This is a genomic window from Hydrogenophaga sp., assembly GCF_035481345.1.
In the GTDB taxonomy this organism is placed as follows: domain Bacteria; phylum Pseudomonadota; class Gammaproteobacteria; order Burkholderiales; family Burkholderiaceae_C; genus Hydrogenophaga.
In genome coordinates this window covers 1-56,592 of the sequence record NZ_DATIGV010000090.1, presented here as the reverse complement: position 1 = coordinate 56,592, position 56,592 = coordinate 1, and the positions used below count along the sequence as shown (strand labels likewise).

52 protein-coding genes, 1 pseudogene and 1 riboswitch (1 of these 54 only partly in view) are annotated in these 56,592 nt (G+C 70.4%); of the genes and pseudogenes, 32 read left to right on the top strand and 21 right to left on the bottom strand.

Translation table 11 applies throughout. From position 1 onward, the window contains the following. Both VLG41_RS09880 and VLG41_RS09875 read right to left on the bottom strand, forming a co-directional pair. Positions 1-1,384, bottom strand: the 5' portion of a protein-coding gene (locus tag VLG41_RS09880) for a hypothetical protein (protein WP_325349220.1). Its footprint begins 320 nt before the window's first position; only the first 1,384 of its 1,704 coding nucleotides appear in the window; it begins with the start codon at positions 1,382-1,384; its stop codon lies off the left edge, out of view. Between the two features lie 555 nt (positions 1,385-1,939). Beyond that, complete coding sequence (locus VLG41_RS09875; protein WP_325349219.1) at positions 1,940-2,674, bottom strand: hypothetical protein; 735 nt, start codon at positions 2,672-2,674, stop codon at positions 1,940-1,942. Positions 2,675-2,707: 33 nt separating this feature from the next. Here VLG41_RS09875 and VLG41_RS09870 point away from each other — a divergent pair, with 33 nt between their 5' ends. Further along, entirely contained in the window at positions 2,708-4,972 is a 2,265-nt protein-coding gene (locus tag VLG41_RS09870; RefSeq protein WP_325349218.1) for an ATP-dependent DNA helicase, read from the top strand. Between the two features lie 25 nt (positions 4,973-4,997). Here the strand turns inward: VLG41_RS09870 and VLG41_RS09865 are convergent, their stop codons facing one another. Next, positions 4,998-6,317, bottom strand: coding sequence for a hemolysin family protein (locus tag VLG41_RS09865; protein ID WP_325349217.1), 1,320 nt, complete (start codon positions 6,315-6,317; stop codon positions 4,998-5,000). Between the two features lie 9 nt (positions 6,318-6,326). Between VLG41_RS09865 and VLG41_RS09860 the strand changes: the two genes are divergently transcribed. Beyond that, positions 6,327-7,160, top strand: coding sequence for a symmetrical bis(5'-nucleosyl)-tetraphosphatase (locus VLG41_RS09860; protein ID WP_325349216.1), 834 nt, complete (start codon positions 6,327-6,329; stop codon positions 7,158-7,160). A 15-nt stretch (positions 7,161-7,175) separates the two neighbouring features. Here VLG41_RS09860 and VLG41_RS09855 read toward each other — a convergent pair whose 3' ends face one another. The 3 genes from VLG41_RS09855 to dcd form a co-directional block, all read right to left on the bottom strand. Then, positions 7,176-8,624: a DEAD/DEAH box helicase gene (locus VLG41_RS09855; protein ID WP_325349215.1), complete on the bottom strand. Its 1,449-nt coding sequence runs from the start codon at positions 8,622-8,624 to the stop codon at positions 7,176-7,178. Positions 8,625-8,703: 79 nt separating this feature from the next. Continuing rightward, positions 8,704-9,591: a KPN_02809 family neutral zinc metallopeptidase gene (gene ypfJ, locus VLG41_RS09850; RefSeq protein WP_325349214.1), complete on the bottom strand. Its 888-nt coding sequence runs from the start codon at positions 9,589-9,591 to the stop codon at positions 8,704-8,706. 46 nt (positions 9,592-9,637) lie between these two features. After that, positions 9,638-10,204: a dCTP deaminase gene (dcd, locus tag VLG41_RS09845; protein WP_325349213.1), complete on the bottom strand. Its 567-nt coding sequence runs from the start codon at positions 10,202-10,204 to the stop codon at positions 9,638-9,640. Between the two features lie 96 nt (positions 10,205-10,300). Here dcd and hemP point away from each other — a divergent pair, with 96 nt between their 5' ends. The 10 genes from hemP (at position 10,301) to VLG41_RS09795 (ending at position 21,893) form a co-directional block, all read left to right on the top strand. Beyond that, positions 10,301-10,489, top strand: coding sequence for a hemin uptake protein HemP (gene hemP, locus VLG41_RS09840; RefSeq protein WP_325349212.1), 189 nt, complete (start codon positions 10,301-10,303; stop codon positions 10,487-10,489). Positions 10,490-10,599: 110 nt separating this feature from the next. After that, positions 10,600-12,825 carry a TonB-dependent hemoglobin/transferrin/lactoferrin family receptor gene (locus VLG41_RS09835; protein ID WP_325349211.1) on the top strand — a complete coding sequence of 742 codons (2,226 nt, stop codon included), beginning with the start codon at positions 10,600-10,602 and terminating at the stop codon, positions 12,823-12,825. 19 nt (positions 12,826-12,844) lie between these two features. Next, on the top strand, positions 12,845-13,918 hold the full coding sequence (locus VLG41_RS09830) for a hemin-degrading factor (protein ID WP_325349210.1): 1,074 nt from the start codon (positions 12,845-12,847) through the stop codon (positions 13,916-13,918). A gap of 10 nt (positions 13,919-13,928) precedes the next feature. Further along, a complete protein-coding gene (locus tag VLG41_RS09825) occupies positions 13,929-14,813 on the top strand; it encodes a heme/hemin ABC transporter substrate-binding protein (RefSeq protein ID WP_325349209.1) in 885 nt (294 codons plus the stop codon). Positions 14,814-14,851: 38 nt separating this feature from the next. Beyond that, on the top strand, positions 14,852-15,892 hold the full coding sequence (locus tag VLG41_RS09820; RefSeq protein WP_325349224.1) for an iron ABC transporter permease: 1,041 nt from the start codon (positions 14,852-14,854) through the stop codon (positions 15,890-15,892). Further along, positions 15,889-16,692, top strand: a complete 804-nt coding sequence (locus VLG41_RS09815; protein WP_325349208.1) for a heme ABC transporter ATP-binding protein — start codon at positions 15,889-15,891, stop codon at positions 16,690-16,692. The genes VLG41_RS09820 and VLG41_RS09815 overlap by 4 nt, the downstream gene beginning before the upstream one ends. A gap of 92 nt (positions 16,693-16,784) precedes the next feature. Beyond that, positions 16,785-17,375, top strand: coding sequence for a GbsR/MarR family transcriptional regulator (locus VLG41_RS09810; RefSeq protein WP_325349207.1), 591 nt, complete (start codon positions 16,785-16,787; stop codon positions 17,373-17,375). 21 nt (positions 17,376-17,396) lie between these two features. Beyond that, on the top strand, positions 17,397-18,758 hold the full coding sequence (locus tag VLG41_RS09805) for a cytochrome ubiquinol oxidase subunit I (RefSeq protein ID WP_325349206.1): 1,362 nt from the start codon (positions 17,397-17,399) through the stop codon (positions 18,756-18,758). Positions 18,759-18,784: 26 nt separating this feature from the next. Next, positions 18,785-19,783, top strand: coding sequence for a cytochrome d ubiquinol oxidase subunit II (locus tag VLG41_RS09800; RefSeq protein WP_325349205.1), 999 nt, complete (start codon positions 18,785-18,787; stop codon positions 19,781-19,783). A 154-nt stretch (positions 19,784-19,937) separates the two neighbouring features. Then, on the top strand, positions 19,938-21,893 hold the full coding sequence (locus VLG41_RS09795; RefSeq protein WP_325349204.1) for a metallophosphoesterase: 1,956 nt from the start codon (positions 19,938-19,940) through the stop codon (positions 21,891-21,893). A 43-nt stretch (positions 21,894-21,936) separates the two neighbouring features. Here the strand turns inward: VLG41_RS09795 and guaD are convergent, their stop codons facing one another. The 10 genes from guaD to VLG41_RS09745 all read right to left on the bottom strand — a co-directional run bounded on the left by guaD (position 21,937) and on the right by VLG41_RS09745 (position 33,568). After that, positions 21,937-23,220, bottom strand: a complete 1,284-nt coding sequence (guaD, locus tag VLG41_RS09790; RefSeq protein WP_325349203.1) for a guanine deaminase — start codon at positions 23,218-23,220, stop codon at positions 21,937-21,939. A gap of 73 nt (positions 23,221-23,293) precedes the next feature. Next, positions 23,294-24,394, bottom strand: coding sequence for a BMP family ABC transporter substrate-binding protein (locus VLG41_RS09785; RefSeq protein WP_325349202.1), 1,101 nt, complete (start codon positions 24,392-24,394; stop codon positions 23,294-23,296). A 75-nt stretch (positions 24,395-24,469) separates the two neighbouring features. Then, the gene (locus VLG41_RS09780) at positions 24,470-25,609 is read right to left on the bottom strand and encodes a Fic family protein (protein WP_325349201.1); all 1,140 of its coding nucleotides are present in this window, start codon (positions 25,607-25,609) and stop codon (positions 24,470-24,472) included. Between the two features lie 92 nt (positions 25,610-25,701). Further along, complete coding sequence (locus VLG41_RS09775) at positions 25,702-26,721, bottom strand: adenosine deaminase (protein WP_325349200.1); 1,020 nt, start codon at positions 26,719-26,721, stop codon at positions 25,702-25,704. A 7-nt stretch (positions 26,722-26,728) separates the two neighbouring features. After that, a complete protein-coding gene (locus VLG41_RS09770) occupies positions 26,729-27,724 on the bottom strand; it encodes an aromatic ring-hydroxylating dioxygenase subunit alpha (RefSeq protein WP_325349199.1) in 996 nt (331 codons plus the stop codon). Positions 27,725-27,857: 133 nt separating this feature from the next. After that, positions 27,858-29,015, bottom strand: a complete 1,158-nt coding sequence (locus VLG41_RS09765) for a BMP family ABC transporter substrate-binding protein (RefSeq protein ID WP_325349198.1) — start codon at positions 29,013-29,015, stop codon at positions 27,858-27,860. Between the two features lie 90 nt (positions 29,016-29,105). Then, complete coding sequence (locus tag VLG41_RS09760; RefSeq protein WP_325349197.1) at positions 29,106-30,026, bottom strand: ABC transporter permease; 921 nt, start codon at positions 30,024-30,026, stop codon at positions 29,106-29,108. Next, complete coding sequence (locus tag VLG41_RS09755) at positions 30,026-31,081, bottom strand: ABC transporter permease (protein WP_325349196.1); 1,056 nt, start codon at positions 31,079-31,081, stop codon at positions 30,026-30,028. Before VLG41_RS09755 ends, VLG41_RS09760 begins: the two co-directional genes overlap by 1 nt. Beyond that, entirely contained in the window at positions 31,068-32,615 is a 1,548-nt protein-coding gene (locus tag VLG41_RS09750; protein WP_325349195.1) for an ABC transporter ATP-binding protein, read from the bottom strand. The genes VLG41_RS09755 and VLG41_RS09750 overlap by 14 nt, the downstream gene beginning before the upstream one ends. Next, positions 32,612-33,568 carry a LysR family transcriptional regulator gene (locus VLG41_RS09745; protein WP_325349194.1) on the bottom strand — a complete coding sequence of 319 codons (957 nt, stop codon included), beginning with the start codon at positions 33,566-33,568 and terminating at the stop codon, positions 32,612-32,614. The genes VLG41_RS09750 and VLG41_RS09745 overlap by 4 nt, the downstream gene beginning before the upstream one ends. 94 nt (positions 33,569-33,662) lie before the next feature. Between VLG41_RS09745 and xdhA the strand changes: the two genes are divergently transcribed. From xdhA to VLG41_RS09730, 3 genes are all read left to right on the top strand, one after another. After that, the gene (xdhA, locus tag VLG41_RS09740; RefSeq protein WP_325349193.1) at positions 33,663-35,141 is read left to right on the top strand and encodes a xanthine dehydrogenase small subunit; all 1,479 of its coding nucleotides are present in this window, start codon (positions 33,663-33,665) and stop codon (positions 35,139-35,141) included. Beyond that, positions 35,138-37,405 carry a xanthine dehydrogenase molybdopterin binding subunit gene (gene xdhB / locus VLG41_RS09735; RefSeq protein WP_325349192.1) on the top strand — a complete coding sequence of 756 codons (2,268 nt, stop codon included), beginning with the start codon at positions 35,138-35,140 and terminating at the stop codon, positions 37,403-37,405. The genes xdhA and xdhB overlap by 4 nt, the downstream gene beginning before the upstream one ends. A gap of 67 nt (positions 37,406-37,472) precedes the next feature. Next, positions 37,473-38,117 carry a Fic/DOC family protein gene (locus VLG41_RS09730; RefSeq protein ID WP_325349191.1) on the top strand — a complete coding sequence of 215 codons (645 nt, stop codon included), beginning with the start codon at positions 37,473-37,475 and terminating at the stop codon, positions 38,115-38,117. A gap of 215 nt (positions 38,118-38,332) precedes the next feature. On the opposite strand, the gene VLG41_RS09725 is transcribed toward VLG41_RS09730, so the two are convergent. Continuing rightward, positions 38,333-38,728 carry a transcriptional regulator gene (locus tag VLG41_RS09725; RefSeq protein WP_349255681.1) on the bottom strand — a complete coding sequence of 132 codons (396 nt, stop codon included), beginning with the start codon at positions 38,726-38,728 and terminating at the stop codon, positions 38,333-38,335. 11 nt (positions 38,729-38,739) lie between these two features. Beyond that, positions 38,740-39,051 carry a type II toxin-antitoxin system HigB family toxin gene (locus VLG41_RS09720; RefSeq protein ID WP_325349189.1) on the bottom strand — a complete coding sequence of 104 codons (312 nt, stop codon included), beginning with the start codon at positions 39,049-39,051 and terminating at the stop codon, positions 38,740-38,742. Positions 39,052-39,151: 100 nt separating this feature from the next. Between VLG41_RS09720 and VLG41_RS09715 the strand changes: the two genes are divergently transcribed. From VLG41_RS09715 to VLG41_RS09670, 10 genes and pseudogenes are all read left to right on the top strand, one after another. Beyond that, entirely contained in the window at positions 39,152-39,730 is a 579-nt protein-coding gene (locus VLG41_RS09715; protein WP_325349188.1) for a mechanosensitive ion channel family protein, read from the top strand. Positions 39,731-39,860: 130 nt separating this feature from the next. Further along, positions 39,861-40,406 carry a glycine zipper 2TM domain-containing protein gene (locus tag VLG41_RS09710; protein ID WP_325349187.1) on the top strand — a complete coding sequence of 182 codons (546 nt, stop codon included), beginning with the start codon at positions 39,861-39,863 and terminating at the stop codon, positions 40,404-40,406. Positions 40,407-40,520: 114 nt separating this feature from the next. After that, on the top strand, positions 40,521-41,291 hold the full coding sequence (locus VLG41_RS09705) for a hypothetical protein (protein ID WP_325349186.1): 771 nt from the start codon (positions 40,521-40,523) through the stop codon (positions 41,289-41,291). Between the two features lie 81 nt (positions 41,292-41,372). Further along, a riboswitch (TPP riboswitch) is annotated at positions 41,373-41,486 on the top strand. Between the two features lie 117 nt (positions 41,487-41,603). Further along, a complete protein-coding gene (thiC, locus tag VLG41_RS09700; RefSeq protein ID WP_325349185.1) occupies positions 41,604-43,493 on the top strand; it encodes a phosphomethylpyrimidine synthase ThiC in 1,890 nt (629 codons plus the stop codon). A 2-nt stretch (positions 43,494-43,495) separates the two neighbouring features. Beyond that, positions 43,496-44,584, top strand: a complete 1,089-nt coding sequence (locus VLG41_RS09695; RefSeq protein ID WP_325349184.1) for an FAD-dependent oxidoreductase — start codon at positions 43,496-43,498, stop codon at positions 44,582-44,584. Continuing rightward, positions 44,581-44,796: a sulfur carrier protein ThiS gene (thiS, locus tag VLG41_RS09690; protein WP_325349183.1), complete on the top strand. Its 216-nt coding sequence runs from the start codon at positions 44,581-44,583 to the stop codon at positions 44,794-44,796. The genes VLG41_RS09695 and thiS overlap by 4 nt, the downstream gene beginning before the upstream one ends. 2 nt (positions 44,797-44,798) lie before the next feature. Next, on the top strand, positions 44,799-45,623 hold the full coding sequence (locus tag VLG41_RS09685) for a thiazole synthase (protein WP_325349182.1): 825 nt from the start codon (positions 44,799-44,801) through the stop codon (positions 45,621-45,623). Between the two features lie 75 nt (positions 45,624-45,698). Continuing rightward, the gene (locus tag VLG41_RS09680; protein ID WP_325349181.1) at positions 45,699-46,784 is read left to right on the top strand and encodes a thiamine phosphate synthase; all 1,086 of its coding nucleotides are present in this window, start codon (positions 45,699-45,701) and stop codon (positions 46,782-46,784) included. A gap of 55 nt (positions 46,785-46,839) precedes the next feature. After that, a pseudogene (locus VLG41_RS09675) lies at positions 46,840-47,067 on the top strand (DUF1653 domain-containing protein); the annotation flags it as partial. Between the two features lie 18 nt (positions 47,068-47,085). Further along, a complete protein-coding gene (locus VLG41_RS09670; protein ID WP_325349223.1) occupies positions 47,086-47,295 on the top strand; it encodes an oxidoreductase-like domain-containing protein in 210 nt (69 codons plus the stop codon). Between the two features lie 22 nt (positions 47,296-47,317). On the opposite strand, the gene VLG41_RS09665 is transcribed toward VLG41_RS09670, so the two are convergent. Further along, positions 47,318-48,226, bottom strand: a complete 909-nt coding sequence (locus VLG41_RS09665) for a LysR family transcriptional regulator (protein ID WP_325349180.1) — start codon at positions 48,224-48,226, stop codon at positions 47,318-47,320. 123 nt (positions 48,227-48,349) lie between these two features. Between VLG41_RS09665 and VLG41_RS09660 the strand changes: the two genes are divergently transcribed. Beyond that, the gene (locus tag VLG41_RS09660) at positions 48,350-49,009 is read left to right on the top strand and encodes a glutathione S-transferase (RefSeq protein ID WP_325349179.1); all 660 of its coding nucleotides are present in this window, start codon (positions 48,350-48,352) and stop codon (positions 49,007-49,009) included. A gap of 13 nt (positions 49,010-49,022) precedes the next feature. Then, entirely contained in the window at positions 49,023-49,994 is a 972-nt protein-coding gene (locus VLG41_RS09655) for a pyridoxamine 5'-phosphate oxidase family protein (RefSeq protein WP_325349178.1), read from the top strand. On the opposite strand, the gene VLG41_RS09650 is transcribed toward VLG41_RS09655, so the two are convergent. Together VLG41_RS09650 and VLG41_RS09645 are read right to left on the bottom strand one after the other, a co-directional pair. Further along, positions 49,995-50,315: a type II toxin-antitoxin system prevent-host-death family antitoxin gene (locus tag VLG41_RS09650; RefSeq protein WP_325349177.1), complete on the bottom strand. Its 321-nt coding sequence runs from the start codon at positions 50,313-50,315 to the stop codon at positions 49,995-49,997. Next, positions 50,315-51,403, bottom strand: coding sequence for a PA0069 family radical SAM protein (locus VLG41_RS09645; protein WP_325349176.1), 1,089 nt, complete (start codon positions 51,401-51,403; stop codon positions 50,315-50,317). Before VLG41_RS09645 ends, VLG41_RS09650 begins: the two co-directional genes overlap by 1 nt. A 253-nt stretch (positions 51,404-51,656) precedes the next feature. On the opposite strand from VLG41_RS09645, the gene VLG41_RS09640 reads away from it, so the two are divergent. The 5 genes from VLG41_RS09640 to VLG41_RS09620 all read left to right on the top strand — a co-directional run. Beyond that, positions 51,657-52,691, top strand: a complete 1,035-nt coding sequence (locus VLG41_RS09640) for a ketoacyl-ACP synthase III (protein ID WP_325349175.1) — start codon at positions 51,657-51,659, stop codon at positions 52,689-52,691. Positions 52,692-52,711: 20 nt separating this feature from the next. Beyond that, complete coding sequence (locus tag VLG41_RS09635) at positions 52,712-52,981, top strand: acyl carrier protein (RefSeq protein ID WP_325349174.1); 270 nt, start codon at positions 52,712-52,714, stop codon at positions 52,979-52,981. After that, on the top strand, positions 52,974-54,125 hold the full coding sequence (locus VLG41_RS09630) for a hypothetical protein (protein ID WP_325349173.1): 1,152 nt from the start codon (positions 52,974-52,976) through the stop codon (positions 54,123-54,125). The genes VLG41_RS09635 and VLG41_RS09630 overlap by 8 nt, the downstream gene beginning before the upstream one ends. 27 nt (positions 54,126-54,152) lie before the next feature. Then, a complete protein-coding gene (gene asnB, locus VLG41_RS09625; protein ID WP_325349172.1) occupies positions 54,153-56,096 on the top strand; it encodes an asparagine synthase (glutamine-hydrolyzing) in 1,944 nt (647 codons plus the stop codon). A 2-nt stretch (positions 56,097-56,098) separates the two neighbouring features. Continuing rightward, on the top strand, positions 56,099-56,592 hold a 494-nt coding region (locus VLG41_RS09620), incomplete at its 3' end, for an AMP-binding protein (RefSeq protein WP_325349222.1).

Sequence of the window (56,592 nt, the reverse complement as noted above, 5' to 3'; positions counted from 1 at the left end):
CATTGACCAGGGACACGCTGACGCCGAAGCGGTCGCCATCGATGGGCACGGTGGACGCGGGTCTTGAATGCTCGTTCCAGGTGCCGCCCAGGTTGCGGTACAGGAAGGCCTTGGACCCGTAGGCATAGCCAGCGGCCAGCCAGTTGCCGTCTTGGCTCATGGACAGGGAGCCGCCGAGGCCACGGAAGGCGTCCGAAGAGAAGGGGGGGTTTTCGTTGGTCGAGGAGAGGGGCCGGCCGCTGCCCGGTCCGAAATCCCGCTTCAGCGTCCAGAAGGAAACGATCGGGGATGGGTAGCTCGGCGGTCCCGGGGTCCAGGCAATGTCGTAGAGCACCACGCCACCGGCGGCCTCGCCGTTGTACGAGGCACGGGGTGCGCCCACGGCAACCCGTCGCGCGAGGGAATCGATCGCGATGGCCGCGCCGAAGTGCAAGGTGGTCTCGTTCCCGATGATGGGCGGTTTGATGTACCCCCCGAAGGAATAGCCCGAGGGGCCATTCGCGTAGGTGTACACGGCGCCCCGGTCCACGGCGGTGGCCGGGTCATCGCGCAACTCCGGCGCATCGCCGGACGCCGGCAGATACGTGCCGGAAGCCGCGGGGCTGTCCTCGTTGGGCGCGCCCACGATCAGGTGGCCTTCGTCGCTGATCGCTACGGCGGTGCCGAAGGCGTCGCCCGGTCCCGCATTGATCGCCTTGAACCAGGAGTGCTTCTCCCATTCGGTGCCGGCGTAGTGGTACACCTCCACCGCACCCGAATCTTCAACCTCGCTCATACCGGCATTCAGCGTGGGGTTGACGCCCAGTCTCTCGGTCGGCGGCCGCGGCCGCCGGTCGCCCGGTATGCCCACCGCCAGGTACAGCCCGTTGGGCGAGAGCGACACGCTGGCGCCGAAATGGTCTTTGAGCGCCGGCAGCGACGACTGCTTCGCCAGGGTCTGAACCAGAACCCAGGCGCCGCCATTGGTGAAACGTTCGTAGACCCTGACGATGCCCCTGCCCTGGTTCGCCCCGGGCTGCCCCACGGCCAGTACGTGCACGTTGTCATAGCGCACGGCAGTGGCCATGGCGCGCGGAACGTTGTCGAGCGAATCGTCCAGCAGCGTGTTGTCGATCATGGTGGTGATCGAACTGGCGAGGTCGCCGCTCACCGGCGGGGTCGTGGCCGTTGCCAGGGCAGGGCCTATGGACGACAGGGCCACGACCCGGTACTTGTGGTGTATGGCTTCAGCCAGGGGAAGGTCGGTCAAGGTGCGGGAGGTGCCGGGGGCTGCCACAAAGCTGCCGCCAACGATCACGAAGTTGTCGACACCGTCGTTGGCATCGACATCGCGCTCGATCCGGTAACCGTTGGCGCCTTCCACCGCGGGCCATTCGAGCTTCAAGCCCCGCTGCGGCGCGGACGTGATGGTGACGGAGAACGGCACAGCCGGCGGGGCGCCGGGATCGGGAATCGGCGCGGAGCCCGATCCCGGTGGTGGCGCCGCAGGGGGCGTGCCCGCTGGCGGCGGAGGCGGCGGACTGCCGCCCGGGGCCGGGCTCGGGCTGGGACCAGGGCTTGAACCGGGCGCCGCGCTGGGGCTGGGGGTGGCGCTGTGTCCCGAGCCGTCGGCGTCGCTGGGCGCATCCCCACCACCACCGCCGCAGGCGCTCAAGTACACCGCGGCCATCGCGGCCGCGAACCACCGCAATGAACGACGTTCCATCTGCATGTCTTCTTCCTTCAGGGATCTCGGGCGAGCGTGCGACCAGGCGACATCCGCCAGCGTGCGATCCGGGCCTGCCCACCACCCGGTGAGGCGACAAGGTATCGGTGCGGTGTGCGTTCGGGTATCCGCAGCCCGCCCGAGGCCGGCCCGGCAAGACGGCCGATGACCCGATGGCTTGACCAGAGAAAACGGTGAGGAAACGCGCAGCGAGCGCGCTGGCGCGCCCGCCGCTCAGAGCCCCTGCTGGTCGGGCTCGTCCAGGCGCACCGGCGTGGCCTGCGCCAGCGCCAGCCACACGCCCAGTGGCAGTTGCGGCACCGCGCGGCGCGGCGCCTCGCGGCGGATCTCCCAGCCCATGGCGCCGCTGTCGACCAGCACGCCGCAGTCCTCGGGCACGTCGCCTTCATCGCCCACCGGCCGGCCCTTGGCGTCGCGGCCCAGCACGTACCAGACTGCGCCCGCCATGCCCAGGTAGGCCGCGCGCTTGTCCGCCTTGCGCAGGTCGGACAGCAGGTCCGCGCGGCTCACCTTGATCTCGTGCACCACCGGCTCCAGCCAGTCGGCGCGCGAGCTGCGGCGGATGGAGTACACGTCGGGACAGGCCATCACCCAGTCGTTGGCCAGTGGCTCGTCCGCGCGCGGCAGGGGTGCGCGCAGGGCCAGGCCGCACCAGGCCAGGCGACCCGCGCGCGCCTGCTCCAGCGCCACGCGCTGCACCAGGGCCTCGTGCGCCGACAGCGCGGCGCGGTTGCGCGCGTAGATGCGCGCCAGCAGCGCGATGCCTTCGTCGCTCACGCGCAGGTGCTCGCGGCCCGCGTCGTCGAAGCAGCGCAGCAGGCAGCCGGCCGCGATCAGCTCGACCTCGATCGCATCGTGGCAGGGCCAGCCCGCCGAGCGGTGCATCTCGCGCAGGCGCTGGTGGTGGCGCCGGGTCAGGGGAAGAGGCAGGGAAGAAGGCTCGCTCACGGGGGGATTCTCGTTCCGTATGATCCCCGCTCCGTGTCCGCCGAACCCGTCTCCGAGCCCCTGCGCGTCGCCGTGCGACGCCTGTGTGACTTCGCGGCCCGCGCGGGCGATCTGGACCACCGCTTCACGCCGGCGCCCAGCGCCTTCGAGGGCATTGCGGGCCATGCCAGCGTGGCCGCGCGTCGGCCCGCGCACTACCAGCGCGAGCGCACGCTCAGCGGCCTGTGCGAAGGCCTGCTGCTGCAGGGCCGCGCCGATGGCTACGACCCGCAGGCCCGCCGCCTCGACGAAACCAAGACCCACCGCGGCGACCCGACCCTCATCACCCCCAACCGCCAGGCCCTGCACTGGGCGCAGGCGCAGGTGTACGGCTGGCTGCTGTGCGAGGCCGAGAACCTCGACGCGATCGAACTCGCGCTGGTCTACTACGACATCGACAGCGGCCACGAGACCGTGCTCACGCGCCAGGGCACGCGCGAATCGCTGCGGGCCTTCACGCAAGACCTCTGCGCGCGCTACCGCGACTGGGCGCGGCAGGAAGCCGAACACCGCCGCGCGCGCGACGCGGCGCTCGCGGCCACGCCCTTCCCTTTCGACGGCTACCGCGCCGGCCAGCGCGAACTCACCGAGGCCGTGTTCCGTTCGCAGCGCGCGGGGCGCCACCTGCTCGCGCAGGCGCCCACCGGCATCGGCAAGACGGTGGCCACGCTGTTCGGTGCCCTGCGCGCCATGCCGGTGCTGGGCAGCGAGCAGTTGCTGGTGCTCACACCCAAGACCACGGGCCGCGCCATCGCGCTCGACGGCCTGCGGCGGCTGAACGCGCGGCCCCTGCGCGTGCTGGAACGCCTGGCGCGCGAGAAGGCCTGCGAGCACCCCGACAAGGCCTGCCACGGCGAGTCCTGTCCGCTGGCGCAAGGCTTCTACGACCGCCTGGGCGCCGCGCGCGAGCAGGCCGCGCGTGTGGCCTGGCTGGACCGCGAGGCCCTGCGCGACGTCGCGCTCGCGCACCGCATTTGCCCCTACTACCTGGCGCAGGAGATGCAGCGCTGGGCCGACGTGGTGGTGGGCGACGTGAACCACTGGTTCGACCTGAACGCGCAGGCCTGGTCGCTCGCGCAGGCCGAGGGCTGGCGCGTGCAACTCTTGCTGGATGAGGCCCACAACCTGGCCGAGCGCGCGCGCCGCATGTACAGCGCCGAGCTGGACCCGCAGCGATTCGGCGCCTGGCGCGCGCAGGCGCCGCGGGCCCTGAAGGCCACCATGGACGCGGTTCACCGCGCCTGGGGCGCACTGGCGCTCGACGAGCCCGACACCCCGGCGCTCGACGACGCCCTCCCGGCCGCCTTCATCGCCACGCTGGGCCGCCACGTCGCCACGCTCACCGACTTCATGGCGCGCCACCCGCAGGCCGCCGTGGGTTTGCAGCCGTGGTTGTTCGAGGCGGTGCACTTCCTGCGCGTGGCCGAGCGCTTCGGCACGCACTCGGTGGTGGAGCGATCGCCCGGACCACCCACGCGGCGCGGCAAGCCGCGCCCGCAGCTCGCGCTGCGCTGCCTGTTGCCGGCCGAACTGCTCGCGCCGCGCTGGGCCGGCGCGCACGCGGCCACGCTGTTCTCGGCCACGCTGGCGCCCATGGCGCACGCGCAGCGCCTGCTGGGCCTGCCCGAGCCGGTGGCGCGCATCGAGGTGGCCTCGCCCTTCGACCCGGCCCAGTGGTCGGTGCGCGTGGCGCGCGGCCTGTCCACCCGCTGGGCCGACCGCGTGCGCACCCTGCCGCGCCTGGTGGACGAGCTCGGCGCGCACTACCGCGCGCAGCCGGGCAACCACCTCGCCTTCTTCAGCAGCTTCGACTACCTCACGCAGGCGATGGAAGCGTTCCGCGCCGCGCACCCGGACGTGGCCGTGTGGTCGCAGTCGCGCAGCATGGACGAGGCCGCGCGCGAGGCCTTCATCGCCCGCTTCGTGGAAGGCGGCCAGGGCATGGGCTTCGCGGTGCTGGGTGGCGTGTTCGGCGAAGGCATCGACCTGCCCGGCTCACGCCTGGTGGGCGTGAGCATCGCCACCCTGGGCCTGCCGCCGCCCGATGCCTTGAGCGAGGCCCTGCGCGAGCGCCTGCAGGCCACCGGATCGCAGGGCTGGGCCGACACCTACCTCTACCCCGGCCTGCACAAGGTGGTGCAGGCCGCCGGCCGCCTGATCCGCACACCGCAGGACCGGGGCACGCTGCTCTTGCTCGACGAGCGCTTCGCCAGCCCCGAGGTGCGCGCGCTGCTGCCGCCCTGGTGGGGCGTGCGTTGAGCGAATCGACGGCTCGGCCGCCGCGTCAACCGTCTTCGCGGGGCTCGATGGGCTCGAGCTCCTCCGGCGGCAGCGGCGTGACGAGCACGCGCGCGATGCGCCGGCCGTCGACCTCCAGCACCTCGAAGCGCCAGCCCGCGCCGTCAACGAACTGCCCCTGGTGCAGCAACTCGCCCGCCATGGAGTGCATCAGCCCCGCCACGGTGGCGTAGCGGCCCTTGTCCTCGTCGGGCAGCGCCTCGATCTCCAGGCGCGACTTCAGCTCGGCCACCGGCATCGCGCCGTCGACCTCCCAGGCACCGTCCCCGAGTTCACGGGCCCAGGCATCCACCGGAAGTTCGGGCGAGAGCTCGCCGGTGATGGCCTCCAGCATGTCCAGCGGCGTGAGCAGGCCCTGCACCACGCCGTATTCGTCCACCACGAACACCATGCGCGTGGCGCGCGCGCGAAACTGCTCCAGCAGCTCCATGCCGGTGAGCGTCTCGGGCACGAAGGCCGCCGGCTGCACGTGCGCGCCCACGGCGCCCCGTTCGCCCTCGGCCTGCAGCGCCAGCAGGCGCGGCACGTGAATCACGCCCACCACGTCTTCCAGGCCACCCCGGCACACCGGGTACCAGGAGTGCCCCGAGACCGCGGCCTGGCGCAGCGCATCGTCCACGCCGGTCGCCGCGTCGAGCCACTCGATGTCCGATGCCCGCACCATGATGGAGGTGAGCAGCCGGTCGTCCAGCCCGAACACGTTGCGCACCATGCGGTGCTCCTGCGCCTCGATGATGCCGGCGTCCACGCCCTCGGCCAGGCTGGCCTCGATCTCTGCCTCGGTTACCACCTGCGCGGCCGAGTTGTCCACGCGCAGAGCCTTGAGCACCCACTGCGTGGTGTGCGTGAGCAGCCACACGAAGGGTTTGGCGCCGCGCGCCACCGCCGCCATGGGGCGCGAGACCCAGCGCGACACCGCTTCGGGGTAGAGCTGGCCGATGCGCTTGGGCACCAGCTCGCCGAAGACGATGGTGATGAAGGTGATGGCGGTGACCACGATCGCGGTGGCCAGCACGCTGGCCACGGTGTCCTCCAGGCCGAACGACTGAAGCCAGAACCCGAGGTCGTCGCTGAACGCCGCCTCGCCCACGATGCCATTGAGCATGCCGATGGAGGTGATGCCCACCTGCACCGACGAGAGGAACTGCGTGGGGTTGTCGAGCAGCTCCAGCGCCGTGTGCGCGCCCTTGTCACCGGCCTCCGCCATGGCCGACAGGCGGGCCTTGCGGCTGGAGGCGAGCGCGAGCTCGGACATCGCGAAAGCGCCGTTGAGCAGCGTCAGGAAGACGATGAGGACGATATCCATAATGGGGCGATGGCAATGTATCTCATCGGTGATGTGCAGGGATGCGACGAGGCCCTGGGCCGCCTGCTCGATGTCGTCGGCTTTTCGCCGAGCCGTGATCGGGTCGTGGTGCTGGGTGACCTCGTCAACCGGGGCCCGGCCTCGCTGGCCGCGCTGCGCCGGCTGATGGCGCTGGGCAGCAGCGGGCAATGCCTGCTGGGCAACCACGATCTGCACCTGCTCGCGGTGTCGCAGGGCGTGCGCCAGCCGCACCGCGGCGACACCGTCAACGACATCCTGCGCGCGCCCGACCGCACGGAACTGCTCGACTGGCTGCGCCAGCGCCCGCTGGCCTTGATGGAACGCGGCTGGCTGCTGGTGCATGCGGGCGTGCTGCCGCAGTGGGACGCGGCCGAGGCGCTGCAGCTCGCGCACGAGGTCGAGACCGTGCTGCAGGCACCCGACTGGAGCGATTTTCTGCACCAGATGTACGGCAACCGGCCGGCGCGATGGGACGCGGCGCTGCAGGGCAGCGACCGCCTGCGCGTGATCGTCAACGCCTTCACGCGTCTGCGCTTTTGCACACCCGAGGGCGAGATGGAATTCGAGACCAAGGACGGCGCCGGCGCCGCCCCCGACGGTCACTTTCCCTGGTTCGAAGTGCCCGGGCGGCGCACGGCGGACACACCGGTGGCCTTCGGCCACTGGTCCACGCTGCGGGGAGTGGAACGGCCGGGGCTGCTGGCGCTGGACACGGGCTGCGTGTGGGGCGGCTGCCTCACGGCCGCGCGGCTGGGCGCGGGGCCGGGCGAGGTCGAGCGTTTCGAGGTGAAGTGCCCCCAGGCGCAACGCCCGGGGAAGTGATCCGGCGAACCCTGCTCAGGAGTTGGCCGGCGGTGGCGCACTGGACTTGAACAGCGCGGGCACCTTGCGGCGCTGCTTGATGTTGGGCGACAAGCCCTTGGGCGCGTTCGCGCGCTGCGCCGTGTCCCACTGCGGCGGCGGGGCGTCGGCGCTGGCGGGCTTGGACTCGTAGGGCTGATCGAAGAACGGGTCGGCCGGCGGGCGCGAGACGCGCGGGGGCGAGGGCGCGCGCGGCGCACGGGGTTCGCGCGGCTCGCGCCCGCCGTCCTCGCGCTGCCAGGCGCGCTGGCCGTCGTTGAAGCGGCCGGCCGGGCGGCGATCCTGCTCCAGCTCCAGCGCCTCGATCTCCAGCTTCTTGCCCAGCAGCTTTTCCAGGTCGCCCACCAGGCGCGCGTCGCGGCTGGAGACGAAGGACACCGCCAGGCCCGAGGCGCCCGCGCGGCCCGTGCGGCCGATGCGGTGCACGTAGTCCTCGGCGTTGAACGGGATGTCGAAGTTGAACACCGCCGGCACGTCCTTGATGTCCAGGCCGCGCGCGGCCACGTCGGTGCAGACCAGCAGGTCCACGTTGCCTTGCTTGAAGGCGTCCAGCGCCTTCAGGCGCTCGTCCTGGCTCTTGTCGCCGTGCAGCGCGGCGGTGTTCAGGCCGTCGCGCTCCAGCGAGCGCGCCAGGCGCGCGCAGCCGAGCTTGCTATTGACGAACACGAAGGCCTGCTTGATCCCGCGCTCGCGCAGGATCTGTCGCAGCGTGCCGCGCTTGTCGTCGTCGTCGACGCGGTAGAAGTGCTGCTCGACCGTGGAGGCCGTGGCGTTGGAGCGCGCCACTTCCACGGTGATGGGGTCTTGCAGGTAGCTGTTGGCCAGGCGCTTGATCTCGGGCGAGAAGGTGGCCGAGAACAGCAGCGTGGTGCGCTGCTTGGGCAGGTAGCTCAGGATGCGCTGCAGGTCGGGCAGGAAGCCGATATCGAGCATGCGGTCGGCCTCGTCGAGCACCACGTACTCGACCTGGTTGAGCACCGCGTTCTTGGCCTCGATGTGATCGAGCAGGCGCCCCGGTGTGGCCACCAGCACCTCCACGCCCTTCTTCAGCTCCAGGGTCTGCGGCTTCATGTCCATGCCGCCGAACACCACGGTGCTGCGCAACTGCGTGTATTTGGCGTAGAGCTTGACCTGCTCGGCCACCTGGTCGGCCAGTTCGCGCGTGGGCAGCAACACCAGGGCGCGCACCGGGTGGCGCGCGGGCGAGGTGGAGGCGTTCTCGTGCTTGAGCAGGCGCTGCAGCAGCGGCAGGGAGAAGGCGGCGGTCTTGCCGGTGCCGGTCTGGGCGGCGCCCATGACGTCGCGCCCGGTGAGCACCTGCGGAATGGCCTGCGCCTGGATGGGCGTCATGGTCTCGTAGCCCATTTCGGCCACGGCCTTCGCCAGCGCGGGCGCGAGATTGAGTTCGGAGAAGCTTTGGGTCATGTCGGGAACGCCGGGGTGGCGGTAAGCCCGCTATTGTCGCACCCGAGCCACAACCCCGCCCCGTACGGGTTCGCCCCCCTCAGAGCGAGCTTGCTTTGAACGTGTCGCAGGCGCGCACGTCGCCCGTCTCCAGCCCCTTGTGGAACCAGCGCTGGCGCTGCTCGCTGCTGCCGTGGGTGAAGCTGTCGGGCACCACGTGGCCCTGGCTCTTGCGCTGCAGCGCGTCGTCGCCGATGGCCGCCGCGGCGTTCAGCGCCTCCTCCACGTCGCCGGGTTCGATGACCTGCCCGCTCTTGTGGTTGTGGTTCGCCCAGATGCCCGCGAAACAGTCCGCCTGCAGCTCCAGTCGCACCGACAGCGCGTTGTACTCGCGCTCGCTCGCGCGGCCCCGGGCCTTCTCCATCTGCTCGGTGATGCCCATGAGGTTCTGCACGTGGTGGCCCACCTCGTGCGCGATCACGTAGGCCTGGGCGAAATCACCGGGCGCGCCGAGCTGGCGGCGCAGGGTGTCGTAGAAGCTCAGGTCGATGTAGACCTTCTGGTCGCCCGGGCAATAGAACGGCCCCATGGCCGACTGCCCGGTGCCGCAGGCCGTGGGCGTGGCGCCGCGAAACAGCACCAGGCGCGGCTTCTGGTACTGCGCCCCGGCGGCCTGGAAGATGGCGCCCCAGGCGTCCTCGGTGCCACCGAGCACGGCGGCCACGAAGCGGCCCATGTCGTCGGTGGGCGCGCCGGCCTGGCCCTGTGGCGCTTCCATGGGGGCGGGCGACTGCAGGCCGCCGCCGTCCAGCGCGCCCAGGATGGTCAAGGGGTTGATGCCGAACACCCAGCCCGCGATCAGCGCGATGGCGATGGTGCCGATGCCGATGCCCCGGCCGCCCCCGATGCGCGGGATGCGGCCCCCGCCGCCGGGGCTGTTGCGCCGGTCCTCGATCTGGTCCGACTGCCGGTTGTTTTCCCATTTCATCGCGAAGCTCCTTCACCCGGTGCGCGGGCGCTGTCGCGATGGTAGGTCAGGCCTTGGGCAGCGTCACGCCCACCTGGCCCTGGTACTTGCCGCCACGGTCCTTGTAGGACACGTCGCAGACCTCGTCGCTTTCGAAGAACAGCACCTGCGCGCAGCCCTCGCCCGCGTAGATCTTGGCCGGCAACGGCGTGGTGTTGCTGAACTCCAGCGTCACGTAGCCTTCCCACTCGGGCTCGAAGGGCGTCACGTTGACGATGATCCCGCAGCGGGCGTAGGTGCTCTTGCCCAGGCAGATGGTGAGCACGTTGCGCGGGATGCGGAAGTACTCCAGCGTGCGCGCCAGCGCGAAGCTGTTGGGCGGGATGACGCAGACGTCCTTGTTGATGTCGACGAAGCTGTTCTCGTCGAAGTTCTTCGGGTCCACCACCGTGCTGTGGATGTTGGTGAAGACCTTGAATTCGGGCGCGCAGCGGATGTCGTAGCCGTAGCTGCTGGTGCCGTAGCTGATCACCCGCTTGCCGTCGACCTGGCGGACCTGGCCCGGTTCGAAGGGGTCGATCAGGCCGTGCTGCTCGGCCATGCGGCGGATCCACTTGTCGCTCTTGATGCTCATGGGCGGCGATTGTAGGCAGCGGCCATCGGCGCGATCTCACCGATTCATTCTTTCACTTAGTTGCGAATAGTTCGCATTTGTGTTTATGATCGGCACATGCCTTCCGTCAAACCCGCCAACGCCCCCTCGCCCGCTTCGCCCGTGCCCGCTCCTGCGCAGGTCCCGGCCGTGCAGGTGCAGTTCGGCCAGCTCAGCGGTGGCCGGCGCGACGTGTTCATCGAGCACGACGGCCAGCACTACAAGCTGAGCCTGACCGCGCAGAACAAGCTGATCCTCACCAAGTAGGTTTCGCCGGCGCGCCACGGCGCGCGCCATCGCCTCTTCCAGCCAGCCAGTTGCCGCTTCGCGGCGCGCGAGCCAGCCCGTGTCTTCCACAACACACAACGGGTGCGCTCGTGCCACGCCATTTCCATTTCACTTTTCCCGCCTTCCATCCCGTCGCACTCGCCTGCGCGCTGCTCGCAGCCGCGCCGGCCCTGGCGCAAACCCCCACCAGCGGTGCCACCACCACGGCCTCGGCCGGCTCGCTCAAGCCGGTGGTGATCTCCGGCTCGCGCAGCGAACGCGCGCTCGACGACGTGCCCGCGCGCATCGACGTGATCGAGGGCGAGGCGCTGGACCCGACGCGCGCGCAGGACATCCGCGAGCTGGTGCGCGAGCTGCCCAATGTGGAGGTCCGGCGCGCGCCGCAGCGCTTCGGCGCCGTGACCGGCTCCACCGGGCGCGACGGCAACGCCGGCTTCAACATCCGCGGCCTGGACGGCAACCGCGTGCTGCTCACGGTCGACGGCATCCGCATGCCGCGCGAGCTCAATAACCAGGTGTTCGGCGCCGCCGCCTTCGGCCGCGACTACTACGACCTGGGGCTGATCTCGCGCGTGGAGATCCTGCGCGGCGCGGCCTCGGCGCTCTATGGCTCCGACGGGCTGGCCGGCATGGTGTCCATGACCACCACCGCGCCGAAGGACCTGCTCAAGGACGGCCAGACCTTCGGCGGCCGCGTGGGCGTGCGCACCGACACCGAAGATGAGAGCGTGGGCACGGGCGTCACGCTCGCGGGCATCGCCAGCGAGCGCCTGCAATGGCTGGGCAGCGTGCAGGTGGGCCGCGCGAAAGCCCTCGACAACCAGGGCGAGAACCACTCGCTCAACAGCAACCGCACGGCACCGAATCCGCAGAAGGACAAGAGCGTGTCGGCGCTGGGCAAGATCATCCTCACGCCCGGTGGCGGCCAGACGCACACCTTCGCCGTGGAGCACGTGGACAAGGAGACCGAGGTCGAGGGCTACACGGGCCGATCGCCCAGTGCCAGCGGCGTGCAGGACCTGGACGGCACCAGCGAGATGCAGCGCACGCGCGTGAGCTGGGACGGCCGCTTCCAGCTGCAGTCCATCTGGGCCGATTCGCTGCGCGCCACCGTGGGCTACCAGCAGTCCGAGTCGCGCGAGTGGTCGCGCGAGCTGCGCACCGCCGTGCCCAACGTGCGCGAGCGCGACGTCACCTACACGGAAGACCTCTGGCAGGCCGTGCTGCAGGCCGAGCGCACGCGCTCGCTCGGCCATGGCTGGGCGCACACACTGGTCTATGGCGCAGACGTCTCGGTGGCCGAGCTCGACAACCTGGTCACCGGCGTGGCCGGCCCGGCCTACGAGACCTACCCGCTGCAGCGCTTCCCCAAGACGCGAGAGACCAACAGCGCGCTCTTCGTGCAGAGCGAGTTCGTGAGCGAGCGCTGGAGCCTCATCCCTGCGCTGCGCTACGACCGTTTCTCACTCAAGCCACAAAGCAGCCCGCTGTATCCCCTGGAGCCGGCGGAGCTGTCCGACAGCGCGCTCTCGCCCAAGCTCGGCCTGATCTTCCGCCCCCAACCGCACTGGCAGGTGTTCGCCAACGCGGCGGCGGGCTTCAAGGCGCCGAGTCCGCTGCAGCTCAACAACTTCTTCCAGAACGCGCTCGCCAACTACCGCACCCTGCCCAACCCGGACCTCAAACCCGAAACCAGCCAGACCCTGGAGCTGGGCGCGCGCGGCGAGCAGGGCCGCTTCAACTGGCTGGCCACCGCCTTCACCGGCCGCTACAAGGACTTCATCGAGGACAACGTGCGCGTCGGCGGCACCGGCGCGCCGGGCAACCCCATCCTCTTCCAGGCCGTCAACCGCGGCCGCGTCAAGCTCAGCGGCTTCGAGCTGGAAGGCCGATGGGCCGCCACGCCGGCCACCACGCTCAAGCTGGCCTACGGCCAGACGCGCGGCCGCGACACGCTGCTGAACCAGCCGCTGAACTCGGTGAACCCGGCCAAGCTGGTGATGGGCGTGGACCACCGCATCGCCGACTGGACGCTGGGCGCCGTGCTGACGCACGCCGCGGCCAAGGACGACGCGGACATCAACCGCACGAACACCCCCCAGCAGTTCGCTACGCCCTCGTGGACGACGCTGGACCTGCGCGCCACCTGGCGCATCACGCCCGCCACGCGCCTGAGCGCGGCGGTCCACAACGTGACCGACCGCAAGTACTGGCTGTGGAGCAGCGTGCAGGGCGTGGCCAGCAACCTGGCCACGTTGGACGCCTACACCTCACCCGGCCGCAGCCTGTCGGTGGCGCTGGTCACCGACTTCTGAGTTTTCCAGGAGCAACACCATGGACACCCACGAGATCCGGACCGCTTACCAGGCCGCCCGCGCCAAGGGCCTGCGCGCCCGCGACGCGGCCGCCGCCATCGGCGCGAGCGAGGGCGCGGCCCTGGCCACGCACATCGGCGCCACCGATGGCCCCACGCGCGCCGTCGCGCTCCAGGCCGACTGGCTCGCGCTGCTGCAATCGCTCAGGCCCTGCGGGCCGCTGCTCGCGCTCACGCGCAACGAAGGCGTGGTGCACGAGAAAACCGGCGTTTACGAGAAGCTCTCGGGCGAAGGCGCGATCGGCCTGGCCCTCGGTGAAGACATCGACCTGCGCCTGTTCTTCCACCAGTGGCACGCCGGCCTGGCCGTGACCGAACTGCCGCAGAACCCCGGCAACGAGGCCCTGCCCAGCCTGCAGTTCTTCGACCGCCACGGCACCGCCGTGCACAAGATCTACGCGCGCGAGGCCACCGATCGCGAGGCCTGGCGCCGCCTCATCGAGCAGTGGCAGGACCCCGCCGCCGCGCCCGCCTTCGAACCCGTGCCCCCGCCCACCGCCAAGGCACCCGCCTCGGTCGACGCCAAGGCCTTCTCCGAGGCCTGGGGCGCCATGACCGACACGCACCAGTTCTTTCCGCTGCTGCGCCAGTTCGGCGTCGAGCGCCAACAGGGTTTTCGCCTGGTGGAGGGCCGCTACACGCGCCGCGTGGACCGCCACGCCGTGCGCGACACCCTCAACGACGCCAGCATCGACGGCACGCCGATCATGGTCTTCGTCGGCAGCCCGGGCTGCATCCAGATCCACACCGGGCCGGTGAAACGCGTGGAGCCGATGGAGGTGAGGGGCCAGGTCTGGCTCAACGTGCTCGACCCGGGCTTCAACCTGCACCTGCGCGAGGACCTCGTCGACGAGGTCTGGGTCGTGGAAAAGCCCACCAGCGACGGCGTGGTCACCTCGCTGGAAGCCTTCGACGCGGGCGGCGAGCTCATGGCCATGTTCTTCGGCGCGCGCAAACCCGGCCAGGCCGAACGCGGCGCCTGGCGCGACCTGCTTGCGCAACGGCCCACGCTGGACGCGCCGTCCCTGGCCTGAGGCGCGCGCCATGGCACACCATTCCCCCCACCGCCGCGCGCTGCTGCAAGGCACCGTCGCCCTGGCCGCCGGCAGCGCCCTGCCGGCCTTCGCACAAGGCCAGGCACGCGCGCCGCGCCTGGTCACCGTGGGCGGCGGCATCACCGAGGTGGTCTACGCGCTCGGCGCGCAGGACCAGCTCGTGGGCACCGACACCACCAGCCTGTACCCCGCCGCCGCGCTGGCCACGCCCAAGGTGGGCTACATGCGCCAGCTCTCGGCCGAAGGCCTGCTCTCGCTGCGGCCCGACGCCGTCATCGCTCAGGGCGACGCCGGCCCGCCCGTGGTGCTCGACCAGTTGCGCTCGGCCGGCATCAAGGTCGATCTGATCGAAGCGACGCACGACTGGCCCGAGGTGCGCCGCAAGGTGCAGGCCGTCGGCCGCGCCGCCTCGAAGGAGCGCGCCGCGCAAGAACTGCTGACCACGCTGGACGCGCAGTGGGAACAGACGCAACGGCGCGTGAAGGCCCACCCGGGCACGCCACCGCGCGTGCTGTTCGTGCTGGCCCACAGCGGCAGCCCCATGGTGGCCGGCGAGGCCACGGCGGCCAACGCCCTCATCGGCTTCGCCGGCGCGCGCAACGCACTCTCGGGCTTCAAGGGCTACCGGCCCATGACCGCCGAGGCCATGGCCGCCGCCGCGCCCGAGGTGATCCTCACCACCACGCAAGGCATCGAGGCCGTCGGCGGCGAAGCCACGTTCTGGCGCCGCCCCGAGGTGCAGCTCACGCCCGCCTGGCAGCGCCGCGGCAGCGGCCGCGCGCTGGTGCACCTGGACGCGCTGGAGCTGCTGGGCTTCGGCCCGCGCATGCCTGGCGTGGTGAGCGGACTGCACCAGCGCCTGGTGGCCGCGTGAACACGCTCGTGCGCGTGGCCTCCGCCGCGTGGCCCCCGATGGAACAGCGCGGCCCCTGGACCCTGGCCCTGCTGGGCCTGCTGCTCGGTGCGTGCGCCCTGTGGGCCGCCGGCCAGGGCGCCTACGGCCTGCCCTTGCGCGAGCTGCCCGCGCTGCTGTGGGGCGCGCTCAGCGGTGGCACCGAGGCCGCGCGCAGCGGGCCCGAACTGGTCTTCTTCAACATCCGCCTGCCGCGCCTGCTGCTGGGCGTGGCCGCGGGCGCGGGCCTGGGCCTGGCCGGCGCGCTCATGCAGGGCCTGTTCCGCAACCCGCTGGCCGACCCCGGCCTCATCGGCGTGAGCAGCGGCGCCGCGCTGGCCGCGGGCGTCACCATCGTGCTGGGTGCCACCTGGTTCCCCGACCTGCCGCGTGCCCTGGGCAGTTGGCCCCTGGTGCTGATGGCCTTCGCCGGTGGCCTCGCGGTCACGGCGCTCATCTACCTGCTCTCGCGCAGCGACGGCGGCACGCGCGTGGGCCTCATGCTGCTCGCCGGCATCGCGGTCAACGCGCTCGCGGGCGCCGGCCTGGGGCTGCTGAACTTTCTGGCCACCGACGAACAGCTGCGCAACCTGCAGTTCTGGCTGCTGGGCAGCCTGGGCGGCGCGCGCTGGAGCGCAGTGCTGCTGGTGTCTGGCATCACCGCCGTGGCGCTGGCCATCGGGCTGCGGCTGGCGGGCGCGCTCAATGCGCTGGCGCTGGGCGAGGCCCAGGCCGTCATGCTGGGCGTGCGAGTGGAAGGCCTCAAGCGCCTGTGCATCGTGGTCACGGCGCTCGCGGTGGGCGCCATCACGGCCACCACCGGCATCGTGGGTTTCATCGGTCTGGTGGCGCCCCACATCGTGCGCCTGCTCGCCGGGCCCGACCACCGCTGGGTGCTGCCGGGCTCGGCCCTGCTGGGCGCGGGCCTGGTGCTGGTGGCCGACGCCTGGGCCCGCACCGTGCTCGCGCCGGCCGAACTGCCGCTGGGCGTCATCACCGCCGCGGTGGGCGTGCCCTTCTTCCTGGCCCTGCTGCGCAGCGCGCACGCGAGAACGCTGTGAGCGAGAAGACGCCCCATCGGCTGCGCGCCCAAGGCCTGCACGTGCGCCACGGTGCGCGCAGCGTGTTGCAAGGCGTGGACGTCGACCTGCGCGCCGGCGAGGTCGGCGCCATCCTCGGCCCCAACGGGGCGGGCAAGTCCACCCTGCTGGGCGTGCTGGGCGGCCTGCAGCGCGCCGACGCGGGCCGCGTGTGGCTCAACGGCCAGGCGCTGGACACCACCACGGCGGCGGCGTTCGCGCGCCACCGCGCCTACCTGCCGCAAGACCTCGTGCCGGCCTTCGACTTCACCGCGCAGGAAGTGGTGGAACTGGGCCGCTACCCGCACCGCCTCCAGCCAGAGGCCGACGAAGCCGCCATCGTGCGCGCGGCCATGCAATGCGTCTCGGTCGATCCGCTCGCGCGGCGGGGCATCCGCCAGCTCAGCGGCGGCGAGCGCGCGCGCGTGCAGATCGCGCGCGTCATGGCCCAGGTGTGGCGGCCCAGCCCTGACGGCTTGCCACGCTGGCTGTTGCTCGACGAGCCCACCGCCGCGCTCGACCTGCGGCACCAGCACCAGTGCCTGTCGGCGCTGCGCGAGTGGTCGCGCGCGCAAGGCATCGGCGTGCTCATGGTGCTGCACGACCTGAACCTGGCGCTGCGCTACGCCGACCGTGTGTGGGTGCTGGCACAGGGACATCTGGTGGCCCAGGGCGCCACCGCCGACACCCTCACCGCCGCGCTCGTGCAGACGGTCTGGCGCGTGAAGGCCCACCCGGTCAGCGACCCGGCGGGCATGCCGCAGTTCGTGACGACGCCTTGACCTCGCCCTGCGCGCCGTTGAATCCCCTTGCGTTCATCCTGAAATTTCAGTATTTCCTGAAACTTCAGGCAAATCCGGCTACAGTGCCGGCCATGCCGCTGCAAGACCACCTCCCTCCCCTCAACCGCGAGTTCGTCGCCCACTTCGGGGAGATGGGCAGCCGCTGGGGCATCAACCGCACCGTGGGGCAGATCTACGCCCTGCTCTACATCAGCAACGAGCCGCTGTGCGCCGACCAGATCGCAGAGACGCTGGAGTTTTCGCGCTCCAACGTGAGCATGGGGCTGAAGGAACTGCAGGCCTGGCGCCTGGTGCGGCTGCGCCACTTCGCGGGCGACCGCCGCGAGTTTTTCGAGGCGCCCGCCGACGTGTGGGAGATCTTCCGCGTGCTCGCCGAGGAGCGCCGCCGCCGGGAGATCGAGCCCACGCTGTCCATGCTGCGCACCGCACTGCTGGAGACGCCCACCACCGATGCCGAGCGCCATGCCCAGCAGCGCATGCGCGAGATGCACGACCTCATCGACCGCCTCATGACCTGGTTCGACGACGTGCAGAAGCTCGCGCCCGAGACGGCCTTGCAACTCATGGGCATGGGCGCTACGGTCACGCGTGTGCTCGAACTCAAGGACCGGCTCACCGGCAAGGCCCCCGCCGCGCGCCACGAGAAAAAGAACGCGGCCTGACCCGCGAGGAAGGAACGCCCCATGGACCTCGACACCCTGCTGCTCTCGCGCATCCAGTTCGCCGCGAACATCAGCTTCCACATCCTCTTTCCCACCATCACCATCGCCCTGGGCTGGTTCCTGCTGTTCTTTCGCATCCGGTTCGTGCAGACGCGCGAACACGCCTGGGAAGAGGCGTATTACTTCTGGACCAAGGTGTTCGCGCTGAGCTTCGCGCTCGGCGTGGTCTCGGGCGTGACCATGAGCTTCCAGTTCGGCACCAACTGGCCGGGCTTCATGGAAAAGGCCGGCAACATCGCCGGCCCCCTGTTGGGCTACGAGGTCATCACCGCCTTCTTCCTCGAGGCCAGCTTCCTCGGCATCATGCTGTTCGGCCGGGGCCGCGTGAGCGAGCGCGTGCACCTCATCGCCACCTTCCTCGTCGCGCTGGGCACCACCTTCTCGGCCTTCTGGATCCTCAGCCTCAATTCGTGGATGCAGACGCCCGCGGGCGCCGAGATCGTCAATGGCGAGTTCATGCCTCTCGACTGGTTCGCCATCGTCTTCAACCCCTCGTTCCCCTATCGCCTCGCGCACAAGCTGCTGGCCTCCGGTCTCACCGCGTCCTTCCTCGTCGCGGGGCTGTGCGCCTGGCAACTCATCAAGGGCAGCGCCACGGGTGGCACGCACAAGGCCTTGCGCACCGCCGTGTTCGCCGCCGTGCTGCTGGCGCCGGTGCAGATCTTCGTGGGCGACCTGCACGGCCTGAACACGCTCAAGCACCAGCCCGCCAAGATCGCCGCCCTCGAAGGCATCTGGGAGACCGAGCGGGGCGCGCCGCTCACGCTGATCGGCATTCCCGACGAAGCCGCCCGCACCACGCACTACGCATTGAAGGTGCCCAAGCTCGGCAGCCTCATCCTGGCGCACGACTGGGACGGCGAGATCAAGGGCCTGGCCGAATTCCCGAACGCGCACCCGCCCGTGGCCCCGGTGTTCTACGCCTTTCGCGTGATGGTGGGCGTGGGCACGCTCATGCTGCTGGTGGCGCTGTGGAGCGTCTGGAAGGTCTGGCCGCAGCGACGCAGCACACGCATCGCGCTGCCGCGCCCGCTGCTGTGGACGCTCGCAGCCATGACCTTCTCGGGCTGGCTGGCCACGCTCGCGGGCTGGTACGTCACCGAAATCGGCCGGCAGCCCTTCATCGTCTATGGCCTGCTGCGCACGGCCGACGTGGTCACCCCCATTGCGCCGGCCAACGTGGCCGCCACGCTCACCGCCTACCTGGTGGTCTACGGCCTGCTGCTGATCACCTACGTCGGCGTGCTCAAGTACATGGCCGAGAACCCCGTCAAACACGCGCCCGAGGCGCCTTCGGGCGAAATGGGCAAGGCCGGCGCCTGAGCCGCTGCTAGCGAAGGAAACACGACATGACCTGGGCCGAATTCCTCCCCCTGATCTTCATGGCCGTGATGGGCCTGGCGCTGCTGGCCTACGTGGTGCTGGACGGCTACGACCTCGGCGTCGGCCTGCTGCTGCCGCTGGGCGACGAGGTGCAGAAGGACACCATGGTCAGCAGCATCGGCCCCTTCTGGGACGCCAACGAAACCTGGCTGGTGCTGGGTGTGGGCGTGCTGCTGGTGGCCTTTCCCAAGGCGCACGGCCTGGTGCTGCAGGCGCTGTACCTGCCGGCGGCCATCATGATCGTGGGCCTGATCCTGCGCGGCGTGGCCTTCGACTTCCGCGTGAAGGCGCCGACGAAGTACCTGCCGTTCTGGAACCGCGCCTTCTTCGCCGGCTCGCTGGCGGCCAGCGCCTCGCAGGGCTGGATGCTGGGCAGCTACATCACCGGCTTCGACAACGGCCCGCTGGGCCTGCTGTTCAGCCTGGGCATCGCCATCACCCTGCCCGCGGCCTACCTGCTGTTGGGAGCCGGCTGGCTGATCATGAAGACGGAGGGCGAGCTGCAAGAGAAGGCGGTGCGCTGGGCGCGCCGCGCGCTGTGGCCCATGGGCGTGGCGCTGCTCGCCATCTCGGTGGCCACGCCGCTGGTGAGCCAGGCGGTGTTCGAGAAGTGGTTCGGCCTGCCCCAGATCTTCGCGCTGCTGCCCGTGCCCCTCATTTGCGCGGCGGCCTTCTTCGCCGTGCAGTGGGTCGTCACGCGGCCGAACCTCATCGCCGCCGGCTATGGCTGGCTGGTGTTCGTGAACACGGTGCTGATCTTCGTGCTGGCCTTCTTCGGCCTGGCCTACAGCATCTTCCCGGACATCGTGATCGGCCGGCTCACGCTGTGGGACGCCGCGGCCGCCACCAGCTCGCTCACCATCATCTTCATCGGCGTGGCGATCACGCTGCCGATGATCATCGCGTACACGATCTACCTGTACCGCGTGTTCTGGGGCAAGGCGCATCCGCTGAGCTACGGCTGATCCGAACGGCCCATGGTCCGATGGGCGCTCATCCCATCGGATGCCCCCGAAAGGCCTCCCAAGGGCGTGCATTCACGTGCATGCAACCGGTCTTCCGCATTGTCGGCGTGCCAACACTTCATGCGTTGGCATCACCACAACCAGGAAGACCTTCATGTTCGCCAACAACCATCCCCGACTTCGCGCCAGCGCGATCGCCCTGGCCACCGGCCTGATGCTCGCTGCTTGCGGCGGCGGCGGTGGCGGCGCCACCGACGGTGGCACCACGCCCACGCCGCCCACCCTCCCGCCGGCGTCCCAAACCCCCACCACGCTCAAGATCGGCCTGCTGCCCGACACCCAGGGCAGCAGCTCCGGCGTGGCCCAGCACCCCATGAAGGCCGTGCTCGACTTCCACGTTCAGCAGGGCGTGAAGATCGTGCTCGCCGTGGGTGACCTGGTCGAGAACGGCACGCCGGCCGAGTACGCGCTCTGGCGCGAGGTGGCTGACCAGTACAAGGACAAGCTGACCATCCTGCCCGTGATGGGCAACCACGAGCCCAAGGGAACCGACCAGGACTGGCACGACGCCGTCGAATCCTTCATTCCGGCCGACGCCGAGCACATGCCCGGCGCGCGCAACAAGAACTACGCGCTGGTGCGCGGCAACGTGCTGTTCATCAACGTTTCCTACGGCTGGTTCGAGCGCTCCTACGACTTCGTCGAGGCCATGGTCAACCAGCACGCCGCCAAGGTCGACCACATCATCCTGCAGACGCACAACTCCTTCGCCGGCAGCCGCTATGGCCTGGTGCGCGAGAACATCATCGACGGCAGCATCTCCATCGAGAACGACGTGCTGTTCCGCGACGCCTACGACAAGTACCGCAAGCTGCTCGCCGCGCACGACGTGATCTACGTCAGCGGCCACGAGCACCACTACTCGCGCAGCCTGATCCGCGACAACACCGAGCGCCCGTTCATGCAGATCATCTCGGGCAACGCGGCGTACAAGGGCTACGAGACCCGCTTCAGCGAGCACGAGCGCATCCAGGACTACCTGATGGTGAAGGTACAGAACGAGAGCACCGGCTTCGTGGACGTCAACGCTTCGGTGTTTGAGGTCACCGGTCCGAAGATCGACTACCGCTCCTACTTCATCTCGCATTCGGTGTTCGCCAACACCGACCCGCTGCAGCAGCTGGCCACGCCCAACTGGGCCCTGATGGACCGCTTCGTGCGCACCAAGGACCGCTGCGCCAAGACCGTGTATCCCTCCAGCGTACCGTCGGACATCCAGCGCTTCGGCGTGTACGACCCGAGCTACCGCACCAGCACCTGCGTGTCGGCCGGCGGCAGCCGCGCGCGCCTGCTCGATGGCGTGAACCACACCTTCAACCGCCACGACAGCCGCACCCGCACCATGGGCGCCACGCCAGGCTATTCCTTCGCCAGCAGCAACCTGGAGATGGAATCCATGATGTACCGCTACATCTTCCAGCGCCACCAGAGCTACAGCCCCAACCTCAACAACAGCCAGCGCGCGCGCGTGATCAACGTGGGCACGCCCGACGAGGAAGTGGAAGTGCGCGGCACCACCATCGACCTGAAGAAGCAGGTGCTGCTGAACTGGCAGGCCAAGGGCGCGGCCACGCTGAGCGATGAACTGATCATCAGCGGCATCAGCGGCCAGGACGGCACCTACATCGATCCCTATGGCGCGGTGAAGGACATCACCGTGAACACCGGCTTGCCCGGCAGCTACGGCAACGGCACCGAACTCGGCAAGGCGCCCGTGGTGCTGCCTGCGCACGCCACCCGGGGTTGGGCGCTGACGGACGACAAGGTCGGCGACAGCTACGTCGTGGAGTTCGTGGCGCCCGCCGGCCGCAACGCGGCCAACAGCACCATCGCGCGCTACGACACCACCACGAAGACCTGGGTGCCGCTGGCCAGCGCGGCCTGTGTGAGCGCACAGGCCTACCAGGCCAACTACCTCACGGCCCTGCCGGCCGACGTCGACGCCGCCTGCGGCAACGGCAACGCCCCCGTGGTGGGCTTCAACGCCAGCACCGGCGCGTTCTGGGCCCGCTTGAGCCGCGACGACCGCGTCGCCATCGTGGCGCGCTGATCGCCCGCGCCGGCCCGCGCGGGCCACTGCGCCGGCGCGTGCTTCAGCGGCCGTTGACCACCGTGCGCGCGACCGCGCGGTCGTCGCCCAGCACGATCAGCGCAAAGAGCAGCTCGTCCAGGCTGCTCGCTTGCGCGGTCTTGCGCGCCAGCAGCGGCGTGGCCTTCGGATCGAGCACCACGAAATCGGCCTCGTGGCCCGGTTGCAGGTTGCCCACCACACCCTGCAGACCCAGCGCGCGCGCCGCGCCGGCCGTGTGCTGCCACCACAACTGGCCGGGTGTGAGGCTCAGGCCCGGCTTGGTCTGGCCCTCGCGGCCCACGGTGTAGGCCGCGAGCATGGTGCGAAACGGCGAGAAGCTGGTGCCGCCGCCCACATCGCTGGCCAAGCCGTAGCGCATGCCGGCCGCGTCGGCGGCCTGGTAGTCGAAGAAGCCGCTGCCCAGGAACAGGTTGCTCGTGGGGCTCACCGCCGCCACGGCGCCGGCGGCCGCCATGCGCTCGCGGTCGGCGGTGCTCAGGTGGATGCAGTGCGCGTAGACCGCCCGCTCGCGCAGCAGGCCGAAGTCTTCGTAGACGCCGAGGTAGCTGCGGCTTTGCGGGAAGAGCTCGGCGGCCCAGCGCACCTCGTCGCGGTTCTCGGCCACGTGCGACTGGATCCACACGTCCGGGTATTTCGCCGCCAGTTCGCCCGCGCCCCGCAGTTGCGCGGGCGTACTGGTGGGCGCAAAGCGCGGCGTGATGGCGTAGCCCAGGCGGTCCACGCCGTGCCAGCGGCGGATGCCGGCCTCGGTGTCGACGAGGCTCTGCTCGGTCTCATCGCGCACGCCGTCGGGGCTGTGGCGGTCCTGCAGCACCTTGCCGGTGATGAAGCGCAGGCCGCGCGCGCGGGCCTCCTCGAAGGCGGCGTCCACCGAGGCGGGGTGCGAGGTGGCGAACGTCAAGGCGGTGGTGACGCCGTGGCGCGCCAGCTCGTCGAAGAAGAAACGCGCCACCTCGCGTGCGTGGGCCGGATCGTGGAAGCGCGATTCGTGCGGGAAGGTGTAGTGCTCCAGCCAGGGCAGCAGGCCGGCCGCGGGCGCGCCGATCACGTCGGTCTGCGGGTAGTGGATGTGCATGTCCACGAAGCCCGGCGCGATGAGTTGGTCGCGCAGGTCTTCCACTGCCACACCGGGAAAGCGGTCGATCAGCGCCCCGTGCGCGCCCGCCGCGCGCACCACCGGCCGGCCGGTGGCGTCGGGGCCGACCACCAGCAGGCCGTCTTCATCGAACTGGGGAGCGCCGCTGTCTTCGTCGAAGCGCAGCAGCCGGGCGCGGTAGGCTTTCATGGGCCGCGAGCCTACACGGCCCCGCGCGCGATGTCATATGGCCGCGCCGATGGCGGCCATGCGCGCGGGCGGATCAGGGTGTAAGGGATCCCTGCACGCCCTCGACGAACCAGTTCATCTTCAGGATCTGTTCGTCGCTCAGGCGCTGGCCGGCCGCGATCACGGGCTGGCCATTCTGGCCGAGCACCGGGGCCGAGGCATGCGCCGCGAACACGGGCAGGCGGCCGGCGGCCATGTCGGCCTGGCGCGCGTTCACTTCCTTCTGCACGGCCTCGGGCACCTTCTTGCCGAAGCCCTCGACGCGGATGAAACCCTGCGCCACGCCGCCCCACACCTGCTCGCTGCGCCACTGGCCGTCGAGCACGGCCTTGACGCGGGCCGTGTAGTAATCGCCCCAGCGGTGCGTCACCGCCACCACCTGGGCGTCGGGCGCCACCGCGCGCATGTCGGAGTGGTAGGCCACGGCCAGCTTGCCGCGCTCCTGCGCGGCCACCATCACGGCGTTGCTGCCGGTGTGAAAGGCCAGCACCTCGGCGCCCTGGTTCATCAGCGTCATGGCGGCGTCGCGCTCGCGCGGCGGGTTGAACCACTCGCCCAGCCACACCACCTTGACCGTGGCGCGCGGGTTCACCGAGCGCATGCCCAGCGTGAAGGCGTTGATGCCCTGGATCACCTCGGGAATGGGAAAGCCCGCCACGTAACCGGCCTGCGTGGCCAGGCGGCCCGCCGCCACGCCCGCGAGGTAGCGGCCCTCGTAGTAGCGCGCGTTCGCGGTGGCCACGTTGGGCGCGGCCTTGTAGCCGGTGATGGACTCGAACCTCACGTTCGGAAAGTCGCGCGCCACCTTCAGCGTGGGCTCCATGTAGCCGAAGCTGGGCGTGAAGATGATGTGGTGCCCCTGCTGCGCGAGGTCGCGGATCACGCGCTCGGCGTCGGCGCCTTCGGCCACGTTCTCCACGTAGCGTGTCTCGACACGATCGCCCAGCGCGGCCTGCACGGCCTGGCGGCCAAGCTCGTGCTGGCGCACCCAGCCGGTCTCGGTGAGCGGCGCCACGTAGACGAAGGCGGCCTTCACCGGCGGCTTGACCGGCTGAGCGTGAGTGGCAAGGGGAGAGAAAAACAAGGCGGCCAACACCGGCGCGAAGGCGCGCCAGGCCGCGAGGTTTTTGTACATGGTGTTCCTCTACATGGCTTCCGATGATGAAAAAACGCGAGCCGGGGAAGCACCGGCTCGCGTCGGGGCGGTATTTTAGGCGCTGGTCAGGGGCGTGATCTCGTAGCCCGTGCTGCGTCCGCCGGCCGGCAGGCGGCGGATCACCCCCAGGTTGAGCAGCACCTGCAGGTCGCGCAGGGCGGTGTCGTTCGAGCAGCGTGTGAGCTTGGCCCAGCGGCCCGTGCTCAGGTGCCCGTCGGCGCCATCGAGCGCGCGGTTGAGCATGAGCACCTGCCGCTCGTTGAACGGCACCTGCGCCCAGCGCTGCCAGAAACGCGCCTTGCCCAGCACCGAGCCCAACCCGTCGAGCGCGGCGTCCAGCGCGCGCTGCAGGGCGTCGAGAAACCAGGCCAGCCACGGCGTCGCGTCCAAATTGCCGCGCTGCGTGCGCTCCAGGATCTGGTAGTAGGCCTTGCGCTCGCGTTGCATCTGGGCCGACAGGCTGTAGTAGCGCTGCGAACCGCCATCGGCGCGCGCCAGGAACAGGTCGCCCACGGCGCGCGCGATGCGGCCGTTGCCGTCGTCAAATGGGTGCAGCGTGACAAGCCACAGGTGCGCCAGACCGGCCTTGATCAGCAGGGGCTCGCCCGTATCGGCGTTGGCCCAGGCGAGGAAGTTGTCCGTTTCGGCCACCAGTCGAGGGGCCGGGGGCGCCTGGAAATGCACGCGCTCACGTCCCAGCGCGCCCGACACCACCTGCATCGGGCCACCCGCGTCGTTGCGCCACTGCCCCACGCGGATGCGGTGCAGGCCGTTGAAGCCCGTGGGAAACAGCGCCGCGTGCCAGCCCCACAGCCGCTGGGCGCTCAAGGGCTCCAGACAGCGGGTGGTGGCGTCCAGCACCATGTCCACGACGCCATCCACGTGGCGGTCGCTCGGCGCCAGTGCGCCGATGTCCACGCCCAGACGGCGCGCCACCGACGAGCGCACCGAGGCCGGCTCCAGCGTCTCGCCCTCGATCGCGCTGGTCTTGATCACGTCGTCGGTGAGCGCCTGCAGGCAGGCGCGCTCGCGCTGCTCCAGGCCCACCTCGGCCAGTCGGCCCAGCAGCAGGCCCTGGGAATGGCTCACGCGGGCCAGCGCGGGCGCCAGGGCCGCCAGGTCGTAGCGCATCGCCGGCCAGGTGCTGTCCTGCCAGATGAAGGTACCGACACCGTCCCAATCGCCGTAAGTCATGCGGTGAATATACGCCGCATTCACCGCATCAGGCGCCTATTCACCGCGTGAAGTGCGGCGAATAAACCCCGCATTCACCGCACAGCCCGCCCTCAACCCACTGCGGCATCCACCCGCGCCAGGTAGCGCCGGCGCGTGTCCTCGTCGATGAAGCTGGCCTCGAAGCTGTTGCGCGCCAGGGTGATGACCTCCTCGCGCGACAGACGCAAGGCCTCCACGGTCTGCGTGAAGTTGGCGTTGAGGTAGCCGCCGAAGTAGGCCGGGTCGTCGCTGTTGACGGTGGCGCACAGGCCGGCATCCAGCAGCTTTTTCATGGGGTGCTCGCGCAGGTCCTTCACCACACAGAGCTTGAGGTTGGACAGGGGGCACACGGTGAGCGGCGTGCGCCGCCGCGCCAGCTCGGCCACCAGCGCCGGGTCGTCCAGGGAACGCACACCATGGTCGATGCGCTCCGCCTTGAGTTCGTTCAGCGCGCTCCAGACGTAGGCTGGCGGCCCCTCCTCGCCCGCGTGCGCGACGATGCGCAGCCCCAGTTCGCGGCAGCGCGCGAACACGCGCGCGAACTTCTCCGGCGGGTGGCCCACCTCGCTCGAGTCCAGGCCCACGCCGATGAAGTGCTGGCGGTACGGCAGCGCGGCCTCCAGCGTGGCGAAGGCCTCCTCTTCGCTGAGGTGGCGCAGGAAACACAGGATGAGCCGGCTGGAGATGCCCAGCTCGGCCTGCGCCCATTCGCAGGCGCGCTGCAGCCCACCGATGACCACGCCGATGTCCACGCCGCGCGCGGTGTGGGTTTGGGGGTCGAAGAAGATCTCGGCGTGGATCACGCGGTCGGCGAAGGCGCGCTGGAAGTACGCCCAGGCCATGTCGAAAAAATCGTCCTCGCGCAGCAGCACGCTGGCGCCGGCGTAGTAGATGTCGAGGAAGCTCTGCAGGTTGGTGAAGGCATAGGCCGCGCGCAGGGCCTCCACGCTGGCGTAGGGCAGCTTCACGTGGTTGCGCTGCGCCAGCGCGAAGATGAGCTCGGGCTCCAGCGAGCCTTCGATGTGGATGTGCAGCTCGGCCTTGGGCAGGTGGGCGGCGAGTTCGGCGGGGCTCAGGTCGGCGGGTTTCATGACAGGTTCAGCAAGTGCCCAGGGTGATGCCCAGGCGTTGTAGATAGCGGCGGTAGGCGCTGCTCACGCGGTCGGCGGGGCCGTGCACCTCGCTCACGCGCACGGTGCGGCCGATGGGCAGCGCCTTGGGGTTCTGCGATTCCACCACTGGCCGGTCCTGCGCGAAGACCGTGTCCTGGAAGTCGATCAGCGCTTCGTCGCTGGAGCGGTCGTTCTGCGTGGCCATCACGAACCAGGCGGTGCAGGCCTCGTCGCCGTCGGGGCGGATGAACAGCGCGATGGCGTTGCGCACCGGATCGCCCAGGCTCGCGTCCTTGCGCAGCAGCGCGGCGTAGGGATGCGGCACCTCGTAGGCGTAGTCGATCCAGGTGCCGCCTTCGGCCTCGGCGTAGCCGCGCGGCTGCCAGGCGCGGGCCTTGAGCACTTGCACGCCTTGTGGGCTCTCGCTCACCACACCGCTCATCACCTGCGCGTGCCCGCGCTCGCCCAGCCAGCCCTCGTGCACGAAGCCGAAGTGGCTGAGGTCGAGGAAGTTCTCCACCAGGCGCGGCGCGCTGGTGGCCACCGCGTAGGGGCCGCAGACCACGCGGCGCCAGGCGCTGTCGTCGGCCTCGGCGAAGGCGGGCGGCGCATCGGGCAGTTCAGTCCCGGGCGCGTCCAGCCGCACCCAGACCAGGCCGTGCGCCTCGCGCGCCTCGAACGCCGTGGTGGCATGGGCCGGGGGTGGTTGGAAGTCGGGCGAGGCCGGCACGAGGCGGCAACGCCCGCCGCCCTCGAACTGCCAGCCGTGGTACGGGCATTCCAGGCGCGGGCCGTGCACGGTGGTGAGCACCCGCCCCAGCGACAGCCGCGCGCCGCGGTGCGGGCAGCGGTCGGCCCACGCGTGCACCGTGCCGTGGTCACGCCACAGCACCAGCGGTTCGCCAAGCAGGCTCAGTCCCAGCGGCGCCTCGCGCAGCATGTGCGAAGCCACCACGGGATGCCAGAGTTGCCGTTCGATCATGGAGTGCATTCAAACAAAAAGGGCTGCCCTTGGGCAGCCCTTTTTCAACCCAGGGCACCGCGGAACCGGCTTTGCCGGGCCGCAGGTGCCGCCCCCTCGAGAGGGTCGCGCGAAGCGCGGCGGGGGTGTTTCCTTAATTCGGAACCTTGCCTTCCACGCCCTTGACGTAGAACTTGATGCCGCCCAGGAAGGCGTCATCGGCCTTCTGGTCCTTGGCCAGCACTTCCTTGCCGGCCTGGTCCACGATCGGGCCGGTCCAGGGGTGGAAGCTGCCGTCCTTCAGACCGGCCTTGATGGTGTCGATCTTCGTTTTGATTTCGGCGGGCACGTCGTCGGCGATGGACACCATGTCGATCGCGCCTTCCTTGTGGCCCCACCACACGCCGCCGGTGCTCCAGGTGCCTTCCAGCGCGTCCTTGGTGGCCTTGATGTAGTACGGGCCCCAGTTGATGACGGCCGAGCCCAGGTGGGCCTTCGGGCCGTAGGCGGTCATGTCCGAATCCCAGCCGAAGGCGCGCTTGCCGGCCTTCTCGGCGGTCTGCAGCACGGCCGAGGAATCGGTGTTCTGGAACAGCACGTCGGCACCGCCGTTGAGCAGCGAGGTCGCGGCCTCGGTCTCCTTCGGCGGATCGAACCAGCCGTTCACCCAGACCACCTTGGTCTTGACCTTGGGGTTCACCGACTGCGCACCCAGCGTGAAGCTGTTGATGTTGCGGATCACCTCGGGGATTGGGATGGAGGCCACCACACCCAGGGTGTTGGTCTTGGTCATGGAGCCCGCGATCACGCCGGCCATGTACGCGCCTTCGTAGGTGCGGCTGTCGTAGGTGCGCAGGTTCTCGGCCGTCTTGTAGCCGGTGGCGTGTTCGAACTTCACGTCCTTGAAGTCGGCGGCGACCTTGAGCATGGGCTCCATGTAGCCGAAGGTGGTGCCGAAGATGAGCTTGTTGCCGTTGGACGCCATGTCGCGGATCACGCGCTCGGCGTCGGCGCTCTCGGGCACGCTTTCCACGAAGCTGGTGACGACCTTGTTGCCGAACTCGGCCTCCAGGGCCTTGCGGCCGTTGTCGTGCGCGAAGGTCCAGCCGCCGTCGCCCACCGGGCCGACGTAGGCGAAGGCGATCTTCAGCGGCTCGGGCGCGGCCGGGGCGGCGGCGGGGGCCGCGGGTGCAGGGGCGGGCGCGGGCGCTGCCACCTCTTCTTCCTTCTTGCCGCAGCCGATCAGCACGGCGGCGGCCAGCGCGCTGATCGCGGCGACCTTGAACAGGGAACGCTTGTGGAGGTCGGTCATGGGTGTCCTCGGGTGTCGACGGTTGGGTAAAACGGGCCGGGGTGGGCGGTTTAAACGCCACCCCGTAGGGTATTCAAGGCGACAAGCAAATTATGAACCGGGGTAGAACGGTTTCCCGATCGACGACGGCATGTTGATGCGGATCCAGGTGGGGTTGCGCGAGATGAGCACCAGCACCACCACGGTGGCCAGGTAGGGCAGCATGGTCAGGAACTGGCTAGGGATCTGCACGCCGATGGCCTGCAGGTGGAACTGCAGCATGGTGACGCCGCCGAACAGGTAGGCCCCCAGCAGCACACGCGCGGGCCGCCAGGTGGCGAAGGTGGTCAGGGCCAGCGCGATCCAGCCCTTGCCGGCGATCATTCCCTCCACCCACAGCGGGGTATAGACGGTGGACACATACGCGCCCGCCAGGCCGCACAGGGCGCCGCCGGCCATCACCGCGAGCAGCCGGATGCGCCGCACCGGGTAGCCCAGGGCGTGCGCCGATTCGGGGCTTTCCCCCACGCTGCGCAGCACCAGCCCGGCGCGCGTGCGGTACAGGAACCAGATGAGCCCGATGGCAATGGCCACGCAGCCATAGACCATGGGGTGGTGGCGGAACAGGGCCGCGCCGAGCAAGGGGATGTCGGCCAGGAACGGGATGGACCAGCGCACCTGCTCGGGCAGCGTGGCCTGCACGTAGCCCGTGCCCGCGAAGGCCGAGAACCCCGCGCCGAAGAGGCTGAGCGCCAGCCCCGTCGCGTACTGGTTGGTGTTGAGCCAGATCACCAGCACGCCGAACACCGCCGCCAGCAGCGCGCCCGCGCCCATGCCGGCCAGGAAACCCAGCCAGGTGTTGCCCGTGTGCACCACGGTGGCGAAGCCCGCCAGCGCGGCGCACAGCATCATGCCCTCCGCCCCCAGGTTCACGATGCCGGCCTTCTCGTTGATGAGCAGGCCCAGCGAGGCGATGGCCAGCACGGTGCCCGCGTTGAGCGTGGCGGCGATGAGCAGTGCGTAGGACTCCATCACTTGCTCCACTTGATGCGATAGGCGATGAGCGTGTCGCAGGCCAACAGCGAGAACAGCAGCAGGCCCTGGAACACGCCGGTGATGGACTTGGGCAGGCCCAGGCGCGACTGCGCGAGCTCCCCGCCGATGTAGAACATGCTCATCAGCACCGCCGAGAACACAATGCCCACCGGGTGCAGCCGCCCCACGAAGGCCACGATGATGGCCGCGAAGCCGTAACCCGCCGGCACGTAGGGCGTGAGCTGGCCGATGGGGCCAGCGACTTCGAACGCCCCCGCCAGGCCCGCCGCGCCGCCCGAAGTGAGCAGCGCCACCCACAGCGCCTTGCGCGAGGAAAACCCCGCGTAGCGCGCCGCCATGGGCGCCAGGCCGCCCACGGTCTGCGCGTAGCCGGAGACCGTGCGGAACAGGAACAGCCACACGCCCGCCACGCCCAGCAGCGCGAACACCAGGCCGATGTTCACGCGCGAGCCCTCCATCAGGCGCGGCATCTGGGCCACGCGCTCGAAGGTCTTGGTCTGCGGGAAGTTGTAGCCGCCCGGGTCTTTCCACGGCCCATAGACGAGGTAGTTGAGCACCTGCACGGCCACGTACACCAGCATCAGGCTCACCAGGATCTCGTTGGCGTTGAAGCGGTCGCGCAGCAGCGCGGTGATGCCGGCCCACAGCATGCCGCCCACCATGCCGGCCACGATGACCGCCGGCACGATCCACAGGCCGGTGTTCTTGTCGGCCAACAGCGCCACGCCACCCGCGAACACCGCGCCGATGATGTACTGCCCCTCGGCGCCGATGTTCCACACATTGGAGCGGAAGCACACCGCCAGGCCCAGCGCAATGATGAGCAGCGGCGTGGCCTTCACCAGCAATTCGGAGATCGCATAGGTGTTCTTGACGGGTTCCCAGAAGAACACCTGCAGGCCGCGCACCGGGTCCTTGCCCAGCACCTCGAACAGGCCGATGCCGATGAGCACCGTGATGGCCAGCGCCAGCAGCGGCGAGGCGTAACCCCACAGCTTCGAGGGCTGGGGACGGACTTCAAGCCGCAGCATGCGCGGTCTCCTTCTTGTTGTTCTGTGCCGTGTCCCACAGGCCCGACATCCATTCACCGATGCGCTCCACCGTGGCGTCCGCGCGGTCCAGGCTGGGCGACAGGCGCCCCTTGGCGATCACGTGCAGGCGGTCGCTGATCTCGAACAGCTCCTCCAGCTCCTCGCTCACCACCAGCACCGCGCAGCCGGCGTCGCGCAGGGCCAGGATCTCGCCGCGGATCTGCGCCGAGGCGCCCACGTCCACGCCCCAGGTGGGCTGGCTCACGATCAGCAACTTCGGCTTCGCTTCGATCTCGCGGCCCACGATGAATTTCTGCAGGTTGCCGCCCGACAGCGACTTGGCCGCCGCGTCCGGCCCGTTGGCCTTGACCTTGTAGCGCGCGATGATGTCCGCCGCCTGCCGCCGCAGCGCACCCACGCGGACCCAGCCGCCCGCGCCCACCGCGTCGCGGCGCGACAGCAGCAGGTTCTGCGCGAGCGAGAGCGTGGGCACGGCGCCGCGGCCCAGGCGTTCCTCGGGCACGAAGTGCAGGCCCAGGGCGCGGCGCTTGGCCGGGCCGAGCGCGGCCACGTCCTGCCCGCCCACCTGCACGCTGCCGGCCGGGGCGCGCGCGTCCTCGCCCGAGAGCGCGCGCAGCAGCTCGCCCTGGCCGTTGCCCGACACGCCCGCGATGCCCACGACCTCGCCCGCGCGCACGCTGAGCGCGATGTCGGCGAGCGGTGTGCCGAAGGGGTCCTCACTGGCCAGCGTGAGCGCCTTCACCCGCAGCACCGCTTCACCCGCGTGCAGCGGCCGGTGCGTCAGCTCCGGCGGTTCGGCGCCGATCATCAGGCGCGAGAGGGAGGCGTTGCTCTCCTCACGCGGGTCGCACACGCCCGTGACCTGGCCGCCGCGCAGCACCGTGCAGGCGGTGCACAGCTCGCGGATCTCGTGCAGCTTGTGGCTGATGTAGAGGATGCTGCAGCCCTCGGCCGCCAGTTGCCGCAACACCACGAAGAGCTTTTCCACCGCCTGCGGCGTGAGCACCGAGGTCGGCTCGTCCAGGATCAGCAGTTGCGGGTTGGTGAGCAGCGCGCGGATGATCTCCACGCGCTGCATCTCGCCCACCGAGAGCGTGTGCACCGGGCGCTCGGGGTCCACGTCCAGGCCGTACTCGCCGGCCTTGGCGCGGATGCTCTCGCGCACCCGCGCGAGCGAGAACGACTTGTCCAGCCCCAGCCACACGTTCTCGGCCACGGTGATGGTGTCGAACAGGCTGAAATGCTGGAACACCATGCTGATGCCCAGGGCCCGCGCCTCCTGCGGGTTGCGCACGTGCACGGCCTGGCCGTTGAAGCGCACCGTGCCCTCGTCGGGCTTGGCCGCGCCGTAGATGACCTTCATCAGCGTGGACTTGCCGGCGCCGTTCTCGCCGAGCACGGCGTGGATCTCGCCGGGGCGCACGCTGAGCGAGACGCCGTCGTTGGCCACCACGCCGGGGTAGCGCCTGGTGATGCCGGTGAGTTCGAGTCGTAGGTGTTCCGTTGAAGTCATGCAGCCTCGGCGCGGGTGGATTCGCTCGCGCGCAGCGAGGCGGCGACGGATTTGATCTGTTCGCGCAGCCAGCGCCCCGCGTTGGAGGCGTGTGTGCGCTCGTGCCAGAGCTGGTAGTACATCATGCGGGGGAACTTCACCGGCGGCATCAGGATGGTCACGGGCAGCGCACCCACGTAGCGTTCGCAGTACTGGCGCCCGGTGGTGAGCACCAGCAGGCTGCCCGCCACCATGGCCGGGATCAGCCCGAAGTGCGGGCAGCGCGCCGTGATGTGGCGCGTGAGGCCCTGGGCGGCCAGGTGCTCGTCGATGACGCCGCGCGCGCCCGGGTGGGTGGGTGTGGGCGCGATGTGCTCGGCGCTGAGCCAGGCCTCGGCGTCCCAGCCGCGGCGCACCGCCGGGTGGTGGCTGGCCACCAGGCTCACCACCTCGTCGCCGAACAGGCGGCCCAGGTGCAGGTCGTCCGGCGGCTGGGCCCAGTTGCCGATCACCACGTCCACCGTGCCCTGGGCCAGGTGGGTGCGGTAGTCGGCGTCGCGCGAGAGCGGGTGGATGTCGATGCTGGCGTGGGGCGCCTGGGCCTTGATCTGCGTGACCAGCGTGGGCAGGAACAGCGGGTCCAGGTAGTCGCTGGCGGCCAGGCTGAAGGTGTGGGTGGCGGTGGCCGGGTCGAAGGCGCGGGCGTCGGAGAACAGCACCTCGGCGCTGCGCAGGATGTCGGCGGCGGGCTCGATCATGCGCAGCCCGGCCACCGTGGGCACCATGCCGGCGCCCGAACGCACCAGCAAGGGGTCACCGGCCAGTTCGCGCAGGCGCTTGAGCGAGGCGCTCACCGCCGGCTGGTACATGCCCAGCTTGATCGCCGCGCGCGAGACGCTGCGCTCCGTCAGCACGGTGTGCAGCACGCGGATCAGGTGCAGGTCGATGCGCTCGAACATGGGGCCGTATTTCATGACGGTGTCATCTCTTGTGGCATCGGATATCGGGCATTGGCGGCATACGCCCAAGCATATGACGTGCCGTGGTGGTATGGGTATGCTGGTCCGCATGAACGTCCACGACCGGCCCAGCCAACCCCTGACCTTCCTGCGCCGCGGCCAGCCCGTGACCCTGCCCGCCGTGCCACCCGAGCGCACCCTGCTGCAGGTGCTGCGCGAGGACCTGCACTGCACCGGCACCAAGGAGGGCTGCGGCGAGGGCGACTGCGGCGCCTGCACCGTGGTGCTGGGCGAGGCGGTGGACGGGCGGCTGAAGCTGCAGGCCGTCAACGCCTGCATCAAGCTGGCGCATTCCGTGCAAGGGCAGGCGGTGTTCACGGTGGAAGACCTGGGCGGCACCCACCCCGCGCAGGAGGCCATGGTGCAGTGCCACGCCAGCCAGTGCGGCTTCTGCACCCCGGGTTTCGTCATGAGCCTGTTCGCCCTGTACGAAGACACCGGCGGCGGCCAGGGCGTGGACCACGCCCGCGCGCAGGCCGCGCTGTCGGGCAACCTGTGCCGCTGCACCGGCTACCGCCCCATCCTGGACGCCGCCGCCCGCATGGGCGAGCTGCCCTGCCCGGCCGGCGCGCGCGTGGACGAGGCCGCCGTGCTGCGTGGCCTGCGCACCCTGGGCGGCGCGGCCCCGGACGCGCCCTACCAGCGCCCCGCCACGCTGCAAGCCCTGCTGAAGGCCCGCGCCGCGCACCCCGGCGCCCAGGTGGTGGCCGGCACCACCGACGTGGGCCTGTGGATCACCAAGCAGCACAAGACCTACGCCCGCCTGCTGGACGTGACCGGCGCCGCCGAGCTGCGCCGCGTGGAGACCTACCCGCACCACATCGCCATCGGCGCCGCCGTGAACCTGACGGACGCCTACGCCGCCCTCGTGGCCGAGCGGCCCTCGCTCGCCGCCTTCGCCCACCGCTTCGCCGGCCTGCCCGTGCGCAACGCGGGCACGCTGGGGGGCAACGTGGCGAACGGATCGCCCATCGGCGACAGCATGCCCCTGCTCATTGCCCTGGGCGCCAGCGTGGTGCTGATGCGCTGGGACACGAAGCGCCGCGCCATCGCCCACCGCGAGCTGGCGCTGGAAGATCTGTACACCGGCTACCGCCAGAACGTGATGCGGCCGGACGAGTTGCTCTGCTGGATCAAGGTGCCGCGCCCCGCGCCGGGCGAACGCCTGCAGGTCGACAAAGTGAGCAAACGCTTCGAGGACGACATCTCCGCCGTCTGCCTGGCCGTGAAGCTGCGCATCGAGGGCGGTGTCGTCCAGGAGGCCCGCATCGGCGCCGGTGGCGTGGCCGCTACGCCGGTGCGCGCGCCGCGGACCGAGGCGGCCTTGATCGGGCAGCCCTGGAACGAAGACACGGTGATGGCCGCCAGCGCCGTGCTGCGCGACGAGTTCCGCCCCATCAGCGACATGCGCGCCAGCGCCGACTACCGCCGCGCGGTGCTGGGCAACCTGCTGCGCCGCCACTGGCTGGCGCACCAGGGCCAGCGCGGCCTGCGGCTGGAAACGCTCGATCTGGAGGCCCTGGCATGAACGCCCCCGACACCGCCCTGTTGCAACAAGCCGCGCCCAGCGCCGCCGGCAGCTCGCGCTTCCACGAAAGCGCCCGCGCCCAGGTGGCCGGTGCCGCCACCTACATCGACGACATCCCCGAGGTGCGCGGCACCCTGCACGCCGCGCCCGTCTGCTCGCCCGTGGCGCACGGCCGCCTGAGCGGCTTCGACACCGCCGCCGCGCTGGCCGTCCCCGGCGTGCGCGCCTTCGTGAGCGCGGCCGACGTGCCCGGCGACCCCCTGCTCGCCGCCTTCGGCCACGACGAGCCCGTGTTCGCGCAGGACACCGTGCAGTTCCTGGGCCAGGCGATGGGCCTGATCGTGGCCGACGACGTGATGACCGCGCGCCGCGCCGCGCGCCTCGTCAAACCCCGCATCGAAGCCCTGCCGCCCGTGCTCACCGTGCACGAGGCGCATGAACGCCAGAGTTACGTGCTGCCCCCCGTGCACGTGGCGCGCGGCGACGCCGCCGCCGCGCTGGCGCGCGCCCCACACACCCTGGACGGCGAGTTCGAGGTCGGTGGCCAGGAGCACTTCTACCTGGAAGGCCAGATCGCCTACGCCCTGCCGCTGGAGCAGGACCAGTGGTGGGTCCACAGCAGCACCCAGCACCCCGGCGAGGTGCAGCACTGGGTGGCGCACGCGCTGGGCATTGCCAACCACGCGGTCACGGTGGAATGCCGGCGCATGGGCGGCGGCTTTGGCGGCAAGGAAACGCAAGCCGGCCACCTGGCCGTGTGGGCCGCACTGGCCGCGCGCAAGACCGGCCGGCCCGTCAAGCTGCGCCTGGACCGCGACGACGATTTCATGCTCACCGGCAAGCGCCACCCCTTCGCCTACCGCTACCGCGTGGGCTTCGACGACAGCGGCCGCCTGAGCGGCCTGCGCATCGCCATGCTGGCCAACTGCGGCTTCAGCGCCGACCTCTCCGGCCCCGTGGCCGACCGCGCCATCTTCCACTGCGACAACGCCTACTTCCTGGAAGACGTCGCCATCGACTCGTTCCGCTGCAAGACCAACACGCAGAGCCACACGGCATTCCGCGGCTTCGGGGGGCCGCAGGGCGTCATCGCCATCGAGCGCATCCTCGGCGACATCGCGCGCCACCTGGGGCTGGACCCCTTGCAGGTGCGGCTGCGCAACCTCTACGGCGTGGACGAGCGCGACCGGACGCACTACGACATGCAGGTGGAGGACAACATCCTCGAACCGCTGATGACCACGCTGGCGCAAACCGCGGGCTACGCCGCGCGCCGCGCCGCCATCGAGGCCTTCAATGCCAGGAGCCCGGTCATCAAGAAGGGCATCGCGCTGACGCCGGTGAAGTTCGGTATCAGCTTCACCGCCACCCTGTTCAACCAGTCCGGCGCGCTGGTGCACGTGTACACCGACGGCAGCGTGATGGTGAACCACGGTGGCACCGAGATGGGCCAGGGCCTGAACACCAAGGTCGCGCAGATCGTGGCCGACGAGCTGGGTGTGCCCTTCGAACGCGTGATGGCCACCGCCGCCAGCAGCGGCACCGACCTCAACGGCCGCGCCGCGCAGTTCGCCGCGCGCCACGTGCGCGACAACCTGGCCGCCTTCGTCGCCGGCCTGGACGGCTGCGGCGCGGGCGCGGTGCGCTTCGCCGCGGGCGAAGTGATCACACCCAGGAGCACGCGCCGCTTCGAGGACGTGGTGCACGCCGCCTACGCCAACCGCATCCAGTTGTGGAGCGACGGCTTCTACCGCACGCCCAAGATCCACTACGACAAGGTGACGATGAAGGGCCGGCCCTTCTACTACTTCGCCTACGGTGCGGCCGTCAGCGAAGTCGCCATCGACACATTCACCGGCGAGAGCCGCGTGCTGGCCGTGGACATCCTGCACGACGTGGGCCACAGCATCAACCCGGCCATCGACATCGGGCAGATCGAGGGCGGCTTCATCCAGGGCATGGGCTGGCTCACCACCGAACAACTGGTGTGGAACGACAAGGGCTACCTGCAGACCCACGCGCCCAGCACCTACAAGATCCCCACCGCGGGCGACCTGCCGCCGCACTGGAAGGTCGACCTGTGGCCCGAGGCCAACCGCGAGGACAACGTGCACGGCAGCAAGGCCGTGGGCGAGCCGCCCTTCATGCTGGCGATCAGCGTGTATGAGGCGCTGCGCGACGCGGTGGCGCAAGCGCAGGGCGACCCCGAGGCCATGAACGCGCCGGCGACGGCGGAAGAGGTGTTGCGGGCGCTGGGCGGGTAAGCAGCGTCAGCACAAGGCATGATCCATCATCCGCCTCCACACACCGGGCGGCTTGAACGGAGGGGTCATGGTTGGTCGCTACGCAGTCGACGGTTCAGAAGGGGAGTACGAGCCAGGTTCCGACGAGCAGGTTCTGCGCAACCTGGTCGGCATCGCGTCGCCAACCGACATGAATGACCTTGAGCTGGAACTGCTGAACCAGCTCTATCAAGATGTGTTGATCAACCAGTTGCCCGACCACACCATCACGACGGATGACTTGATGACATGGCACCGGCGGTGGTTGGGAAACGTATATGCATGGGCGGGGCAGGTACGTCAGGTCACCTTGAGCAAGGATGGCTTCCCTTTTGCGGCCGTTCCTCAGATTCCGCGCCTGCTGGCCGAGTACGAACGGGACCACTTGACGCGGTGGACGCCATGTAGCCGCCTGTCAACCAACGAATTGATCGAAGCCATCGCCATCACGCACGTGGAGTTCATCCTGATCCACCCGTTTCGCGAAGGCAACGGGCGGCTGTCGCGCCTACTGGCGGATGTGATGGCCGTGCAGGCAGGACACGACCCCCTGGACTACCGCGGATGGGACGCACGCAAGCCCGCGTACGTTGGTGCCATCCATGCGGGATTCAATGGCAACTACCAGCCGATGAGGGACTTTGTGGCGGAGGCCCTGGGCGACAGCCCGAAAGGTGTCAGCGTGCCAGAGTGATGTGCGAGAAACGCCGCGAAGGCTGTCGCAACTTGGATTCCAGCTCAGCGACACTTTGCCCCGTCTCGATGGCCGTCGAACTGGCCACGGAACGACGCACTGCCGCCGCACTGGGCTTGCGGCGAGGGGCATGGCCAAGGACTGGCTTGTCGGGCTTGGAGGGCATTGCCACAGTGTAGCGGGTGAGCGATACGGCGGGGGAGCGTGCCCACAATTCAGCGATGCTTGTCCCCGTAGCGCGGGGTGGGCTCCGCGATCAGGACTTCGGCTGGAATGCCCAGGCCCTGATGCAGTCGCCGGATCATGGGCAAGGTCAGAGGCCGCTTGTGAGCGAACACCTCGTACACCCTGTTGCTGCGCCCGATCAGGGGCTCCAGGTCCTTCACCGTCAACCCGGCCTGATCCATTCGAAAGCGGATCGCCTCTATCGGATCCGGCGGCAACACCGGGTAGTGCTTGCGCTCGTGCGCCTCGATGAGCGTGAGCAGCGCCTCGAAATACGCCCCTTCCTCGCTGTCGGGATCGGGCTCCTCGGCGGCATCAAAGAACACTTCGACGCGCTTGAGCGCCGCGCGGTAGTCCGCATCGGTGCGGATGGGGTTAAGGGTCATGTCGGTCTTGCTCATGGATCGATCTCCACCGCGTTGACGTCGATCGCGTCGTATTGGGCGTGCGTGCCAACGAACTTCACATACACCGCCTGAAACCGGTACGCCACCGCAACGACCAGGCGGTAGTCGTTGCCCTTGATGTTGAACACCACGCGCCGGTTCCTGAGCACGCTCGCGCTACGGAACTGGGCCTTGATGTCGGCCGGCTGGTGCCAGCTCGCGGCCTGCGCTTCCTCCAACCATGCCTTCAGCGCCTGCTCCGCGTCGCGGTGCTCTGCCTTCTCCCAGAAATCCTTCAGTGTCGAGATGGCGATGACGCGCATGGTGCCGAGTTTAGTCCCAAATTGGGACCATCGCAAAACCTCCCTGGCTGCCTGGAACCGTCATGAGCTTTCCCAGCACCCTTGGCACAATGGCCGGCCCATGAGACCTTTCCTCCCCGACTGGGCCCACCCCTGGATCGAAGCCATCACCATCGCCCTGCAGATCGTGATGATCATCCTGATCGCGATGCTGCTGCGTTCGCTGCTGCACCGCTTCATCGCCCGCCTGTCCGTCGAGAAGAACCTGCCGCTGGACTTCACCGTGGGCAGCAAGCGCCTGGTCAGCGTGCTCCTGGGCGGCGCGGCCCTGCTGTGGATCCTGGACCGCATGGGCGTGTCGGCCGGCGTCATCTGGGCCGGCTTCACCGGCTTCGTCACGGTGGGCGCCATCGCCTTCTTCGCCGCCTGGAGCGTGCTCTCCAACATCTTCTGCTCGGTGCTGATCTTCACCACGCGCCCCTTCGGCCTGCGCGACCACATCGAACTGCTCGAAGGCGGGGACAAGCCCGGCCTCGCCGGCGAGGTGCTGGACATCAACCTCGTCTACACCACGCTCAAGGAAGACCCGGTGGACGGCAAGGAACCCACCCACCTGCGCGTCCCCAACAGCCTGTTCTTCCAGCGCACCACGCGCCTGCGCAAGAGCCAGCAACCCGTGCTCGGTTCGTTGCTGGACTGATCGCCCATTCGGCCGCCGCGTAAAGCGCGTTACCGAGTTGTTTCCATTGCGCCGCCTCAGACACCTGCGGTTACAGGCACCCCCTGGCCCCGGACTAGATTTCGCTCACCGAAAAACCAGGAGTGAGCGCATGGACAAGTCAATGATCAAAGGCATGGCCCTCGGCGGCCTGGCGATGGTGGTGCTGGGTGCCGGCGCCGTGGGCGGGTACCAGACCCTGGCCAAGCCCAAGGAGGCCCAGGTGCTGTCCGTCAAGGAAGTGATGACCACCGTGAGCACGCCGCGCGAGGTGTGCGAGAACGTGGCCGTGCAGCGGCAGGCGCCCGTGAAGGACGAGCACCGCATCGCCGGCACCGTGGTCGGCGGCCTGGCCGGCGGCCTGCTGGGCAGCACCATCGGCAAGGGCTCGGGCAAGACGGTGGCCACCGTGGCCGGCGCCGCGGCCGGCGGCTACGCGGGCAACCAGGTGCAGAAGAACATGCAGAAGAACGACACCGTGACCACGACGGAGCGCCGCTGCCGCACGGTCAACGAGAAGTCGCAGAAGCTCTCGGGCTACGACGTGACCTACCGCCTCGACGGGCAGGACGCCACGGTGCGCACCTCGTTCAAGCCCGGGGCCACGCTGCCGGTGAAGGACGGCAAGGTCGACATGACCGCGCCATCGGGCGCGTAAGCGTGGGGCAGTAGCTGGCTTCTTTCAAAGCGCTCGCTGCGCAGGCCGCATGGGAACCCTGCATGGACAGGGCTCCACCTAGGCGGCTTCATCAACCCTTGCGAAAGAAGCCGCATGATTCACCAGCAAACAACTTCACCCTACGTCTATGTCGCCAGGACAACCCCTGCCGCCACGAAACATCCTTCGACCGCAGTCACGCTGACGTCTCTCGACGATTCTCCGCAGCGACGCCACGAGCTGCAGCGTCAGGCATGGAAGGAGGACATCAGCCTGTCTGTGGACATGGCAAAAGGCTCCCTGACCTACAACTTGCATCTGGCCGAACGGGCCAGTGCCCATGCCCGCAGGCTGTTGACGACCGGCTCCAATGCCGTTCCCGACGCCGTGCCCGGGCTCAGCGCGCAGGCCTCAAAGACGTGCATCAAGGCACAGCGTGGAATGGATCGCTCCACGCTCACGGAGGCCGCCAACCTGGGAAAGATTGGCTACGTGGTGGATCCGTATGACTCGCGTCGGATCTGGGTAAAGCTAACGGATGTGTCGAGGGTTCATGCGGCCTCGTTGAAGGCATCTGGCTTCGGGTATTGCGGCGAGCTGGCGGCAGCCGCATGGTGCTACCTCGCCGACAATTGCCCGGCGAACTACCCCATCGAGTTCTACAAGGTCAATGGAGGCAATCACCGCCTGATCATCATCGGGAGTGCGCCGAACCAGGTAGTGTGCGATCCCTGGGCCAACAAGACCTATCCCTTGTCAGACTTGGCCACCATGCAACTGCCGGAGAACGACGTGAAAAGCGTTGATGATCCAAACAGCACGCGTCACTACCTGTCTGGCGGCCTTGTTCCCGAGCGAGAGTGGATCGGCGTGCAGCGCTACTAGTAGCGACTGCGACCTGCCCCGTCTGGTGCGCCGAGAGGTTGTCAGCACGAGACACGGTTATGGGCCTCGCGCGTACACTTCCCCCTTGCTCCGGGGTGCCCAGGCCTGAGAAGGCCGGCGCTGAGATGGCTGAAGGGCCGAACCCGTGAACTTGATCCGGCTAGTACCGGCGAAAGAAGAGCGCATGCCGAGGTGAACGGCATGCCGGGCCCTCCGCCTTGTGGCGGTCCAGGGCACCTGGCATGAAGCCACCAACGCGGTCCTCCGGAGCAAGCACCTTTGTGTGATTGCTTGCCCCACAGGAGACCGCCCATGAACGCCCCCGACAAGTTCGCTCCGCTGCTCACGCTCACGCGTGAGCCCTTCCCCGCTTCCACCAAGGTGTTCGTGCCCGGCGCGCTGCCCGGCGTGAGCGTGCCCATGCGCGAGATCGCACTCACCAACGGCGAGCGCGTGACGGTGTACGACACCTCGGGCCCCTACACCGACCCGGGCGTGGCCATCGACGTGAAGAAGGGCCTGGCCCCGGTGCGCGCCGCCTGGATCGAGGCGCGCGGCGACACCGAGACCTACACGGGCCGCGAGCGCCAGGCGCTGGACGACGGCGCGAAGCATGAAGCGCGCGAGGCCGAGCGCATCGCCGCGCTGCGCACCGAAGCCGCCGCGCTGCAGCGCACGCCGCGCCGCGCCAAGGTGGGCGCCAACGTCACCCAGATGCACTACGCGCGCCAAGGCATCGTCACGCCCGAGATGGAGTACATCGCCATCCGCGAAAACGGCAAACGCGAGTGGATGCGCGAGTACCTGGGCGACGCCGAGCGCGAGGCCCGCCTGCGCGGCAACCCCATGGGCGCGCGCATCCCCGATGTCATCACGCCGGAGTTCGTGCGCGAGGAAGTGGCGCGCGGGCGCGCCATCATCCCGGCCAACATCAACCACCCCGAGCTCGAGCCGATGGTCATCGGCCGCAACTTCGGCGTGAAGATCAACGCCAACATCGGCAACTCGGCCGTCACCTCCAGCATCGAGGAAGAGGTGGAAAAACTCGTGTGGTCCATCCGCTGGGGCGGCGACACGGTGATGGACCTGTCCACCGGCAAGAACATCCACACCACACGCGACTGGATCGTGCGCAACTCGCCGGTGCCCATCGGCACCGTGCCCATCTACCAGGCGCTGGAGAAAGTGGGCGGCGTGGCCGAAGACCTCACCTGGGAAATCTTCCGCGACACGCTGATCGAGCAGGCCGAGCAAGGCATCGACTACTTCACCATCCACGCGGGCGTTCGCCTGCCCTTCATCCACCTCACCACCCAGCGGCGCACCGGCATCGTCTCGCGCGGCGGCAGCATCCTGGCCAAGTGGTGCATCACGCACCACAAGGAAAACTTCCTCTACACGCACTTCGAAGAGATCTGCGAAATCATGAAGGCCTACGACGTGAGCTTCTCGCTCGGCGACGGCCTGCGCCCCGGCAGCGGCGCCGACGCGAACGACGAAGCGCAGTTCGCCGAGCTGCGCACCCTGGGCGAACTCACGCAGATCGCCTGGAAGCACGACGTGCAGACCATGATCGAAGGCCCCGGCCACGTGCCCATGCACCTGATCCAGGCCAACATGGACGAGCAGTTGAAGCACTGCCACGAAGCGCCGTTCTACACCCTCGGCCCGCTCACCATCGACATCGCGCCGGGCTACGACCACATCGCCTCGGCCATCGGCGCGGCCATGATCGGCTGGATGGGCACGGCCATGCTGTGCTACGTGACGCCCAAGGAACACCTGGGCCTGCCCGACCGCGACGACGTGAAGCAGGGGATCATTGCCTACAAGATCGCCGCGCACGCGGCCGACATCGCCAAGGGCCACCCCGGCGCCCGCGCGCGCGACGACGCCATGAGCAAGGCGCGCTTCGAGTTCCGCTGGCGCGACCAGTTCGCGCTGGGCCTGGACCCGGACACGGCAGAGGCCTACCACGACGAGACCTTGCCCAAGGACTCGTCGAAGGAAGCGCACTTCTGCTCCATGTGCGGGCCCAAGTTCTGCTCCATGAAGATCACGCAGGACGTGCGCGACTACGCGGAGCAAAAGGGGCTGGCCGAGGCCGAGGCGCTGCAGCAGGGCATGGCCGAGAAATCGGCGCAGTTCAAGGCGGTGGGTGGCGAGTTCTACGTGCCGCTCGATGCGCTGAAGAAGGGCTGAGGATGGCGCGCATCGGCATCGCGGGCGCGGGCGTGCTGGGCCGGCTGCTGGCCTGGTGGCTGGCGCGCGACGGGCACGACGTGACCGTGTTCGACCCGGCCGACGGCCCGCTGCCGCCGGTGCAGGGCCGCGTGGCGCCCGCGCTGGCGCGGCCCCACGCCGCGGGCTTCACCGCCGCCGGCATGCTCAGCCCGCTGGCCGAGCTCGATGGCGCCGAGCCCGCCGTCGCGCGCCTGGGCTGGCGTTCGTTGCCGCTGTGGCGCGCCATCGGCCAGCGCCTGCGCGAGGGCGGCGCGCCCGAGCTGGTTCGCACCGAGGGCAGCCTGCTGCTGGCGCACGGCAGCGACCGGGGCAGCGCGCAGCGCACGCTCACGCGTCTGAGCGCCGTGGCCGAAGCGCCCGCGCCGCAGCCGCTGGATGCCGCCGCGCTGCGCGAGCTGGAGCCCGCGCTGGCCCCCGGCCTGCTGGCCTGGCTGCTGCCTGGCGAAGGCCAGTTGCTGCCGCGCGAGACCTTGCAGGCCCTGGCCGACCAGGCGCACGGCGTGCGCTGGCGCTGGGACACACGGGTGGACGCGGTGCACCCGGGTGCCCTGCAACTGGCCGACGGCAGCGGCTTCACGGCGGACCTCGCCATCGACACGCGCGGCCTGGGCGCGCGGCCCGAGGTGCCGCTGCGCGGCGTGCGCGGCGAGGTGGTGGGGCTGCACGCGCCCGGCGTGCGCCTGCACCGACCCGTGCGCCTGCTGCACCCGCGCCACCGCGTGTACCTGGTGCCGCGCCCCGGCGATCGTGTCGTGATCGGCGCCAGCGAGATCGAGAGCGAGGACCGCTCGCCCGTGAGCCTGCGCAGCGCGCTGGAGCTGATGTCGGCCGCGCACAGCGTGTTGCCGGAACTGGCGGAAGCGCGCATCGACCACCTGGAAACCAACCTGCGCCCAGCGCGCGCCGATCACCTGCCCTGCATCGAGCACGCGCCGGGCCTGCTGCGCATCAACGGCCTGTTCCGCCACGGCTGGATGGTGGCGCCCGCGCTAGTGCAGGACGCGCTCGCCGCCGCCGGCTGGGCGCGCAACGGAGAATTCCCGCCATGACAGAGACCACCCCCACCGTGCGGCTGAACGGCCGCGAACGGCCCTGCCCACCCGGCGCCACGCTGCAGGACCTGCTGGAGCGCGAAGGCCTGCGGCCCGAGCGCGTGGCCACCGCGCTCAACGCGCGCTTCGTGCCGCGCGCCGCGCGCGCCGACACCGTCTTGCAAGCCGGCGACGACGTCAGCACTTTCGAGGCCATCGTCGGAGGTTGAACATGAACACCCATGACACGAACGCTTCGACCACGCCGAGCTGGACGGCCTATGGCGAGACCCTCAGCTCGCGCCTGATGCTGGGCACGGCGGGCTACCCCTCGCCCACCGTGCTGCGCGACGCCATCACCGCCAGCGGCGCGGGCGTGGTCACCGTGGGCCTGCGCCGCATGGTCGCGGGCCAGGGCGGCGACAACGCCTTCCTGAGCGAGCTTCTGCCCCCCCTGCGCGCGCGCGGCGTGCGCCTGCTGCCCAACACCGCCGGCTGCCGCAGCGCGCGCGAGGCCGTGGCCCTGGCGCACATGGCGCGTGAGTTGATGGACACGCACTGGATCAAGCTGGAGGTGGTGGGCGACGAGCACACCCTGCAGCCCGACCCCTGGGGCACGGTGGAAGCGGCCGCCGAACTCGTGAAGGCCGGCTTCGCCGTCTTTCCCTATTGCACCGACGACCTCGTCACCTGCCAGCGCCTGCTGGACGCCGGCTGCGAGGTGCTGATGCCCTGGGGGGCGCCCATCGGCTCGGGCCAGGGCCTGCTCAACCCCTGGGCGCTGCGCACGCTGCGCGCGCGGCTGCCGCAGGTGCCGCTGGTGGTGGACGCCGGCATCGGCGCGCCCTCGCACGCCGCGCTGGCGCTCGAGCTCGGCTTCGATGCCGTGCTGCTCAACTCCGCCGTGGCGCACGCGCGCGATCCCGTGGCCATGGCGCGCGCCTTCGGCGACGCCGTGCGCGCCGGCCGCCTGGCCTTCGACGCCGGCGTGATGGCGCCGCAGGACATGGCCGTGGCCAGCACGCCCGTGGGCGGTCGGCCCATGCTGATCGGCTGATCCGTCGATCGGCCGCACCCACCACTGGCTGGACGGCCGGGCGAGGCCCGGTCGTTGAGCGACACTCCCCGCACCATGGACACCCCCGCTTCCACCGATTCACCCGCCGGCACGTCCACCGACGCCGTGCTGCGCCTCACCGCCCACGAAGCGGCCGAGCGCCTGGGGCTGCCGGCCGGCAGCCTCTCCGTTCCCGAACTCGCCCGCGCCTTGCGCGACCAGGGCGCCAGCGAGGTGGTCGTCACCGGCGATCCGCACGACTGGCTGGACACCGCGCACGCCAGCGGCTGGCTCACGCGCCCGCGCTCCGGCCCCACCGACCACGCCATGCGCTTCGAGGCCGCGCTGGCACGGGGCTGGGTCGCGGCCGATGCCGCCGTGCTCGCCCGCCTGCCCGAGCACGCCACGGCGCTCGACCTGCCCGTGCTCTCGGTGGACGAAACACCCGCGCGCTGGACCGCACCACTCACCCACGTGCCCGCCCTCGGCGTGTACGCCATCGTCGACAGCGCCGAGCGCGTGCGCGCCTGCGCCGAGGCCGGCGCGGGCCTGATCCAGCTGCGCATCAAGGCTCGGCGGGACGACCCTTCGCTGGTGCCCGAGATTCGAGCCGCGCTGGACGCCGCGAGCAGCCATGGGCGCACGCCGCTGGTGATCAACGACCACTGGCGCCTGGCGCTGTCGCTGCAAGCCCCCGCTCTGCACCTGGGCCAGGAGGACTGGCTCGCGCTGCGGCCCACCGAGCGCACCACCATCGCCGCCGCGCAGGCGCGCGGCCTGCAACTGGGCATGAGCTCGCACAGCCTGTGGGAGCTGTGCCGCGCGCGCGGCGCCGGGGCCGACCTGATCGCCTGCGGCCCGGTGTGGCCCACGCTCACCAAGGACATGCCCTGGCACGCGCAAGGCCTGGACAACCTTGCCTGGTGGGTGCGCATGGCGGGCCGCCCGGTCATCGCCATCGGTGGCATCCTGGCACCCGAGCAGCTCGAACAATGCGCGGCCACCGGCGCGGCCACCGTGTGCGTGGTGCGCGGCCTGGGCAACGACCCGCGCGCCACGCTGCCGCGCTGGCAGCGCGCGTGGGACGCGGGACACCACCATGCGGCGCCACGGCCCGCGCCGGCGTGGCCCCACCCCACACTGACGCCGGGAGCGGCGTGAACGCCCTCGGCATCGACGGCGCTCACACCGCCGCGCCCGGCGCACTCCTACAGCCGTGATCGATAACGACCTGCCCCCGCTGACCCCCACGCCGCCCGGCCTGTACCGCCACTACAAGGGCGGCTGGTACGAGGTGATCGACACCGTGCGCTGCAGCGAGACACTGCAGCCGCTGGTGCTGTACCGCGCGCTCTACGGTGGCTTCGGGCTGTGGGTGCGGCCCTCGGCCATGTTCAACGAGACCGGCGTATTCGAAGGCCGCGAGCAGAAGCGCTTTCGCCGCATCCGCGCGGCCGACCTGATGCCGGCCGACCTGGCCAGTGCACAGGCGCTCGTCGCCCACCTGCGCGGGCGCGCGGCGCGACAAGGCATCGACCTGGACACCGCCCTGCGCGCCCCACCGCCGGAGCCCACCACCTGCTGCGGGCGTGGCTGCAACGGCTGCGTGTGGGAGGGCTACTACCACGCCGTGCGCCACTGGGCCGACGACGCGCTGGAGCAACTGGGCTGAGGGCCGGCGCGCTCGCGAAGCGTCAAGCGCCACCCAGCACCGGCAGCGCGCGCAGCCGCTCCACCGCCATGTCCACGAACACCCGCACCTTGGCCGCCGCCTTGCGCCCGGCGGGGTACACCAGGTGCACGGGAATCGGCGGAGGTTCGTGGTCGGCCATCACCACGCGCAGGCGGCCGTCGGCCACCTCCTCGGCCACCTGGTAGGACAGCGCGCGCGTGAGGCCGCGCCCCGCGACGGCCGCCGAGATGGCCATCTCGCCGGTGTTGGCCACCAGCGGCGTGTCGATGGCCACCGCCTCGCGTTCGCCGCTGGGGTGCAGCGTCCAGGGCGCGGCCGTGGCGCCCATGGGCGAGAAGCCGATGCCCACGTGGTCCCTCAGATCGGCGACGGTGCGCGGTTCGCCGCGCGCGGCCAGGTAGTCGGGCGCGGCCACCATCACGCGCCGCACCGAGCCCACGCGCACGGCGGTGAGGCCGGAGTCGGGCAGGTGGGCGATGCGCACCGCCACGTCGTAGCCCTCGTCCACCAGGTGCACGATGCGGTCCACGAACAGGGTGCGCACCTGCACGCGCGCGTGCCGCTCCATGAAGGCCAGCACCAGCGGCGCCACGTGCCGCCGCCCGAACATCGACGAGGCGGTGACGCCCAGCACGCCCTGCGGTTCGCGAAAGGAGCCACCGGCCAGCGACTCGGCCTCGTCCAGTTCGCCCAGCAGGCGGCGGCAGTCGGCCACGAAGCGCTCGCCCGCTTCGGTGAAGCGCACGCTGCGCGTGGTGCGCACCAGCAGTTGCGCGCCGATGCGCGCCTCGAGCTGGTCCATGGCGCGCGAGACGGCCGGCGGCGAATGGCCCAGGCGCCGCGCGGCGCCCGCCAGGTTGCCGGCCTCGGCCACCGCCACCAGCACACGAAGGTGTTCGAGTTTGTCCATGCAGTCTTCCATTGCGTGGAAGGCAGAAATGCCTTTGGCGGGGATTCTGTTCGCGCGCCGCAATGCCTAAGCTGGCGTTCCGTTTTGACCCACCCCTTCCCAGGGGTCTTGCCAGGAGCCCACATGAACACCCCCGCCCCCAGGCCCGACCGACCGCTGCGCCTGCACCGCTTCGCGCTCTCCGGCCACGCGCACCGCGTGGAACTGTTCCTCTCCCTGCTCGGCCTGCCCTATGAAAACGTGGACGTGGACCTGCCCAAGGGCGCGCACCGCGAGGCGGCCTTCCTGCGCCTGAACCCGTTCGGCCAGGTGCCGGTGCTGGAGGACGGCGACGTGGTGCTGCCCGACAGCAACGCCATCCTGGTCTACCTGGCCGGCCGCTACGACCCGAGCGGCCGGTGGTGGCCGCGCGATCCGCTGGCCTGCGCGCAGGTGCAGCGCTGGTTCAGCGTGGCCGCCGGCCCGCTGGCCAACGGGCCCAGCGCGGCGCGAATCGCCCGCGTGTTCGGCCTGCCGCACGACGAGCGCAGCCACCTCGTCGCGCACGAACTCTTCAAGCGCATGGAGGCGCACCTGGAAGGGCGCGACTGGCTGGCCGCGCCCCACGCCACACTGGCCGACGTGTCCCTGTACACCTACACCGCGCACGCGCCGGAGGGCGGTGTGCCGCTGGACGACTACCCGCGCCTGCGCGCCTGGATCGCGCGCGTGGAAGCGCTGCCGGGCTTCGTGGGCATGGTGCGCTCGCCTTTGCCGAACGCGCCCGGCGCGCGGGCCGCCTGAGGGGAGCGCTGCCATGCACGACACCGCCACCTTTCACGACGGCGAACGGGCGATGCAGGCGCGGGCCGGCGCGCTGGAGCGGCTCACGGCCATCGGCCCGCGCGTGGTGCGCGATCACATGCCCGACCAGCACCGCGAGCTGTTCGAGAAGCTGCCCACGCTCGTCGTCGGCAGCCTCGACGCGGCGGGCCAGCCCTGGGCCTCGCTGCTGGCCGGGCCGCCGGGCTTCGTGCGCACGCCGGACGCGCGCCACCTGCGCGTGAACGCGCGGCCCGACGCCGACGACCCGCTGGCCCCCGCGCTCGCCCTGGGTGCGCCGCTGGGCCTGCTGGGCCTGGAGCCGCACACGCGGCGGCGCAACCGCATGAACGGGCGCGTGGTGGACGACGGCGCCGAGGGCTTCACCGTGCGGGTGGACCAGAGCTTCGGCAACTGCCCTCAGTACATCCAGGCGCGCGAGCCCGAGTGGGTGCCGCACGCGCCGCTGCCGGCGCAGCGCCACGGCGCCCGCCTGATCGAACCGGCGCGCGCCCTGCTCGCGCGCGCCGACACGGTCTTCATTGCCAGCGCCGCGCCGCGCGCGGGCTCGGGCTCGGGCGGCGAGGAGCCGAGCCAGGGCGTGGACGTGTCGCACCGCGGCGGTCTGCCCGGTTTCGTGCGCGTGCACGACGACGAGGGACCGCAGGGCGCGAGCGTGCTCACCTTGCCCGACTACCGCGGCAACTTCTTCTTCAACACCCTGGGCAACCTGCTGGCGCGCCCGCAGGCCGGGCTGCTCTGCGTGGACCCGGGCAGCGGCGACGTGCTGCAACTCGCGGCCGAGGCCAGCCTCGTGTGGGACGGCCCCGAACTGGCCGCCACGCCCGGCGCCGAGCGCCTGCTGCGCCTGCGGGTGGTGTCGCACCTGTGGCGGCCAGGGGCCTTGCCGTTGCGCTGGACGGCGCCCCAGTTCGCGCCGCAGTTCCTCCATCCAGCCAGGGGTTGATCAGCGCCCCTTCTCTTTCGGCGGATCCATCAGGCGTGGCGGCAACTCAACATCACCCGCCGCTTCCGCCAACGGCGAAGCGGCAATGAACGCCGGCAGACTCTGATGGCCCCCACCGAGTGGATCGAAGTCCTCCTTGGACAGCACGACCGCTACCGGTTTGCCACGCAGCTTGATGTACTGCGGTCCTTGTTGGCGGGCTGCCTTGATCAGCTCGGACAAACGGGCTCTGGCTTGCTCCATCTTCCATTCCTTCACAGCAATCCCCTTTCTGACCAGAAGCCTCGGGAGTGTCGGGTCGCGCTCGTCCGGGGCGCCCATCAAAACAACTCCCCCTGCGCCGACAGCGCCCCCGGCTGAAAGTGCGACAGGTCCATCGGCTCGCGGTCCTGCGAGTAGCCCAGCCGCGCGCAGGCCTTGTGGAAACGCTGGCGCAGCAAGTCGGCCCAGGGGCCGGTGCCTTTCATGCGGGTGGCGAAGTCGCTGTCGTAGTCGCGCCCGCCGCGCATGTCCTGGATGCGCGCCATCACGCGGCCCGCGCGCTCGGGGCAGTGCTGCTGCAGCCACTGGCGGAAGATGGGCGCGAGTTCCCAGGGCAGGCGGATCACCTGGTAGAAGGCGCGCCGCGCGCCGGCCTCGCGCGCGGCCTCCAGCACCTGCTCCATGTCCTCGTTCAGGAAGGGAATCTGCGGCGAGACGCTCACGCCCACGGGAATGCCGGCCTCGGCCAAGGTGCGGATGGTGCGCAGCCGCCGGTGCGGTGCGGCGGCGCGCGGCTCCAGCGTGCGCGCCAGCTTGGGGTCGAGCGTGGTGATGGTGACGTAGACCGCCGCCAGGCCCATCGTGGCCAGGGGCGCGAGCAGGTCGATGTCGCGCTCGACGCCGCTGCCCTTGGTGACGATGCCCACCGGGTGGCGGGCGCGAAAGAGCACGTCGAGGGCGGCGCGCGTGAGGCGCAGTTCGCGTTCGATGGGCTGGTAGGCATCGGTCACGGTGCCCAGGGCCATCATGCTCGGCTCGTACGACGGGCGCTGCAGCTCACGCGCCAGCACCTCGGCGAAGCCGCGCTTGGCGATCAGCTTCGTCTCGAAATCGAGCCCCGGCGAGAGGTTGAGGTAACTGTGGCTGGGCCGCGCGTAGCAGTACACGCAGCCGTGCTCGCAGCCCCGGTAGGGGTTGAGTCCGTGCACGAAGCCGATGTCGGGCGAGGCGTTGGTGGTGATGGCGCTTTTGGCGTCTTCCCAGCTCACGCTGGTGGCGGGCGCGGCGTGCTCTTCGGCCTGCGATTCGTCCAGCGTGCCCCAGCCGTCGTCGAAGGCGGCGCGCGCGGCGGACTCGAAGCGGTGAGGTTGGCGGAAGGAGACGCCACGCCCCTTCAGGGCCGCGACGGGGATGTGGACGTCGGGCATGACGGCCTCCTGATACTGTACAAAATCACAGTATAGAGAGTGCTGTCGCCGCCCGGTGGGCCGCCCGTCGTCGCCATGCGCTACCCCGTATCGGTAGGGTTCCGGCCGCGGCGCCGGCTTTCGTGACTTATGACCGTCGCGCTGCCTTGAGACTGCCATCGGGCCCTCCTTATACTGCCCGGGGATAGGTAAAAAGACGTCCAGCCCGCTCGCTGAGATCGCCTGGTTTTTCCAGCTTCAAGAGGGACCCCGGTTGAGCCAATCGAACATCGGCGGCTTTCGCATCGCCGGCGTGAGCACTTGCTTGCCGCCACTGGTGGTGGACAACCTCGACCCGGCCCTGGGCTTCGCGCCCGAGGACGTGCGCAAGGTGGTGGCCATGGCCGGCGTGCGCGAGCGCCGCGTGGTGCGGCCCGACATCACCTCGGCCGACCTGTGCCACCGCGCCGCCGAGCGCCTGATGGCGCGCCTGGGCTGGGCACCCGAGACGGTAAGCGCCCTGGTCTTCGTCACGCAGACGCCCGACCACTTCCTGCCCTCCACCAGTTGCCTGCTGCAGCAGCGCCTGGGCCTGCCCGACACCTGCGCCGCCTTCGACGTGGGCCTGGGCTGTTCGGGCTACCCCTATGGCCTGTACATCGCGGCCACCATGCTGCGCGGGGGCGGCCACCGGCGGGTGCTGATGCTGCACGGCGAAACGCCCAGCCGCTTCGTCAGCCCCGAGGACCAGGCCACCGTGCTGCTGTTCAGCGACGCCGGCTCGGCCACCGCGCTCGAACTCGACGACGACCCCGGCGCGGGCGGCCACTTCGTGCTGCACACCGACGGCAGCGGTGCCGAGGGCCTGATCCTGCGCGGCGGCGCCTTCCGCGACCGCGAGCCCGCCAACCCGCGCCACCGCTTCCTCGAAATGGACGGCGCGGCCATCTTCAACTTCACCATCAAGCGCGTGCCCGCGCTCATCGCCGACACCCTGGCCTTCGCCGGCAAGACCGTGGCCGAGGTGGACGCCTTCGTGTTCCACCAGTCCAACCGCTTCATCATGAAACACCTGATGAAGAAGAGCGGCCTGCCCGAGGACCGCGTGCCCTTCTCCATCGAGGACAGCGGCAACTGCGGCGGCCCGTCGGTGGCGGTGGCCATGACGCGCCGGCTCTCGCCGCCGCCACCCGGCCAGCGCCAACTCTGGATGCTGCTGGGCTATGGCGTGGGCCTGTCCTGGGGCGCGGCCCTGGTGCCGGTGGACGAGCGCACCGTGCTGCTGCACGACGACGGTGAAGGCCTTTGAACATCGCCGAGGCAACGCCCATGGACGCCAGCACCCGCCCCACCATCAATCAGACCGAGGCCCTGGCCCTGCTGGCCGAGTGCTTCAACGTGCCAGCCGACAGCCTGCACCCGGACGTGGAGCGCGAGTCCATCGAGGACTGGGACTCCATGGGCGCGCTCATGCTCATCGCGGAGCTCGACGAGCGCTTCGGCCTGGAGCTCACCGCCGAGGTCTCGCGCGAGATGACGCGCATCGGCCACGTGCTGGACTTCCTGCGCGCGCACGGGGTGCTGCGTGAGGGTGACTGAGACCCCGCGCCCCGCGGCGCCAGCGCCGCGCGTGCCGGCGCACGACAAGCTCGGCCGCCTGGTCGCGCGCAGTCTGGGCCTGGACGAGCCCGCGCTGCGCGAGGGCCTGCGCCCGGCCACGCTGGACGACCTGCCCGCCGTGCTGGCCCTGCGCCGCGAGCACCTGCTGCCCGGCCATCAATGGGACGACGACGCCTACCTGCGCTGGCGCTACCGCCTGGGGCGCGAGGGCGCGGGTTTCGGCGAGCTGTGGTGCCTGCGCGCGCACGGGCGGGTGCTGGCCACCATCGGCGTGGAAGACCTGCCCGTCGACATCGAGGGCCAGCACCTCACCGGTGCCCAGGTGATGGACCTGCTGGTGCGGCCCGAGGCGCAGGAGTCGGGCCTGGGCATCTGGCTCAACCAGGCCATGCTCGCACGCCACGACTTCACGCTGGCGGTGGGCGCCAACACGAACTCGGCCGGCATCGTGCGCCGCCTGTTCGAACCGCTGGCACCGCGCCTGACCTTCACCCACCCGCTGGACCTGGGCCCCTTCGTGCGCCGCCGCTGGCCCGCGCTGGCGGCCACGCCGCTGGCCATGCGCGTGGCCAACGCGGGCCTGGCCCTGCGGCGCCTGGCGCTGCGCGGGCGCCGGCCGCGCGGCTTCACCGTCGCAAGCACCACGCGGCTGGACCCCACGCTCGCCGCGCCGCGGCCGCGCGCGGCCGCTGGCGTGCACCTGCGGCACAGCGGCGCCTATCTGCAGCGGCGCCTGCTCGACAACCCGCGCCGGCCGCTCAGCCTTCGCGTGGCGCGGCGCGGCGACACCGTGGCCGGCCTCATCGCCTGGGCCGTGGAGGCCGACGACCTGGGCCGGCCCGAACTGCACCTGGTCGACTGGCACCACGATGGCAACGAGGCCCTGCTGGTGCTGTTGCACGAGGCGCTGCTCGAGGCCGCCGCGCGAGGCTGCACCTGCGTGCGCGTGCTGCTGCAGGACGAGGCCTCGCAGCGCGTGGCCGCGCGCGCCGGCTTCCTGCCGTCCAGCGACGACGACGGCCGCCCCTGTGGCGTGCAGTCGCGCGACGCCGGGCTCGCCGCGCGGCTCGCCGGTGCGCCCTGGGCCCTGACCGACCTGCACGACGACGCCGATGGCTTCTGAGCGCTCCACCACACACAAGGTCTGAACATGTGCGGCATCGCCGGCCTATTCAGCCCCCAGCGGCCGCCCGCGCGCCACGAGCTGGCGGCCATGGCGCGCACCCTGCACCACCGCGGCCCTGACGGCCAGGGCGTGTGGGTCGATGGCCCCATCGGCCTCGCGCACACGCGCCTGGCGATCATCGACCTGGCCGGCGGTGCGCAGCCCATGGCCAGCGAGGACGGCCAGGTGCAACTGGTCTTCAACGGCGAAGTCTTCAACTACATCGAGCTGCGCGCCGAGTTGCGCGCGCTGGGCCACCACTTCCGCACCGACTCCGACACCGAGGTGCTGCTGCAGGCCTACCGCGCCTGGGGCGATGCCTTCCTGCAGCGCCTCAACGGCCAGTTCGCCATCGGCCTGTGGGACGCGCCACGCCAGCGCCTGCTGCTGGCGCGCGATGGCGTGGGCATCCGCCCGCTGTTCTGGACGCGCGTCGGTGACCGCCTGGCCTTCGCCTCCGAGGCCAAGGCCCTGTTCGCCCTGCCCGAGGTGCCGCGCGCCTTGGACCCGGCCGGCCTGGCGTCCACCTTCGGCTGGTGGGCGCCGCTGGCGCCGCGCACGGCCTTCGCGGGCATCCACTGCCTGCCGCCGGGCCACTGCTTGGCGGTGGACGCGCGCGGCGAGACGCTCACGCGCTGGTGGGACTGGGACTTCCCCGACACCGACCCCTTCGCCCCGGTGGACGAGGACGCGCTGGCCGACGAACTGCACGCCCTGCTGGTGGACGCCGTGCGCCTGCAACTGCGCGCCGACGTGCCCGTGGGCGCCTACCTCAGCGGCGGGCTGGACTCGTCCATCCTCACCACCGTCATCCGCCGCCACACCGACACGCCGCTGCGCAGCTTCTCGCTCACTTTCGATGAGGCCGAGTACGACGAGAGCGAGCACCAGCGCCTGATGGTGCGCCACCTGGACACGCGGCACTCCGCCATCGGCTGCGGCCGGGCCGACATCGCCGCCGCCTTCGCGCGCACCGTGTGGCACGCCGAAACGCCCCTGGTGCGCACCGCGCCCGCACCCATGCTGCGCCTGGCCGACAGCGTGCGCGCCGCTGGCTACAAGGTGGTGCTCACCGGCGAGGGCGCGGACGAGGTCTTCGGCGGCTACGACCTGTTCAAGGAAGCGAGGATCCGCCGCTTCGTCGCGCAAGTGCCGGGCTCGGCGCGGCGTGCGCGCGCGGTGGAGCGGCTCTACCCCTGGATGGCGCGTTCGCCCGGCGGCGCCCACAACGCGCTCGCGCAGCGCTTCTTCACCGACAGCCGCGTGCCCGACGGCGACGCCAGCTACGCGCACCAGACGCGCCTGGCCAGCACGCGCCGCACCTGGGCCTTCTTCACGCCCGAGTGGCAATCCGCGCTCGCCGCGCACGACCCGGCCGCGCAGTGGCAGGCGCAAGTGCCCGACTCTTTCGCACAGTGGCCCGGCATGGCGCGCGACCAGTACACCGAGGCGCACACGCTCATGAGCGGCTACCTGCTCGCCGCGCAGGGCGACCGCATGGCCATGGCCGCGTCCATCGAAGGGCGCTACCCCTTCCTCGACCCGCGCGTGATCGCCTTCGCCGCCGCGCTGCCGCCGCGCCTGAAGATGCGCGGGCTGCGCGAGAAGCTGCTGCTGCGCCAGGCCTTCGCGCACGAGCTGCCGCCCGCCATCGGCCAGCGCACCAAGCAGCCCTACCGCTCGCCCGACTGCGCCAGCTTCTTCGACAAGGGCCAGCCCCTGCCCTGGGTGCGCGAGCTGCTGAGCGAGCACAGCCTGCGCGAGGCCGACCTGTTCGATGCGCCCGCGGTCGCGCGGCTCGGCGCCAAGTGCGCGGCCGGCCGGGCCATCGGCTTTGCCGACAACATGGCTTTCGTGGGCGTGCTGTCCACGATGCTGTTGCACCGGCAGTTCGTGCGCGCCGAAGCGCCTGCGCTGGAGACCACTTGAACATGGGCCCCTTCGTGCACAGCGCCTTTGAAACGCGTTGCCATGAGCAGCCGGGCAAGACCGCCCTGGTTCTTGGTGAGCGCCGGGTGAGCTACGGCGAACTCATCGCGCAGGTCAACGGCATCGCGGTGGCGCTGCACGAGACGGGCATCACACACGGCGATCGTGTGGTGCTGCTGCTCGACAGCGGCGTGGACTACGTCGCCGCGCTGCACGCGGTTTGGCGCCTGGGCGCGGTGGCGGTGCCGCTGGGCCCGCAGACCAAGGCCGCCAAGCTCACGCATGTGCTGAGCGACACCGGTGCGCGCGCCTTGCTGACGCAAGCCACGCTGGCGAACGTGTGGAGCGCGGCCTTGAACGACACCTCGCTGCGGGTGTGGGTGCGCGGCGAAACGGCCTCGCCTGCCCTCGCGTGGCCTTCGCCATCGAACCGCGCCACCGACCTGCCCGGCCCCGCCAGCGCCAGCCAGCTCGGCACCCTCATCTACACCTCCGG

Bases quoted from the DNA above. Each gene is read 5' to 3' on its own strand.
- VLG41_RS09865 (WP_325349217.1), bottom strand. From the start codon at position 6,317: ATGGATATCGTCCTCATCGTCTTCCTGACGCTGCTCAACGGCGCTTTC.
- VLG41_RS09860 (WP_325349216.1), top strand. From the start codon at position 6,327: ATGGCAATGTATCTCATCGGTGATGTGCAGGGATGCGACGAGGCCCTG.
- VLG41_RS09855 (WP_325349215.1), bottom strand. From the start codon at position 8,624: ATGACCCAAAGCTTCTCCGAACTCAATCTCGCGCCCGCGCTGGCGAAG.
- ypfJ (WP_325349214.1), bottom strand. From the start codon at position 9,591: ATGAAATGGGAAAACAACCGGCAGTCGGACCAGATCGAGGACCGGCGC.
- dcd (WP_325349213.1), bottom strand. From the start codon at position 10,204: ATGAGCATCAAGAGCGACAAGTGGATCCGCCGCATGGCCGAGCAGCAC.
- hemP (WP_325349212.1), top strand. From the start codon at position 10,301: ATGCCTTCCGTCAAACCCGCCAACGCCCCCTCGCCCGCTTCGCCCGTG.
- VLG41_RS09830 (WP_325349210.1), top strand. From the start codon at position 12,845: ATGGACACCCACGAGATCCGGACCGCTTACCAGGCCGCCCGCGCCAAG.
- VLG41_RS09825 (WP_325349209.1), top strand. From the start codon at position 13,929: ATGGCACACCATTCCCCCCACCGCCGCGCGCTGCTGCAAGGCACCGTC.
- VLG41_RS09820 (WP_325349224.1), top strand. From the start codon at position 14,852: ATGGAACAGCGCGGCCCCTGGACCCTGGCCCTGCTGGGCCTGCTGCTC.
- VLG41_RS09810 (WP_325349207.1), top strand. From the start codon at position 16,785: ATGCCGCTGCAAGACCACCTCCCTCCCCTCAACCGCGAGTTCGTCGCC.
- VLG41_RS09805 (WP_325349206.1), top strand. From the start codon at position 17,397: ATGGACCTCGACACCCTGCTGCTCTCGCGCATCCAGTTCGCCGCGAAC.
- VLG41_RS09800 (WP_325349205.1), top strand. From the start codon at position 18,785: ATGACCTGGGCCGAATTCCTCCCCCTGATCTTCATGGCCGTGATGGGC.
- VLG41_RS09795 (WP_325349204.1), top strand. From the start codon at position 19,938: ATGTTCGCCAACAACCATCCCCGACTTCGCGCCAGCGCGATCGCCCTG.
- guaD (WP_325349203.1), bottom strand. From the start codon at position 23,220: ATGAAAGCCTACCGCGCCCGGCTGCTGCGCTTCGACGAAGACAGCGGC.
- VLG41_RS09785 (WP_325349202.1), bottom strand. From the start codon at position 24,394: ATGTACAAAAACCTCGCGGCCTGGCGCGCCTTCGCGCCGGTGTTGGCC.
- VLG41_RS09780 (WP_325349201.1), bottom strand. From the start codon at position 25,609: ATGACTTACGGCGATTGGGACGGTGTCGGTACCTTCATCTGGCAGGAC.
- VLG41_RS09775 (WP_325349200.1), bottom strand. From the start codon at position 26,721: ATGAAACCCGCCGACCTGAGCCCCGCCGAACTCGCCGCCCACCTGCCC.
- VLG41_RS09770 (WP_325349199.1), bottom strand. From the start codon at position 27,724: ATGATCGAACGGCAACTCTGGCATCCCGTGGTGGCTTCGCACATGCTG.
- VLG41_RS09765 (WP_325349198.1), bottom strand. From the start codon at position 29,015: ATGACCGACCTCCACAAGCGTTCCCTGTTCAAGGTCGCCGCGATCAGC.
- VLG41_RS09760 (WP_325349197.1), bottom strand. From the start codon at position 30,026: ATGGAGTCCTACGCACTGCTCATCGCCGCCACGCTCAACGCGGGCACC.
- VLG41_RS09755 (WP_325349196.1), bottom strand. From the start codon at position 31,081: ATGCTGCGGCTTGAAGTCCGTCCCCAGCCCTCGAAGCTGTGGGGTTAC.
- VLG41_RS09750 (WP_325349195.1), bottom strand. From the start codon at position 32,615: ATGACTTCAACGGAACACCTACGACTCGAACTCACCGGCATCACCAGG.
- VLG41_RS09745 (WP_325349194.1), bottom strand. From the start codon at position 33,568: ATGAAATACGGCCCCATGTTCGAGCGCATCGACCTGCACCTGATCCGC.
- xdhA (WP_325349193.1), top strand. From the start codon at position 33,663: ATGAACGTCCACGACCGGCCCAGCCAACCCCTGACCTTCCTGCGCCGC.
- xdhB (WP_325349192.1), top strand. From the start codon at position 35,138: ATGAACGCCCCCGACACCGCCCTGTTGCAACAAGCCGCGCCCAGCGCC.
- VLG41_RS09730 (WP_325349191.1), top strand. From the start codon at position 37,473: ATGGTTGGTCGCTACGCAGTCGACGGTTCAGAAGGGGAGTACGAGCCA.
- VLG41_RS09725 (WP_349255681.1), bottom strand. From the start codon at position 38,728: ATGACCCTTAACCCCATCCGCACCGATGCGGACTACCGCGCGGCGCTC.
- VLG41_RS09720 (WP_325349189.1), bottom strand. From the start codon at position 39,051: ATGCGCGTCATCGCCATCTCGACACTGAAGGATTTCTGGGAGAAGGCA.
- VLG41_RS09715 (WP_325349188.1), top strand. From the start codon at position 39,152: ATGAGACCTTTCCTCCCCGACTGGGCCCACCCCTGGATCGAAGCCATC.
- VLG41_RS09710 (WP_325349187.1), top strand. From the start codon at position 39,861: ATGGACAAGTCAATGATCAAAGGCATGGCCCTCGGCGGCCTGGCGATG.
- VLG41_RS09705 (WP_325349186.1), top strand. From the start codon at position 40,521: ATGATTCACCAGCAAACAACTTCACCCTACGTCTATGTCGCCAGGACA.
- thiC (WP_325349185.1), top strand. From the start codon at position 41,604: ATGAACGCCCCCGACAAGTTCGCTCCGCTGCTCACGCTCACGCGTGAG.
- VLG41_RS09695 (WP_325349184.1), top strand. From the start codon at position 43,496: ATGGCGCGCATCGGCATCGCGGGCGCGGGCGTGCTGGGCCGGCTGCTG.
- thiS (WP_325349183.1), top strand. From the start codon at position 44,581: ATGACAGAGACCACCCCCACCGTGCGGCTGAACGGCCGCGAACGGCCC.
- VLG41_RS09685 (WP_325349182.1), top strand. From the start codon at position 44,799: ATGAACACCCATGACACGAACGCTTCGACCACGCCGAGCTGGACGGCC.
- VLG41_RS09680 (WP_325349181.1), top strand. From the start codon at position 45,699: ATGGACACCCCCGCTTCCACCGATTCACCCGCCGGCACGTCCACCGAC.
- VLG41_RS09670 (WP_325349223.1), top strand. From the start codon at position 47,086: ATGCCGGCCGACCTGGCCAGTGCACAGGCGCTCGTCGCCCACCTGCGC.
- VLG41_RS09665 (WP_325349180.1), bottom strand. From the start codon at position 48,226: ATGGACAAACTCGAACACCTTCGTGTGCTGGTGGCGGTGGCCGAGGCC.
- VLG41_RS09660 (WP_325349179.1), top strand. From the start codon at position 48,350: ATGAACACCCCCGCCCCCAGGCCCGACCGACCGCTGCGCCTGCACCGC.
- VLG41_RS09655 (WP_325349178.1), top strand. From the start codon at position 49,023: ATGCACGACACCGCCACCTTTCACGACGGCGAACGGGCGATGCAGGCG.
- VLG41_RS09650 (WP_325349177.1), bottom strand. From the start codon at position 50,315: ATGGGCGCCCCGGACGAGCGCGACCCGACACTCCCGAGGCTTCTGGTC.
- VLG41_RS09645 (WP_325349176.1), bottom strand. From the start codon at position 51,403: ATGCCCGACGTCCACATCCCCGTCGCGGCCCTGAAGGGGCGTGGCGTC.
- VLG41_RS09635 (WP_325349174.1), top strand. From the start codon at position 52,712: ATGGACGCCAGCACCCGCCCCACCATCAATCAGACCGAGGCCCTGGCC.
- asnB (WP_325349172.1), top strand. From the start codon at position 54,153: ATGTGCGGCATCGCCGGCCTATTCAGCCCCCAGCGGCCGCCCGCGCGC.